General features: G+C 42.5%; 58 protein-coding genes (1 of these 58 running past the window's edge). 27 read left to right on the top strand and 31 right to left on the bottom strand.

Features of this window, described 5'->3' with window-relative positions; genetic code table 11:
* Positions 1 to 632, bottom strand: partial view of a LacI family DNA-binding transcriptional regulator gene (locus tag AC23P2_RS24965; protein ID WP_487775711.1) — the 5' portion only. 394 nt of this gene lie to the left of the window's left edge; only the first 632 of its 1,026 coding nucleotides appear in the window; it begins with the start codon at positions 630 to 632; the stop codon falls past the left edge of the window.
* A 278-nt stretch (positions 633 to 910) separates the two neighbouring features.
* Between AC23P2_RS24965 and AC23P2_RS24960 the strand changes: the two genes are divergently transcribed.
* The 7 genes from AC23P2_RS24960 to AC23P2_RS24930 all read left to right on the top strand — a co-directional run bounded on the left by AC23P2_RS24960 (position 911) and on the right by AC23P2_RS24930 (position 10,983).
* Positions 911 to 2,266 carry a 3-keto-disaccharide hydrolase gene (locus AC23P2_RS24960; protein WP_487775710.1) on the top strand — a complete coding sequence of 452 codons (1,356 nt, stop codon included), beginning with the start codon at positions 911 to 913 and terminating at the stop codon, positions 2,264 to 2,266.
* A 233-nt stretch (positions 2,267 to 2,499) separates the two neighbouring features.
* On the top strand, positions 2,500 to 4,506 hold the full coding sequence (locus AC23P2_RS24955; RefSeq protein WP_487775709.1) for a glycoside hydrolase family 3 protein: 2,007 nt from the start codon (positions 2,500 to 2,502) through the stop codon (positions 4,504 to 4,506).
* An 18-nt stretch (positions 4,507 to 4,524) separates the two neighbouring features.
* Positions 4,525 to 5,715: a mannonate dehydratase gene (uxuA, locus tag AC23P2_RS24950; protein WP_487775708.1), complete on the top strand. Its 1,191-nt coding sequence runs from the start codon at positions 4,525 to 4,527 to the stop codon at positions 5,713 to 5,715.
* Between the two features lie 136 nt (positions 5,716 to 5,851).
* Positions 5,852 to 6,721, top strand: a complete 870-nt coding sequence (locus tag AC23P2_RS24945; RefSeq protein ID WP_487775707.1) for a helix-turn-helix domain-containing protein — start codon at positions 5,852 to 5,854, stop codon at positions 6,719 to 6,721.
* Between the two features lie 104 nt (positions 6,722 to 6,825).
* Complete coding sequence (locus AC23P2_RS24940; protein WP_487775706.1) at positions 6,826 to 8,388, top strand: GDSL-type esterase/lipase family protein; 1,563 nt, start codon at positions 6,826 to 6,828, stop codon at positions 8,386 to 8,388.
* Positions 8,389 to 8,782: 394 nt separating this feature from the next.
* Positions 8,783 to 9,772, top strand: a complete 990-nt coding sequence (locus AC23P2_RS24935) for a VOC family protein (protein ID WP_487775705.1) — start codon at positions 8,783 to 8,785, stop codon at positions 9,770 to 9,772.
* 80 nt (positions 9,773 to 9,852) lie between these two features.
* The gene (locus tag AC23P2_RS24930) at positions 9,853 to 10,983 is read left to right on the top strand and encodes an alpha/beta hydrolase family protein (RefSeq protein WP_487775704.1); all 1,131 of its coding nucleotides are present in this window, start codon (positions 9,853 to 9,855) and stop codon (positions 10,981 to 10,983) included.
* A gap of 14 nt (positions 10,984 to 10,997) precedes the next feature.
* Here AC23P2_RS24930 and AC23P2_RS24925 read toward each other — a convergent pair whose 3' ends face one another.
* Entirely contained in the window at positions 10,998 to 11,414 is a 417-nt protein-coding gene (locus AC23P2_RS24925) for an HNH endonuclease (RefSeq protein WP_487775703.1), read from the bottom strand.
* On the bottom strand, positions 11,411 to 11,653 hold the full coding sequence (locus AC23P2_RS24920; RefSeq protein ID WP_487775702.1) for a hypothetical protein: 243 nt from the start codon (positions 11,651 to 11,653) through the stop codon (positions 11,411 to 11,413). Before AC23P2_RS24920 ends, AC23P2_RS24925 begins: the two co-directional genes overlap by 4 nt.
* Positions 11,654 to 11,706: 53 nt before the next feature.
* On the opposite strand from AC23P2_RS24920, the gene hisD reads away from it, so the two are divergent.
* The 10 genes from hisD (at position 11,707) to AC23P2_RS24870 (ending at position 24,406) form a co-directional block, all read left to right on the top strand.
* Positions 11,707 to 12,990 (top strand): histidinol dehydrogenase, encoded by a 1,284-nt coding sequence (gene hisD / locus AC23P2_RS24915; protein WP_487775701.1) that lies wholly within the window; start codon positions 11,707 to 11,709, stop codon positions 12,988 to 12,990.
* Positions 12,991 to 13,039: 49 nt separating this feature from the next.
* Positions 13,040 to 13,864 (top strand): SDR family NAD(P)-dependent oxidoreductase, encoded by an 825-nt coding sequence (locus tag AC23P2_RS24910; protein WP_487775700.1) that lies wholly within the window; start codon positions 13,040 to 13,042, stop codon positions 13,862 to 13,864.
* Positions 13,865 to 13,893: 29 nt separating this feature from the next.
* On the top strand, positions 13,894 to 14,652 hold the full coding sequence (locus AC23P2_RS24905) for a cyclase family protein (RefSeq protein WP_122930017.1): 759 nt from the start codon (positions 13,894 to 13,896) through the stop codon (positions 14,650 to 14,652).
* A gap of 111 nt (positions 14,653 to 14,763) precedes the next feature.
* The gene (locus tag AC23P2_RS24900; protein WP_487775699.1) at positions 14,764 to 15,930 is read left to right on the top strand and encodes an FAD-dependent monooxygenase; all 1,167 of its coding nucleotides are present in this window, start codon (positions 14,764 to 14,766) and stop codon (positions 15,928 to 15,930) included.
* Positions 15,931 to 16,016: 86 nt separating this feature from the next.
* Complete coding sequence (locus tag AC23P2_RS24895) at positions 16,017 to 16,973, top strand: fumarylacetoacetate hydrolase family protein (protein WP_487775698.1); 957 nt, start codon at positions 16,017 to 16,019, stop codon at positions 16,971 to 16,973.
* A 158-nt stretch (positions 16,974 to 17,131) separates the two neighbouring features.
* Complete coding sequence (locus tag AC23P2_RS24890; protein ID WP_487775697.1) at positions 17,132 to 18,271, top strand: esterase; 1,140 nt, start codon at positions 17,132 to 17,134, stop codon at positions 18,269 to 18,271.
* A 108-nt stretch (positions 18,272 to 18,379) separates the two neighbouring features.
* Positions 18,380 to 19,591 (top strand): MFS transporter, encoded by a 1,212-nt coding sequence (locus tag AC23P2_RS24885; RefSeq protein ID WP_487775696.1) that lies wholly within the window; start codon positions 18,380 to 18,382, stop codon positions 19,589 to 19,591.
* Positions 19,592 to 19,729: 138 nt separating this feature from the next.
* Positions 19,730 to 20,011 (top strand): hypothetical protein, encoded by a 282-nt coding sequence (locus AC23P2_RS24880; protein WP_487775695.1) that lies wholly within the window; start codon positions 19,730 to 19,732, stop codon positions 20,009 to 20,011.
* 180 nt (positions 20,012 to 20,191) lie between these two features.
* On the top strand, positions 20,192 to 21,085 hold the full coding sequence (locus tag AC23P2_RS24875) for a sugar phosphate isomerase/epimerase family protein (RefSeq protein ID WP_487775694.1): 894 nt from the start codon (positions 20,192 to 20,194) through the stop codon (positions 21,083 to 21,085).
* Between the two features lie 45 nt (positions 21,086 to 21,130).
* The gene (locus AC23P2_RS24870) at positions 21,131 to 24,406 is read left to right on the top strand and encodes a glycosyl hydrolase (protein WP_487775693.1); all 3,276 of its coding nucleotides are present in this window, start codon (positions 21,131 to 21,133) and stop codon (positions 24,404 to 24,406) included.
* 177 nt (positions 24,407 to 24,583) lie between these two features.
* Here AC23P2_RS24870 and AC23P2_RS24865 read toward each other — a convergent pair whose 3' ends face one another.
* Positions 24,584 to 25,315: an NUDIX hydrolase gene (locus tag AC23P2_RS24865; protein WP_487775692.1), complete on the bottom strand. Its 732-nt coding sequence runs from the start codon at positions 25,313 to 25,315 to the stop codon at positions 24,584 to 24,586.
* A 166-nt stretch (positions 25,316 to 25,481) separates the two neighbouring features.
* Between AC23P2_RS24865 and AC23P2_RS24860 the strand changes: the two genes are divergently transcribed.
* Together AC23P2_RS24860 and AC23P2_RS24855 are read left to right on the top strand one after the other, a co-directional pair.
* Positions 25,482 to 26,984, top strand: coding sequence for a hypothetical protein (locus AC23P2_RS24860; RefSeq protein ID WP_487775691.1), 1,503 nt, complete (start codon positions 25,482 to 25,484; stop codon positions 26,982 to 26,984).
* A 109-nt stretch (positions 26,985 to 27,093) separates the two neighbouring features.
* A complete protein-coding gene (locus tag AC23P2_RS24855) occupies positions 27,094 to 27,462 on the top strand; it encodes a hypothetical protein (protein ID WP_487775690.1) in 369 nt (122 codons plus the stop codon).
* A 176-nt stretch (positions 27,463 to 27,638) separates the two neighbouring features.
* On the opposite strand, the gene AC23P2_RS24850 is transcribed toward AC23P2_RS24855, so the two are convergent.
* Entirely contained in the window at positions 27,639 to 28,052 is a 414-nt protein-coding gene (locus AC23P2_RS24850) for a winged helix-turn-helix transcriptional regulator (RefSeq protein ID WP_487775689.1), read from the bottom strand.
* 100 nt (positions 28,053 to 28,152) lie between these two features.
* Here AC23P2_RS24850 and AC23P2_RS24845 point away from each other — a divergent pair, with 100 nt between their 5' ends.
* Both AC23P2_RS24845 and AC23P2_RS24840 read left to right on the top strand, forming a co-directional pair.
* A complete protein-coding gene (locus tag AC23P2_RS24845; RefSeq protein ID WP_487775688.1) occupies positions 28,153 to 28,959 on the top strand; it encodes an SDR family NAD(P)-dependent oxidoreductase in 807 nt (268 codons plus the stop codon).
* The gene (locus tag AC23P2_RS24840) at positions 28,956 to 29,957 is read left to right on the top strand and encodes an NADP-dependent oxidoreductase (protein ID WP_487775687.1); all 1,002 of its coding nucleotides are present in this window, start codon (positions 28,956 to 28,958) and stop codon (positions 29,955 to 29,957) included. The genes AC23P2_RS24845 and AC23P2_RS24840 overlap by 4 nt, the downstream gene beginning before the upstream one ends.
* Before the next feature lie 14 nt (positions 29,958 to 29,971).
* On the opposite strand, the gene AC23P2_RS24835 is transcribed toward AC23P2_RS24840, so the two are convergent.
* Together AC23P2_RS24835 and AC23P2_RS24830 are read right to left on the bottom strand one after the other, a co-directional pair.
* The gene (locus AC23P2_RS24835; RefSeq protein ID WP_487775686.1) at positions 29,972 to 31,135 is read right to left on the bottom strand and encodes an ATP-binding protein; all 1,164 of its coding nucleotides are present in this window, start codon (positions 31,133 to 31,135) and stop codon (positions 29,972 to 29,974) included.
* Positions 31,136 to 31,221: 86 nt separating this feature from the next.
* Positions 31,222 to 31,953: an NUDIX hydrolase gene (locus tag AC23P2_RS24830; RefSeq protein WP_487775685.1), complete on the bottom strand. Its 732-nt coding sequence runs from the start codon at positions 31,951 to 31,953 to the stop codon at positions 31,222 to 31,224.
* A 294-nt stretch (positions 31,954 to 32,247) separates the two neighbouring features.
* On the opposite strand from AC23P2_RS24830, the gene AC23P2_RS24825 reads away from it, so the two are divergent.
* The 3 genes from AC23P2_RS24825 to AC23P2_RS24815 are packed head-to-tail and all read left to right on the top strand — an operon-like array spanning position 32,248 to position 36,986.
* Complete coding sequence (locus AC23P2_RS24825) at positions 32,248 to 33,114, top strand: ThuA domain-containing protein (RefSeq protein ID WP_487775684.1); 867 nt, start codon at positions 32,248 to 32,250, stop codon at positions 33,112 to 33,114.
* Between the two features lie 43 nt (positions 33,115 to 33,157).
* A complete protein-coding gene (locus tag AC23P2_RS24820) occupies positions 33,158 to 36,295 on the top strand; it encodes a PQQ-dependent sugar dehydrogenase (RefSeq protein ID WP_487775683.1) in 3,138 nt (1,045 codons plus the stop codon).
* A 28-nt stretch (positions 36,296 to 36,323) separates the two neighbouring features.
* Positions 36,324 to 36,986, top strand: a complete 663-nt coding sequence (locus tag AC23P2_RS24815) for a hypothetical protein (protein ID WP_487775682.1) — start codon at positions 36,324 to 36,326, stop codon at positions 36,984 to 36,986.
* A 129-nt stretch (positions 36,987 to 37,115) separates the two neighbouring features.
* Here the strand turns inward: AC23P2_RS24815 and AC23P2_RS24810 are convergent, their stop codons facing one another.
* The 22 genes from AC23P2_RS24810 to AC23P2_RS24705 all read right to left on the bottom strand — a co-directional run bounded on the left by AC23P2_RS24810 (position 37,116) and on the right by AC23P2_RS24705 (position 53,259).
* Positions 37,116 to 37,850 carry an NRDE family protein gene (locus tag AC23P2_RS24810; RefSeq protein ID WP_487775681.1) on the bottom strand — a complete coding sequence of 245 codons (735 nt, stop codon included), beginning with the start codon at positions 37,848 to 37,850 and terminating at the stop codon, positions 37,116 to 37,118.
* Positions 37,851 to 37,868: 18 nt separating this feature from the next.
* Positions 37,869 to 38,378 carry a hypothetical protein gene (locus AC23P2_RS24805; RefSeq protein ID WP_487775680.1) on the bottom strand — a complete coding sequence of 170 codons (510 nt, stop codon included), beginning with the start codon at positions 38,376 to 38,378 and terminating at the stop codon, positions 37,869 to 37,871.
* A 1-nt stretch (position 38,379) separates the two neighbouring features.
* Positions 38,380 to 38,928, bottom strand: coding sequence for a YceI family protein (locus AC23P2_RS24800; RefSeq protein WP_487775679.1), 549 nt, complete (start codon positions 38,926 to 38,928; stop codon positions 38,380 to 38,382).
* A gap of 11 nt (positions 38,929 to 38,939) precedes the next feature.
* On the bottom strand, positions 38,940 to 39,647 hold the full coding sequence (locus tag AC23P2_RS24795; protein ID WP_487775678.1) for a hypothetical protein: 708 nt from the start codon (positions 39,645 to 39,647) through the stop codon (positions 38,940 to 38,942).
* 46 nt (positions 39,648 to 39,693) lie between these two features.
* Entirely contained in the window at positions 39,694 to 40,146 is a 453-nt protein-coding gene (locus AC23P2_RS24790) for a DM13 domain-containing protein (protein WP_487775677.1), read from the bottom strand.
* A 78-nt stretch (positions 40,147 to 40,224) separates the two neighbouring features.
* Positions 40,225 to 40,893 (bottom strand): Crp/Fnr family transcriptional regulator, encoded by a 669-nt coding sequence (locus tag AC23P2_RS24785; RefSeq protein ID WP_487775676.1) that lies wholly within the window; start codon positions 40,891 to 40,893, stop codon positions 40,225 to 40,227.
* A 57-nt stretch (positions 40,894 to 40,950) separates the two neighbouring features.
* On the bottom strand, positions 40,951 to 41,967 hold the full coding sequence (locus AC23P2_RS24780; protein ID WP_487775675.1) for an ATP-grasp domain-containing protein: 1,017 nt from the start codon (positions 41,965 to 41,967) through the stop codon (positions 40,951 to 40,953).
* A gap of 1 nt (position 41,968) precedes the next feature.
* A complete protein-coding gene (locus AC23P2_RS24775; protein WP_487775674.1) occupies positions 41,969 to 42,370 on the bottom strand; it encodes a DoxX family protein in 402 nt (133 codons plus the stop codon).
* Positions 42,371 to 42,385: 15 nt separating this feature from the next.
* Positions 42,386 to 42,847 carry a YHS domain-containing (seleno)protein gene (locus AC23P2_RS24770; protein WP_487775673.1) on the bottom strand — a complete coding sequence of 154 codons (462 nt, stop codon included), beginning with the start codon at positions 42,845 to 42,847 and terminating at the stop codon, positions 42,386 to 42,388.
* Between the two features lie 19 nt (positions 42,848 to 42,866).
* On the bottom strand, positions 42,867 to 43,313 hold the full coding sequence (locus AC23P2_RS24765; protein ID WP_487775672.1) for a YHS domain-containing (seleno)protein: 447 nt from the start codon (positions 43,311 to 43,313) through the stop codon (positions 42,867 to 42,869).
* A gap of 78 nt (positions 43,314 to 43,391) precedes the next feature.
* Entirely contained in the window at positions 43,392 to 44,012 is a 621-nt protein-coding gene (locus AC23P2_RS24760; RefSeq protein ID WP_487775671.1) for a LysE family transporter, read from the bottom strand.
* An 87-nt stretch (positions 44,013 to 44,099) separates the two neighbouring features.
* Positions 44,100 to 44,453: a hypothetical protein gene (locus tag AC23P2_RS24755; protein ID WP_487775670.1), complete on the bottom strand. Its 354-nt coding sequence runs from the start codon at positions 44,451 to 44,453 to the stop codon at positions 44,100 to 44,102.
* Positions 44,454 to 44,519: 66 nt separating this feature from the next.
* Complete coding sequence (locus AC23P2_RS24750; RefSeq protein WP_487775669.1) at positions 44,520 to 44,945, bottom strand: hypothetical protein; 426 nt, start codon at positions 44,943 to 44,945, stop codon at positions 44,520 to 44,522.
* A gap of 142 nt (positions 44,946 to 45,087) precedes the next feature.
* Positions 45,088 to 45,621 carry a TetR/AcrR family transcriptional regulator gene (locus AC23P2_RS24745; protein WP_487775668.1) on the bottom strand — a complete coding sequence of 178 codons (534 nt, stop codon included), beginning with the start codon at positions 45,619 to 45,621 and terminating at the stop codon, positions 45,088 to 45,090.
* 9 nt (positions 45,622 to 45,630) lie between these two features.
* A complete protein-coding gene (locus tag AC23P2_RS24740; RefSeq protein WP_487775667.1) occupies positions 45,631 to 46,485 on the bottom strand; it encodes a UbiA family prenyltransferase in 855 nt (284 codons plus the stop codon).
* A 12-nt stretch (positions 46,486 to 46,497) separates the two neighbouring features.
* Positions 46,498 to 47,634: an NAD(P)/FAD-dependent oxidoreductase gene (locus AC23P2_RS24735; RefSeq protein WP_487775666.1), complete on the bottom strand. Its 1,137-nt coding sequence runs from the start codon at positions 47,632 to 47,634 to the stop codon at positions 46,498 to 46,500.
* Positions 47,621 to 48,304, bottom strand: coding sequence for a methyltransferase domain-containing protein (locus AC23P2_RS24730; RefSeq protein WP_487775665.1), 684 nt, complete (start codon positions 48,302 to 48,304; stop codon positions 47,621 to 47,623). The genes AC23P2_RS24735 and AC23P2_RS24730 overlap by 14 nt, the downstream gene beginning before the upstream one ends.
* A complete protein-coding gene (locus AC23P2_RS24725; RefSeq protein ID WP_487775664.1) occupies positions 48,301 to 49,365 on the bottom strand; it encodes a type III polyketide synthase in 1,065 nt (354 codons plus the stop codon). The genes AC23P2_RS24730 and AC23P2_RS24725 overlap by 4 nt, the downstream gene beginning before the upstream one ends.
* 169 nt (positions 49,366 to 49,534) lie before the next feature.
* Positions 49,535 to 50,212 carry a LytR/AlgR family response regulator transcription factor gene (locus tag AC23P2_RS24720; RefSeq protein WP_487775663.1) on the bottom strand — a complete coding sequence of 226 codons (678 nt, stop codon included), beginning with the start codon at positions 50,210 to 50,212 and terminating at the stop codon, positions 49,535 to 49,537.
* A gap of 11 nt (positions 50,213 to 50,223) precedes the next feature.
* The gene (locus AC23P2_RS24715; RefSeq protein ID WP_487775662.1) at positions 50,224 to 52,029 is read right to left on the bottom strand and encodes a tetratricopeptide repeat-containing sensor histidine kinase; all 1,806 of its coding nucleotides are present in this window, start codon (positions 52,027 to 52,029) and stop codon (positions 50,224 to 50,226) included.
* A 104-nt stretch (positions 52,030 to 52,133) separates the two neighbouring features.
* Entirely contained in the window at positions 52,134 to 52,529 is a 396-nt protein-coding gene (locus tag AC23P2_RS24710) for a hypothetical protein (protein WP_487775661.1), read from the bottom strand.
* 73 nt (positions 52,530 to 52,602) lie between these two features.
* Complete coding sequence (locus AC23P2_RS24705) at positions 52,603 to 53,259, bottom strand: collagen-like triple helix repeat-containing protein (protein ID WP_487775660.1); 657 nt, start codon at positions 53,257 to 53,259, stop codon at positions 52,603 to 52,605.
* A 198-nt stretch (positions 53,260 to 53,457) separates the two neighbouring features.
* On the opposite strand from AC23P2_RS24705, the gene AC23P2_RS24700 reads away from it, so the two are divergent.
* From AC23P2_RS24700 to AC23P2_RS24690, 3 genes are read left to right on the top strand one after another with little or no spacing between them, the layout of a single operon-like run.
* Positions 53,458 to 54,252, top strand: coding sequence for a hypothetical protein (locus tag AC23P2_RS24700; RefSeq protein ID WP_487775659.1), 795 nt, complete (start codon positions 53,458 to 53,460; stop codon positions 54,250 to 54,252).
* Positions 54,252 to 55,142, top strand: coding sequence for a helix-turn-helix domain-containing protein (locus AC23P2_RS24695; protein WP_487775658.1), 891 nt, complete (start codon positions 54,252 to 54,254; stop codon positions 55,140 to 55,142). Before AC23P2_RS24700 ends, AC23P2_RS24695 begins: the two co-directional genes overlap by 1 nt.
* Positions 55,143 to 55,170: 28 nt before the next feature.
* Entirely contained in the window at positions 55,171 to 56,157 is a 987-nt protein-coding gene (locus AC23P2_RS24690; protein WP_487775657.1) for an aldo/keto reductase, read from the top strand.
* Positions 56,158 to 56,313: 156 nt separating this feature from the next.
* Here the strand turns inward: AC23P2_RS24690 and AC23P2_RS24685 are convergent, their stop codons facing one another.
* A complete protein-coding gene (locus AC23P2_RS24685) occupies positions 56,314 to 57,135 on the bottom strand; it encodes a hypothetical protein (protein WP_487775656.1) in 822 nt (273 codons plus the stop codon).
* Positions 57,136 to 57,199: 64 nt separating this feature from the next.
* A partial coding sequence (locus AC23P2_RS24680; RefSeq protein WP_487775655.1) for a hypothetical protein occupies positions 57,200 to 57,671 on the bottom strand: 472 nt, incomplete at its 5' end.

Genomic DNA, 57,671 nt, shown 5'->3' with positions numbered 1-57,671 from the left:
AATCCGTGGTCGAGCAAGGCAGTTTTATACCCTTGAAGTCGCCTTTTGCTGATCAACAAATGCGGTGGCCCCGAGATGTGAACAATCCGCTGACACCCTTGGTCTATCAGGTGTTTGGTGGCATTGTAGGCACCTTCATAGTCATCGACGGCGACTTTATGGGTGTCTATTTCTTCGTAAATGCGGTCAAAAAACACAATCGGAAAGCCTTTGTCGTGCAAGTTTTTGAAGTGCGAGAAGTCGGTGGTATTGGTCGCAACGGCCACTAAAAAGCCATCTTTTCTTCGATTGTAAATGTGTTTGACGTTTAACACTTCGCGTTCGTAGTCGTCGTGGCTTTGGTAAATAACGACGTGGTATCCTTCGGCAAAAGCGACATCTTCAATTCCCGCAATCACAATCGCAAAAAATGGATTAGAAATATCTGGAACAATCACCCCGATGTCGTTACTGTGGCTGTTTAATAGGCTTAGGGCAACGGGGTCGGGGGTATAGTCTAGCTGTTCGGCAAGTTCAAGAACCTTGCGTTTGGTTTCGATGCCAATTTCGTGACTATCTCTCAGCGCCCTCGATACGGTCGAGGTCGAGAGGTTCAGTTGTTTGGCAATGTCTTTTATCGTGACTTTTCTCATGGGAGTGCAAACCTAAAAAAGTCCTATTTAATTCTCAAAGTATGGTCTTTAAATAAGAAACATAAATATAACAATAGGCGCTTATTTTCCAATTTTAAATCAAAGAAAGCTGGGTGGTGCAACCGTTCCCGAAAACGTTTGCGTAAATAAATGAATCTTACTTCTTTCATAAGCGGGCATTAAATTCTAACATCATGGAAGAAAAATGTCTCATCGCTCTTCTTTAAGCGATACAAAATCTAAAAATAATACCATTTTATTTACTAAAAATTGTACGAATGAAAAAGCAACTAGCTATTCTTTTCACTTTACTTTGGGTATCGGGTACTGTCTTTGCCCAAAAAGAAAAATGGACACCTCTATTTGACGGTAAATCATTTAAAGGATGGAAGCAACTCAATGGCCAAGCAAAATATACCATTGAAAATGGGGAAATTGTGGGTTCTACGGTCGCCAATACGCCCAATTCATTCATGGCTACCGAAAAAGAATACGGCGATTTTATCCTAGAATTAGACCTAAAGGTCGATAATTCGATGAATTCGGGCATTCAAATTCGTAGTTTGTCAAAGCCCGATTACCAAAATGGCCGCGTACATGGCTATCAAATCGAAATCGACCCGTCTGACCGTGCGTGGTCGGGTGGGGTGTACGATGAAGCACGCCGTGGCTGGTTGTACAACTTGAACTTTAACCCTGAAGGTAAAAAAGCCTTCCGCCGCGATCAGTGGAACCATTACCGCATTGAGGCCATCGGAAACGTGATTCGTACGTGGATAAATGGTATTCCAACGGCGCATTTGATTGATGACATGACACCTCAGGGCTTTATTGCGCTTCAGGTACATGCCATTGGAAAAGACCAAAAAGAAGGGACGCAGATTCGTTGGAAAAACATTAAAATTCAGACAGAAAACCTAAAAGCGAGTCCTGTTGATAATTGCCCAGTGGAAAACTGGATGATAAACAGCTTGTCGGAGCAGGAAAAATCGCAAGGTTTTAAATTGTTGTTCAACGGCAAGGACTTTACAGGTTGGAGAGCCGTACACAGCGATAAAATGTCGGGAAAACATTGGAATGTGGTGGACGGTACGATGAACGTAAGCCCATCGGATGGGTCTGAAACGGGCAATGACATCGTGACAACGGACCAATATGGCGCGTTTGAGATGAAGTTTGAATTTAAACTGACGGAAGGAGCTAACTCAGGTGTGAAGTATTTTGTGAACGAAGCATTTGATTCGGGAGGAAAGTCGGGAATTGGGTTGGAATTCCAAGTGTTGGACGATGAAAAACATCCCGATGCCAAAATGGGTGCCGCAGGAAACCGTACGTTGGCGAGTTTGTACGACTTGATTCCATCTTACAAATTGGACAAACGCTTCCAAAAGAAAATTGGCGAGTGGAATCAAGGCCGCATTGTGGTTTATTCAAATAACATCGTTCAGCACTGGATCAATGGTTTTAAAGTGATTGAATATGAGCGCAAAAGCAATATTTACGATGCACTTGTTGCGCGTTCAAAATACGCTAAATACCAAGGATTTGGCGCGGGCGACAAAGGCCATATTCTTCTGCAAGACCACGGCGACAATGTATCGTTCCGTAACTTGAAAATCCGCGAATTGAAGTAACAATTGCGAGATTATTTATGGCACATTGATGACATTATAACGTGGTTATGTTCTAACCCCAGTCCTTCAGGCTGGGGTTATCGAGAACTGGCTTAACTGCTCTGGCTTTAGCCCTGACTTTAGCGTATTTTGATGTAAAATGTCAAGGCTAAAGCCGTGAAATGATTATGTTCGACTTTGCCCCAGGTCTAAAGGACTGGGGTTTTCAGAAACTACCAAAGACCAACTAAACGATGAAAAAGTTTTTATTATTCTCATTAATTGTTAGCGTAGCCAACGCCCAAAAACAACCCCAACTAAGCCACCGTTCCGTCAAAGTGTTAAAAGTGAGTGGTTTAGAGTTTAAAGACTTAAACAAAAACGGTAAACTCGACAAATACGAAGATTGGCGCTTACCCGCTGAAGCACGTGCCAACGACTTGCTTTCGCAAATGACCTTGGAAGAAAAGGTAGGTTTTATGCTCATTAGCACGACGCGTATGGCAGGCGACATGGCGCTGGTTGCAGGGAGCGGTAGAGCGGAAATTACTAGCGGGTTTAACGAAGAAGATTTAGTACAAGCCAATAACATGTTCACGCGCAAGCCCTTGGCTGTGCCGATGCTTTCTGCTTCGGGCACCACTAAGGGAGTTACGCAGCGACACCTTCGCCATTTTATTTTACGGGCCAATACCAGCGTCAAAAACATGGCCGAGTGGTCGAACAACCTTCAAGCATTGTGTGAAAACACGCGGCTAGGTATTCCTGCTGTGGTGGCTTCCAATCCCCGCAACCACGTTACTTCGGATGCGGCGGTGGGTTTGAGTGTAGGTACAACGGCTTTTTCTAAGTGGCCAGGTGAATTAGGGTTGGCCGCCATGCGTGACCTAAAACTTACCCGCGAGTTTGCCCAAATTGCCGCCCAAGAGTGGGCCGCCGTTGGCTTGCGAAAAGGGTACATGTACATGGCCGATTTGGCAACCGAACCTCGCTGGAACCGTACAGAAGGCACGTTTGGGGAAGATGCAGACCTTTCGGCGGCGATGATTCGCGAAATAGTTCTTGGTTTTCAAGGTACAAAACTTGGTAATACCTCCGTGGCGATGACGACCAAACACTTCCCAGGTGGAGGCCCGCAAGAAGGGGGGCAAGATTCTCACTTCGATTGGGGGAAGTTTGCGCATTATCCAGGCGGAATGTTTGATTACCATTTGAAACCATTTAAGGCGGCTATTGAAGCAGGTACTTCGTCAATTATGCCCTATTATTCGGCTCCCAAAGGAAAAGAATTTGAAGAAGTTGGGTTTTCGTATAACAAAGCCATTATCGACGATTTGCTACGCAAGAAATTGGGCTACAAAGGAATCATCAATTCTGATACGGGACCAATCGATATGATGCCGTGGGGAGTAGAGTCATTGACCCTTGAGCAACGTTATCAAAAGGCATTGAACGCAGGTGTAGATATTTTTTCGGGAACGGCCGACCCTACTGTTTTGCTTGAAACTGTTAAGAAAGGAATGGTTACCGAAAATCGCATCAATGAGTCGGTGGGCCGATTACTGAAAGAAAAATTTGAATTGGGTCTTTTTGAAAACCCTTATGTGGATGTAGAAAAGGCTGAAAAAACGGTTGGGAACGCAGCATTTCAACAAAGAGCCGAAGTGGCGCATCGTAAGTCTATTGTGTTGCTCCGAAACAACCAAACGCTTTTGCCCGTCACTAAGAAAACAAAAGTTTATTTTGAGGTGTATCGTGAAGCGGGCGGCCGAGGGCCACAGGGAGCGGAATCGCCCATTAAAGTCATTAAACCAACGACCCAATACCCGCAATTGGAGTTTGTTTCGACCAAAGACGAAGCTGATATGGTTCTTTTGTGGTTGTTCCCTACAACGGGCGGGTTGTTTAGTTCCAACGGTAAACCGATTGAATTGAGTTTATCCAAAAATAAAATTGATGTAGCGCACGTCAATGAGTTGCTCAAAAGCAAACCAACGGTGGTAGTCATCAATTATACCAATCCGTGGGTGATTGAAGAAATTGCTGGAAACGCTCAAACAATTTTGGCTACCTTTGGCACTACATCCGAGGCATTGTTGGATATTGTTGCGGGCAAATTTAACCCTACGGGCAAAATGCCGTTTTCGACGCCTATCTCTGAAAAGGCAGCAGCGGAGAACAAATCTGACGTTCCTGGCAGTATGGAAAACCCAGGTTATGCTTTGTTTAAATTTGGAGATGGATTGAGTTATAAGAAATAAATTGTATTAAAATTAATTATGGCATTAGAACAAACATGGCGCTGGTACGGCCCCAAAGACCCCGTAAGTCTCTGGGACGTTCGTCAGGCGGGAGCAACGGGCGTAGTGAACGCATTGCACCACATCCCAAACGGACAGGTGTGGACCATCGCTGAAATCGAAAAAAGAAAGGCTGAAATTGAAGCTGTAGGGCTGACGTGGTCAGTTGTAGAAAGTGTACCCGTTCACGAAGACATCAAAAAAGCATCGGGGAACTACAAACAATACATCGAAAACTACAAAGAAAGCTTGTCCAATTTGGCGGCTTGTGGCATAGACACAGTTTGCTATAATTTTATGCCTGTCTTGGATTGGACGCGCACTGATTTGGATTTTCGTTTACCCGACGGCTCAACAGCTTTGCGGTTTGACATGACCGAATTTTGTGCGTTTGAAACCTATATTCTGAAACGCCCCAACGCCGAAAAAAGCTATTCGGAATCCCAATTACAGAAAGCAAAAAGCTGGATGGATAACGCTTCAGATGCCTCAGTTCAAAAGCTAATCCGAAACATTATTGCGGGCTTGCCAGGAAGTGAAGAAAGTTTTACGGTAGAGGAGTTTGCGGAAGTGTTGAAGTCGTACGACAACGTGGATGATCCCGCCCTTCGCACCAATTTATACAACTTTTTGAAGGAAATTACGCCTGTTGCTGAAAACGCAGGCGTATTGTTGGCCATTCACCCCGATGACCCTCCGTACCCAATTTTGGGTCTTCCTCGGGTGGTAAGTACCGAAACCGATGCGCAACAGCTGTTGAAAGCGTACGAAAGTAAGCACAATGGTCTTTGTTTCTGTACTGGAAGTTACGGAGTTAGAGCTGACAACGATTTGGTAGGAATGGTCGAACGCATGGGAAATCGCATCAATTTTGTGCATTTACGGGCTACCACGCGCGATGTAGAAGGTAATTTTTATGAGGCGGATCACCTAACAGGTGACGTGGACATGTACGGTGTAATGAAGGCGTTAGTGACCGAACAACGACGTCGGATTGCCGAAAATCGTCCCGATTACCGTTTGCCTTTCCGTCCCGATCACGGGCACCGTATGTTGGACGATTTGAATCCCAATAAAAAAACAAACCCAGGCTACACGGCCATTGGTCGTCTTCGTGGCTTGGCAGAGTTGCGAGGATTAGAATTGGGTATTGAGAAAAGTTTATTCTAAAAAATAAGCACACGGGTGACACAGATGTAACTGGTTTTCACGGATTAAAAATCAGCGTAAATCTGTTGAATCAGTGCCATCCGCGTGCCATTGAGTTTTGAAAACAGATGCAGTTCCCATATTGAACCCCTTTGAAATGGGGCAGCTCCATTTTGAGGAGCACTTGGCGTGGCAGTCGTTGTTTGCGCCAACGCATCACTATTTTCACATCAATCGTCTCGAAGATTACAAAGACATGATGCGGTTTCCTTTGCCACCGCATCGAAAAGTGGTATATGATTTTGTGTTTTTGACGGAAGGGCAAAGTGTGCGTAGCAAAGGACTCGATAGCTTTGAGTTTTTGGCGAATACTTTTTTCTTTTTACCCGCGTACCAAATCACCAGTCACAAGTCGATGAGTGCCGACGCGCGAGGGTTCTACTGTCACTTCGACCTTGATTTATTGACCAAAAATATCCACCATAAAGAAATTTTACAGGATTTTCCTTTCCTTCAATTTATTGGAAATCCGTTGGTATCTGTTGATGAAACAACCAGAGAAACCATCTTATTTTTACTCCAACGCCTCGAAAAAGAGTATCAAAAGCCCGATAAGCCTGATTTTCGACTTGCACAATTGTATTTGTTGGCATTGATGACCGAAATTAAGCCGTTTGTCGTGGCTGATAAAAAGGTGAAAATCAACGCTGCATCGCAAATAACCGAGCGTTATAAAAATGCACTGGAGCAATTTATTTACCAAAAGCAAAAAATTACAGATTTTGCCGAAATCCTAGCCGTGACGCCCAATCACCTCAATAAATGTGTCAAGGCAACGACGGGCAAATCGGCGCATGAGCTGTTGGACGATATGCTTTTGCTGGAAGCCAAAGTGCTGCTAAAACAAACAACGCTGCCCATTGCTGACGTGGCGCTTCGTATAGGCAAAAGCGAACTCAGTGATTTTGGGCGATTTTTTAAACAGAAAACAGGCTTTACCCCCAGCGAATACCGAAAAATGGATTGATTTGGCTCCTTTTTTTACCACATAGAACATAGTAGTTTCACACATAGATTTGCTTCGGTCTCCTATGTGTTTAGTAACCAGCCCTTAACCAAAATTAATACAAAATGAAAAAAGCTCTCTTAATCGTTGCCGCTTTACTTTTGGGAGTAAGCCTCGAAAACCAAGCACAACAGGTCATTCCGTTGTACGAGGGCAAAGCCCCAGGTTCCGAAAATTGGACGTGGACTGAAAAAGAATACGCTAATAATGGATCTAAAAATCGGGTGATTTACAATGTCGTTCAACCTACCTTAACGGTCTATTTACCAAAGCCCGAAATGGCCACGGGAACGGCCGTCATTGTAGCTCCTGGCGGAGCGTTTCATATTTTATCCATTGATAATGAAGGCATTGATGTAGCAAAGTGGCTAAATTCCAAAGGAATTGCTGCGTTTGTGTTGAAATACCGATTGGTACGTAGTATGACCGATAATCCTGTGGCGGAGTTGATGCCCAAAATGCAGGATTTTAAGAAACTGGATGAAATCAATGCCCCTGTGGTTGAGATGGCTGTAGCCGACGGAAAAAAGGCGATTGAGTATGTACGGAGTCATGCCAAAGAACTCGATATTTTGCCCAATCAAATCGGAATCATGGGGTTTTCGGCAGGAGGAGCTTTGACGTTAGGGGTAGGGCTGAGTTATACAGCCGCCAATCGCCCCGATTTTATTGCGCCTATTTACCCTAAAACTGATATTTTTGGCCCGCTTAAAGTTCCTGCCGATGCACCGCCCGCGTGGATTTGTGCCGCTTCCGACGACCAATTGGGCTTTGCTCCGCACGCAACGGCATTGTATGATGCTTGGATTGGCGCAAAAAAAAATGCAGAATTACACATGTATCAAAAAGGAGGACACGGTTTTGGCATGAATAAACAAAAAATACCGACCGATACGTGGTACGAGCGTTTTGGTGAATGGATGAAATTGCAGGGTTTATTAAAAAAACTACGTCCTTCTGCATTGGAATTGAAATATTCGGAAGAGCAGATTGCGAATTTTGAACGCAACGATTGGGCTAATTTCAGTCGCTACAGTGAAGCCAATAAAAAGCTACCCGCCCCCAAAGAAGGTGAAAATCGTGTCGTATTTTTGGGGAATTCCATTACGCAAGGTTGGGTGAACAAACAACCCGATTTTTTTGCCAAAGGCAATTACATCGGTCGAGGTATTAGCGGACAAACATCTCCCCAAGCTTTGCTTCGTTTTCGCCCTGATGTGGTGGATTTGAAGCCTAAAGTAGTGGTAATCAATATTGGTATCAATGACATTGCCGAAAACACAGGGCCGTATAACCCCGATTTTACATTAGGCAACATTGCGTCGATGGTCGAAATTGCCAAAGCCAATGGCATCAAAGTCGTGTTGGCGTCGGTACATCCTGCTTATGAGTTTCCTTGGCGCAAAGACATCAGCGACGTTCCCAACAAAATCATTCGTTTCAACGAACGCCTCAAGCAGTACGCTCAGTCGCAAGGAGTTGTTTACCTCGATTACCACAGTGCCATGAAGGACAGCCGAAACGGTATGGCTCCCGACATTGCCGAAGACGGTGTTCACCCAACCCTGAAAGGATATCAAATAATGGCACCGCTGGCCGAAGCAGCCATTGCCAAAGCGCTGAAATAGGATAACGTGCAGGAGGTTTTGAGAAAGTCTTTGTTACCATATTTTCTTTGGTGTCTATTCAACCTCACCCCCTAAATCCCCCTCTCCTTTCTGGAGATGGGGACTTTAAAAGCCCTTCTCCAGAAAGGAGAAGGGTTGGGATGAGGTTAAAACCAAGGATGATTTGGTGCTGTCAAACTTTCTCAAAACCTCCTTTTTTATGTAAAGGCATAAAAATTAATAGAAAATTAGAAATATTAGAAGATAAAATTAAAAAATGGATTGATTTTGTAGAATAGTTGCGTCTTTTAGATTAACCACTACAACGTTAAATGTTGAATTTTTGCATTAAAAAATAGGATTATCGCTTCGGCAGTCTTATTAAGTTAGTATTCAACATTAAAAACATACGTTAGTGGCAAAGAATCCGCATTTCCTTTCGCAAATGGCCCACATAGAGGTGCTAACAACAGACCTTGAAAAGTCGGTCTATTTCTTCCGAGATGTCGTTGGCATGGACGAAACAGGGCGTGAAGAAAATTCAGTTTACCTCCGTGCTTGGGGTGATTATTTTCATCATACATTAAAATTAACCCAAAGTGAGCAATCAGGTTTGGGGCACATTGGATGGCGGGCCGATAGCGCCGAAGCCCTGGAAGAATGTGTAGCGCATTTGGAAAGCTTGGGCGCGGGTAGAGGCTGGGTAGATGGGGATTTAGGCCACGGCAAAGCCTACCGTTTTCAGTCGCCCGATGGACATACCCACGAGGTATTTTGGGACGTAGTGTGGCTTCGTGAAACGGGCGAACGGGGTAGTGTATATGCTGACCGTTATGCAAGCAATCGTCTTAAAGGAGCCAATCCCCGCCGTTTTGACCACGTAACCTACATGGTAGCCAAAGGTAAGTATGCCGCTGAAAAAGCATTTTGGCAGACGTTTGGCCTCAAAAATCCTGACGAAATACGCATTGCGGACGAAATACCACCCGTTGGTGGATTGTGGACCATCGGAAACCTCTCGCATGACATTGCCGTCTTTACAGATCCCAATATCGGTGAAAATGAGGCAGTTTTGAACCATATTTGTTGGAACGTCGATAGCCGTGAAGAGGTACTTTTGGCATTGGATTATTTCATCGAAAAAGGCTTCAAGAGTGTGATGGGAGCACCCACCCGCCACAAGGCCGACGAAGGCTTCTTTATTTACATCCAAGACCCAGGCAGTGGCGTTTTGTTTGAATACTATGCTTGTGCTCGTTTGGTGTTTGCGCCCGACCATCAGGATGTTCATTACCTAAAAGATAACCCAAATGATGCGTGGGGAAGCGTAAATCCATTTGCTGAAATGGCCAAAGGGAAAAAACTTGGCCTCACCGATGGACAAGTAAAACCAGTTGATATTTAATGTAGTGATAAGTGATGAGAGTTAAGAGATAAGTGTTCTTTATCCCCTCATCACTCATATCTTATAACTCATCTCTCAAAATGTGGCATTATTTTCCTGGGCAGTACATGCCCTCATATCAAGTCAATCGTGCATTAACTCAGGCCCATTACGGGGGTGGGGAGTTTGCCGAAATTTTAGAAGTAGCGAGTGAAATAGACCCGCTCGATCGTGAAAGTTTTAACCGTGCGTGGGTGAAAATGGGCGATAAGGTCTATGACAAAGCAGAAGCCTATGCACAGGCCAATCAGCGCGTGTCGGCGCGACGTACCTACTTGCGGGCGTTCAATTACTTACGTACGGCGGAGTTTTTTATGACCCTGCGCGACGAACGCAAAATTCCTTATTACCTCAAATGCCGTGATGCGTTTATCAAAGCCATTGATTTGTTTGATGAACGACCAATAACAGTTGATATTCCGTTTGAAGGCTCAACACTCCCTGCCTATCTTTTTCTTCCAAATAATTCCCCCCATCGTGGGTCAGGGGGCCATCCGCCAGTAGTGGTAATGTTTGGAGGTTTGGATAGTTTGGCTGAGGAACTGTACTTTGGTATAGCGCAACACCTCAACGAACGCGGTATCGCCATGATGGCCGTCGATGGCCCTGGACAAGGGGCGGCTTTGCGTTTGAATCACATTCATACTCGTTATGATTACAATGTGGCTGGGACGGCAGTGTTGGACTATATTATTGAAAATCTGGGCGAGCATGTCGATACCTCTAGGGTGGGGGTTGGAGCCGTTTCGATGGGGGGCTACATGGCGGCGCGCTGTGCGGCCTTTGAGCCTCGTTTTAAGGTGTGTATGATTTTTGGCGCGGTTTGGTCGTACTATGACATTTGGAAAAACCGCCCCGATAATCATCCATTGGCTGAAATTGTCCAACATATCGTTGGAGCTGACAACATGACCGAAGCACGTGAGCGCCTGAAAAACTTTACGTTAGAAGGTGTAGCCGAGAAAATTCAATGCCCGACTTACATTCTCCACGGAGAAGACGACCGTCAAAATTTTGTGGAAAATGCCTACAAAGTTAACGATGCCTTGACCTGCGAACACGTGATGGAAATCGTACCAAAAGACGAAAGTGGCTCGGCTCACTGCTCAGTCGATGACTTCACGAAGTCGTTTAATATGTATGATTGGATTGAGAAAAAGATAAAAGAATAATCGAGCACAGTACTTTACGGAGCAGGGTACATTCCGATTTCAATAAGATTAGCTCGAAGAATAACTCGTTCTGTCTGATTGAAATGTAAAATGATAACAGTTGCTTTACCAATTTCGGTAACGCCTACAATTTCTCCATGATGTAGTTTGAAATGGTCATACCAGTAGTCGGTTCGAGGATTAAAAAATCGGATAAGCTGTTCGCTTTCACCAATAAAAGTAGCTACATCACTGCCTTTGTTTTGGTTGCAATGAGGGCAAGTGAAAGCGAGATTGTCGATAGTTGTTTTTCCACCATGTTTTTGACTACGAATATGATCAATATGGAAAGTGGTAGCGAGAAAGAACTCTGGTATGAGACAGTATTCACAGTTGAAACCTGCACGAAGTGATACCTCTTTACGTAGTTTTTCAGGAATTCTGGTAGTCACGATTGCTGTAAATGTTTATAGGCACGAGCCTTTGCTAAGCCAATGAGAAGGTCGTAGGTGAGGTATTTCTCCAATTCTTCGGCCTCTTCTTGAGAAAGAGACGTATTCTTTTTCTTTTCAATCAACTGCTCGATTCTATGTTGGATGGTTGGTGAAAATTTAAAATGGAGAATTTGTGCAGGCATAGCATCTGCAATGAGGGTTGCAAGTTGGTCTTGTGCTGAAATAGATGCGGTCATGTGCAATCAGGTTTTTAGTAAAGATAACAAAGTATATCATAAAAATAAATGTTATGATACAACAACTTAAAAAAGGAATTACCTACGCCGAAAGTAAAGAGGCAGATTTAAAAGTACGGGCATTGGTGGAAGAGATGCTTGAGAATGTAGCCCAAAACGGTGACAAAGCCGTTAGAGACTATTCCTCAAAGCTTGATAATTGGTCGCCCGAAAGTTTCCGACTTTCGGATGAAACGATTAAGGGGATTGTCGCGTCGTTGCCCGAACAGGTGATTGAAGACATTAAGTTTGCCCAAACCCAAATTCGGAATTTTGCCCAAATCCAGCGTGAATCCATGCGCGATGTGGAGGTAGAGACCCTTCCTGGTGTGATTTTGGGGCATAGACATATCCCAGTCAATTCAGTAGGGTGCTATGTACCAGGTGGACGCTACCCGATGGTAGCTTCGGCGCACATGAGTGTACTTACTGCCAAAGTTGCGGGGGTGCAGCGCGTGATTGCGTGTACGCCACCCATCAAAGGAGAAATCCCTGCGGCGACAGTAGCGGCCATGTATATGGCAGGTGCCGACGAAATTTATCTTCTTGGGGGCGTTCAGGCCATTGCCATGATGGCGCTTGGAACTGAGTCGGTACAGCCAGTAGATATGCTCGTAGGCCCAGGAAACGCCTACGTAGCCGAAGCCAAACGGCAGTTGTTTGGAAAAGTAGGAATTGACCTTTTTGCAGGGCCTACCGAAACCTTGGTGATTGCTGATGATACTACCGATGTTGAAACCTGCGCCACCGATTTGCTCGGACAGGCAGAACACGGGCCTACATCGCCTGCGGTATTGTTAACCACCAGCAAAACCATCGCCGACGGCATTGAAACCGAAATTCAACGCCAATTGTCAGTTTTACCGACGGCTGATATCGCCAGTGTTTCGTGGCGAGATTACGGACAAGTCATTTTGTGTGACACTGTAGATGAATTGGTGGCCGAAGCCGACCGCATCGCCAGTGAACACGTACAGGTAATGACCGACAATCCGCGTTATTTCTTGGAAAAAATGACCAACTACGGCGGTTTGTTTTTAGGCGATAAAACCAACGTTGCTTATGGCGATAAAGTCATTGGCACCAATCATACATTACCTACCAAAGAAGCAGCTCGTTACACAGGCGGACTCTGGGTAGGCAAGTTTCTCAAAACTTGTACCTACCAAGAGGTTCGCACTCCAGAAGCCAGCGCATTGATTGGGGAATATTGCTCCCGACTTTGTGCCATCGAAAACTTCTGGGGCCACAAAGAACAAGCAGATTTGAGAGTGAGGAAATATACGAGTGATAAGTGATGAGAGTGAAGTGATAAATAAAAGTTTGCGAGGTTTAAAAGTAAATAGTATGGACAAAGAAAACTCATCACTAAACTCTCATCACTCATCTCTCAAAGTTGTTCTCGTCACAGGCGGTGCAGGAGAAATAGGTTCGGCCATTTGTAAAACGTTTGCTGAAAATGGTTATTCAGTGATTGCAACTTACAATTCAAATCCTGCAAAAGCTGAGAGGCTACTAGCTGAGTTGAATGTAATTTCTGAGTCTAAAACTCAACACTCATCGTTCATCACTCAACACTCAATTTTCCATGCCCCAACCACCGATGCACAAAAAGTAAATGATTTGAAAGCATTTGTGTCCGAAAAGTATGGGAAATTAGATGTTTTGGTCAACAATGCGGGAATCACAACCCCCGTACCGCACGATGATTTGGAAGGCTTGACCGACGAATGGATTGATAAAATCATGCAGACCAATTTCCGAGGCTCATTTGCGATGTGCAGAGCGATGAAAGAGGTATTAGAAAACTCATCACTCATCGCTAATCACTCATCGTTGATAGTTAATATCTCCTCCATTGCAGGTATTTATGGCATCGGAAGCAATGTGGCGTATTGTGCCTCCAAAGCGGCGATTGATTCCATGACGCGTTCGTTGGCAAGGGCATTAGCACCCAAAATCAGGGTAGTGTCGGTGTCGCCAGGGTTTGTTGAAGGAGAATATACCAAAAATTTTGACCAACAATTCCTAAAAAACCAACGAGATAATACGCCACTGGGGCGTTTTGCAACGGGGAGCGACGTGGCTCAGGCTGTGTTTGCCTTAGCTACTTCACTTACGTTTACCACGGGTACAATTCTGACCGTTGATGGTGGTCGATTATTGAAATAGAAAATTTAAAAAAAACAAAATATCACAAAATGAAAATCATAGACCTTTCAGTAACTATTTCAGAAAAAATAAAAGAGCCGCTACCTACCAAAATTGTCTATGAAGACCACAAAGAAGGAGCAAAAAAAATGGGTGGCAAATTATTTGAAGGCTTGACCGATGTGTTTATCGATGGAAATGGCCCAGCGGGTGAATTTTTGACCGTAACGAGTCATTGTGGCACACACGTCGATGCACCTTACCATTATTTTCCAACTTCTGAGGGAAAACCAGCCCGTACCATTGATGAAATGCCATTAGAATGGTTTTTTCAAGATGGCGTTGTGCTTGATTTTACCGACAAACCCGATGGCTATATGTTTGAGCCAGAGGATTTACAAGAGAAATTAGATGCGATTGGCTATAAATTGAAACCATTGGATATTGTCTTGATTCGTTGTGATGCCGATAAGCGTATTCATGATGATGATTTTGTGAAAATCCACGTGGGAGCATCGGCAAAAGCTACCCATTGGCTCATCGACCAAGGTATTAAAGTAATGGGAACAGATGGTTGGGGTTGGGATATTCCCTTGCATATTCAAGCAGCAGATTTCAGAGAGAATCCTCGCCCAGGTATTATCTGGCAAGCGCATTATGTAGGCATTGAAAAAGAATATTGTCAAATCGAAAAGCTTGCAAATCTTGACCAATTGCCGCCGTTTGGTTTCAAAGTGGCTTGTTTCCCTGCCAAAATCGAAAAAGCAAGTGCTGGTTGGACCAGAGCGGTAGCGATAATCGAAAATTAGTGATAAGAGATGAGCGTTGAGTGATAAGAGAGGAGTTTTACTTATCACTCAACGCTCATCTCTCAAAGTGATTCTCAACCTCTTTTGACCTAATCAACCTTAATTTTAAATATGGAAAATAACAAAGACAAAAACTCCCCCATCGGGGAGCGGGGGGCTATATTGGTTGTCGGAGCTGGCATCGGAGGACAATCGGTGGCTATCGGTCTGAAAAAGGCAGGTTTTGAAGTAGATGTCGTCGAAATCCATAAAGAATTCAATGTGTATGGGGTAGGTATCATTCAGCAGGCCAATGCCCTTCGTGCCCTAGATGCCATTGGTGTAGCCGACGAGGCCATGCGCAGAGGCTCACCTTACGGAAAAGTAAAGCTTTGTTTACCACACGGTGTACAAATTGGTGAGGCTGGAACGCCGCCCATCGGTCGTTTTCCGAGCCACAATGGCATTTCTCGCAAAATTTTGCACGATGTACTTTTCGAGGAAGCCCAAAAAGTAGGCTTGAAATATCGCATGGGAGTAACCGTTGAATCAATTGATAATCAGGTGGATGCCGCTAAGGTAACTTTTACGGATGGCACTTCTGCTACCTATGATGTTGTCATCGCCGCCGACGGAGTCAACTCAAAAGTACGTAAGCTTATCTTTGGCGAGTTTAAATCTACTTACGTAGGGCTATCCGTTTGGCGCTATGCCTTCAAACGCCCCGCGAGTTTGGATACAGGTTATATTTTCTTTAATAAAAAACACAAGCTGGGAGTAATCCCAATGACGGCCGAAAAGTGCTATATTTTTGTCAATTCGGCTGAGGGCGATAACCCGATGATTCCAGAAGATCAATTGGTTGAGAAGTTGAAAAGCTACATGGCGGCTTATCCGATTCCGATGGTGCAAGAGCTTATACCCCAAGTAACAGATGCTAAATTGGTCAATTATCGCACGCTTGAAACCCTTAAAATGCCAGCACCATGGTATAAAAATCGCGTAGTAGTGTTGGGCGATGCCGCTCATACCACCATTCCACAATTAGGCTCAGGAGCTGCTTTAGCCATCGAAGATGCCGTAGTTTTGATTGAAGAATTGCAAAAAGAAGGCACGGTTGAAGAAGTTTTTGAAAGGTATATGAAACGTCGCTACGACCGCTGTAAGATGGTAGTAGATGTTTCGGAAACCTTGGGGGCTTGGGAATTGCTCGAATACAACGACCAGCCACTACCAGAAGGGGCAAACATGGGTATGCTCATGGGCAAAACAGGCATGGCGTTGACTCAGGAAATTTAGCTCCTGACCCATGATGGGGAATTTCATTATAGTTTAAATTTTAAAAAAACAACAAAATAAAGTCCCCATAGGGGATTTAGGGGCTTATGAAACTAATCACATTTTTAAATAAAAGCCAAGAATCACGCATTGGCTGGCTTGTGGGAGAAAATGTCGTAGATATGCAGTTGGCGAGTTCTCAATTGCCGACGGATATGCTCACTTTCATTGATAATCACGAAATTTATTACGAAATTATTCAATCATTAGGCGATGTAGCACCGCATTATTCGTTGGTTGATGTACAACTTTTAGCGCCGCTGCCCAACCCACGGAGTTTTCGGGATTATATTGGGTTTGAGATGCACATGCAAAATGCTTCTCGTTCGTTTGGGCATAAAATTGGGCCAGCTTGGTACGAAATGCCCATTTTCTACTTTACCAATCACCAGGCTATTTACGGCCCCGAGGCCGAAATCAAACGTCCAACGAAGGAGACGAAGCTCGACATTGAGTTAGAATTAGCGTGTATTATTGGTAAAAAAGGGAAAGACATCAAAGCCGCTGATGCTCGTCCGTATATTTTTGGTTATACGATTTTCAACGATTGGACAGCCCGTGCAATCCAAAAAGTTGAAATGGAAATTCCGTTGGGGCCGCACAAAGGCAAAGATTTTGCCAATGCGATTGGCCCTTACATCGTCACGGCCGACGAAATGGAGCAATATCGCGTTCCGTTTGACCCCACGGTTTTTCAAGAACCCATCAGCGTACCAAAAGTAGCAGGTGATAGGCTGAACCTGAAAATGACGTCCCGTATCAACGGACAGACGGTGTGCGAAGGGAATTACAAAACATCGTACTATAATTTCGAGCAAATGATTGAGCGAGCTTCCGAAAACAACGTAACCCTCATGCCAGGGGATATTCTTGGCTCAGGTACACTCGGTTGGGGAAGTTTGATTGAAAACAATTTTAGCGTTCATCGCTCCCTCGAACCTGGTGATGTCGTAGAACTGGAAATTGAAGGGATTGGTATTTTAAGAAATAAAGTAGTGGCCTAACCGCGCAGTGGCAATGTTTGAAGGGTAACTGCTGTAGTGAAACTGATTGATTTTGCATAAACTTCCTCTTTTTTTGCCCATTTTTCTTGCTCATGTTAAATTAGCTTTGTATAAAAATATATTGAAATAATGCCAAAGTTCAACTCTTATATAAAGCAATGAAAAAAATAACTTTTGCCTTTGTTATTCTTGCAGTTACCACTTCTGTTTTTGCTCAATTTCCGCAGCGAACGCCAACCCCCAATGATACCTTACAATCGGTGAGGCAGTTAGCTGATGGTAAAGTGAAGTTCAGTATTTATGCCCCCAAAGCCTCTGAAGTAACGGTTGCTGGCGATTTTCCAAATGGTTTTCCTGCCGCTAAACTGCAAAAAGACGAAGTAGGTGTGTGGTCCTTCACGACGGCAACGCGCGTGCCTGCTAATGTATATACGTACGATTTTAACGTGGATGGCTTGAAGGTATTTGACCCAAAAAATGCCCAGTACAAAGAATCAAACAGTGGTTTTTCAAACCTTTTTGAGGTAAAGGGGGCTGAAAATGATTTCCAAACACTCAAAGACGTACCGCACGGAAAAATTGAAAAAGTACTTTATAAATCAACGGCTTTAGAGGGAGCTTCGCGTCGTTTGCACGTGTATTTACCCCCCAACTACGACGAAATTAGCAAGAAAGAAAAACTGCCCGTGTTGTATTTATTTCACGGTGGTGGGGATAACGATGCTTCTTGGACGACGATAGGACGGGCCAATTTGATTTTGGACAACCTCTACGCCCAAGGAAAACTCAAGCCAATGATTGTGGTGATGCCCGCAGGACATACGCACATTCAAGGATTTTTTATGGGCGCAGGTGCGCAGCAAGATCCTTTCTGCCGTGACATGGTTCAAGACGTAATTCCTTTTGTAGAAAAAACGTACCCTGTTTCTAATAAGCGCGAACACCGCGCCATCGCAGGACTTTCGATGGGAGGCATTCAGGCCATCAATTTAGCACTTTGGCATCCCGATTTGTTTTCGCAAGTATTTCCAATGAGTACGGGCTACTTCCCCAATGCCATTGCCGAAATCAAAGAAAAATACGGTGATGTGATGCGTAACAAAACCATTAATTCTTTCAAAAACTTTAAGATTTATATGGGAGGTGAAGCTGACATTGCGTACCAAAATAACCTAAATATGATGAAGATGTTCGACGAGTTTGGCATCAAATATACTTACGAAAACGGCGGCGGAGCGCATACTTTTTTAGCGTGGCGTCAAAATCTAAAAGACTTCGCTCCGCTGTTGTTTAAATGATACATAAGGCTAAACAAATCACTACGATGAACTTGGCCGTCCTACCTCATAGGCTCCTGTTGCTATGAGGTTTTTTTATACCCGAAATCACCCTAAAACCTATTCTCGATGAGCACTCCAATTGAAAAAGGTACTTCCACGACGTCCAAAAAAGGATTATTTACCTACGAAAATGGCATTGTCCTAGTGATGGCGCTAACCTTCGGTTGTCTTTTCTTTGACCGCCTCGCGCTTAATTTTTTAATGCCCTATGTTGCCAAAGATCTTCAACTCAACAACACCCAAATTGGACTCTTGGCAGGGGCGTTGTCGTTGGCATGGGCTTTTTCGAGTTTTTTCTCTACAGCTTGGGCCGAAACGAACAACAAAAAGAAAATCGTTTTTGTCATTGCCGTTTTTGTATTTTCGATTTGCTCGTTTGGTTCAGGCTTGGCCACTTCTTTCGTAACCTTGCTTTTGGCTCGGCTACTCATGGGTTTGGCTGAAGGCCCCGTCATTCCACTGGCCCAGAACTTTGTAGAACGAGTGTCTTCACCGCATCGCCTAGGAATCAATGCAGGCATTTTACAAGGGATGGGTTCGGCACTGTTTGGGTCTATTTTAGCGCCCGTTGTTTTAGTGAAAATTGCCGAAAATGTGGGTTGGCGAAATGCTTTTTACATTGCGGGGGCGCCAGGGTTGCTTTTGGGGCTGATTGCATGGGTGTTTGTCAAAAAATCAACCGCAGAAAGTACACAAATCAAAGAAACGTCCACGCTCAATCTTTCCGAGTTACTACAATACAACAACGTTAAATGGGGTATTCCCGTGGCCTGTTGTGTGTTTGGTTGGTGGTTTGCTACGCTACCCTTTATCTCCAATTATTTTGTTAATGCCCAAGGTATGAGTGCCGACGAAATGGGGAAAACGATGGGTCTTTTAGGGGTTTCGGGTTTGTTCTCGTCCATTCTTGTTCCTGGGCTTTCGGATAAAATAGGGCGAAAAAAAGTGATTCTATTTTTTTGTGGGGTAGGAGTTTGTTACCCGTTTGCTGTCTATTTCTTAGCTGGTTCGGGGGCACATTTGCCAGTTATGTTTCTTACCTATTTTATGATGGGGCTCATTCCATTGGTTGCGGCGGTGGTGCCTTCAGAAGCAGTCCCAGATTATCTCAAGGCAAAAGCCATTGGGTTGATTACGGGAGTTGCCGAGATTGTTGGCGGAGTGCTTATACCAGCGCTAGCGGGATTACTTTCTGACGCAATTGACCCCTCTGCTTTCTTGTGGATTGCGGCAAGTTTGGCATTAGCAGGACTTGCTTTTTCAACGAAACTGAAATAGAAATTAACCCAAATTTATTATTGTCTAAAATGGAGACAATAACAGGCAAGTACAGGATGATTTATGTATAAAAGAGATATTTTTTTGTACTTATAATAGTAAAAGTGCTTCTCTTATCTGAAATTTTTGCCTACCATCATGCTTCGACACTCCGTTATTCTGAAATTAAAACCTGCGCTAACCGAGGACGAGCAGCGCGCTTTACCTATTCAACCCACCCACAGCATATTGCCTTTGTTGAAAATTGGTGGATTCCGAACGTGGAAGATTTTCTGGAGATTGATTATCAGCCAGTGTTCTAAACTTTCATCGAACGTTGGCCACCCCGATGGGGCTTTGTTGTTAATGCGTTCAACCTATCATTTTAGTAAAAAAGTAAACCCTAAATTTTTCTCTCAAATGAAAATCAAGTGGCGTTAAAAATGAGCTTATTATCGTTAAAGATGCCCCTCATTTTGGGAAAATGTTTGATGTTGAAGAAATTAAAACCAAAGTGGTGAATTTCCTAAATAAAGAATTGAAATAACCACCACTAAAACCATGTAAGTACATGATACAATTGTTGGTATAGTTTTATTTTTTCGTAAAAAATTACAAAATATGAAATATGTATCTCAAATTCTTTTCTTGGCTGTTGTATTGCTGGGTATTGGGTTTAGCGGTGGTTTTTCACTGACTTTGAGGGCGCAATCCAATGCCCAAGCGCCGAAAAACAAACCCGCCTTTAAGAAAGAAAATTGGAAACTAGGCGTGGCGCTTTATACCTTTAGTACCGCATCATTTCCCGAACAACTGGCTTACGCCGACAGTGCTTCCCTAAAGTACGTGGAAGGGTTTGTGTTTGCCAAAGCAGGAAAAGAACTCCAAGACTCTGCGCTATTTCGACTTTCTCCGTCTGGGCTTCAGCATTTGAAAAAGCAGATAGCTGATAAAGGACTTAAGATGGAGTCGATTTACATCATTGGAGGTAAAACAGTAGCTGAATGGAAACGAGATTTTGACATAGCCAAAGCCTTCGGGGTCAAATACGTAACAGCCGAACCACCCCGAAACTTGTGGAACAGCGTGGACAGTTTGGCGGGTGCTTATGGGGTAAAAGTGGCTTTGCACAACCACTGGAAAGGAAACAGCATTTATTGGCATCCCGACTCGCTGTTAGCAGCGTTGGACGGGCATCCCAACTTCGCAGCTTGTCCCGATTTGGGGCACTATCCAAAATCGGGGATAAATCCAATTCTTGCCTTGAAAAAACTGCAAGGAAAAATCATTGGAGTTCACCTAAAAGATATTGCAGAATACAACAACAATAAACTTCAAGATGTGCCTGTAGGGACGGGAGTAATTGACTTCCCAGCGGTTTTTGATGAATTGAAGAGCCAAAACTACCAAGGATATATCATGATTGAACGCGATACCAAAGAGAAGCCGTCGAACCTTTTCTCGGTGAAGCAAACGGTCAATTTTTACTATAAAACGCTAGCCATACCCCGCTGAGGTAGGCAGCAATTGTGCCCCCTTTTTACCAACAACTCTAATTGAATGAAAATGAAAGCGAAAATTCAATTTGTTTTGGCCTTGCTACTCGTATCGAGTGTGGGAAGTTATGCCCAAGACAAAACTCAGTTTCAGACCCCTCCCAATTCGGCTAAGCCGCGCGTTTGGTGGCATTGGATGAACGGAAATATATCTAAAGAAGGCATCCAAAAAGATTTGGAATGGATGCAGCGCGTGGGAATTGGAGGTTTTCAAAACTTTGACGCTAATCTATTTACGCCCGTTGTCGTTCCTAAGAAGCTTGTCTTTATGACGCCCGACTGGAAAGATGCGTTTAAGTTTACGACGCAATTGGCCGACCAAAAAGACCTCGAAATGGCCATTGCGGGTTCGCCAGGCTGGAGCGTGACGGGCGGCCCGTGGGTAAAGCCCGAAGACGCCATGAAAAAATACGTTTGGACTGAAACGCGGATTGAGGGCGGTAAACCATTTTCAGGAAAGTTGCCCCGACCTGCGGACATAACGGGAAAATATCAAAATGTTGAGATTGGAGCGGGGGGACTCACGGGTGGATTTGTGGGTGAAAAACCTAACTTTTACCAAGATGCGTTAGTGATTGCGTATCGACTGCCCAGTTCAGAAAAAATGCTGGTAGAATTAACTCCCAAAGTGAGTTCGAGCGGAGGGAGCTTTGTGCTGAAGGAACTGACAGATACCGATTTAAGTAAGGCTACGTTGTTGCCACCAATGGCGGTAGGTCAAGAGATGTGGATTCAGTACGAATTTGAAACCCCACAAACTTTTAAAGCATTTTCCCTAGCAGGAGCCAACGAGGGTGCATTGTCGGAGTTTCGAGGAAATCCAGAAAACCGTACCCTAAAAGTAAGCGACGACGGCGTGAATTTTCGAGAGATTGCCAAAGTTTCAGGAAGTACCGTTCCTTACAATACCGTAGCCATTCCTTCGACCACGGCAAAATATTGGCGGATGTGTTGGAAAACCCTTGCTCCAGCTCCCAATATGTTTGCTGCGATGGCAGGCCGCCCTGCCGAAGAGCCTAAACCTGAAGGGGTTCACGTGGCCGAATTTGTATTGCATACCCATACCCGTATCGATCAAGTAGAAGACAAGGCGGGTTTTACACCTTGGAAAGAGAGTGGCTCCCTAGCACCCAATGAGGGAACTGATGCGGATGCTCTGGCCCTGGATAATATTATAGATATAACCGACAAAATGTTACCTGATGGTACTTTAAATTGGACTCCCCCTTTGGGGGCGTGGGGGGCGATTCGTCTCGGGTATTCATTAACAGGCCGCCAAAACCACCCAGCTTCGCCCGAAGCGACTGGTTTGGAGGTAGATAAATTGGATAAAGAGGCCGTTCGGCGTTACATTAATACCTATTTGGACATGTACAAAGACGCCACTGGCGGCTTAATGGGGGCTAAAGGGCTCAATTACATGGTGTTGGACAGCTATGAAGCAGGACACATGAACTGGTCGAAAGATTTTCCTGCTGAATTTAAAAAACGTCGTGGGTATGATTTAATAAAGTGGATTCCTGTGCTTACGGGTAGAGTGGTGAAGTCGTTGGAGGCAAGTGAGAAGTTTCTGTGGGATTTTCGTAAAACAATTGGTGAGATGATTGCCGAAAACCACTACGATGTGATTGGAGAAGAGTTGAAAAAACGAGGTATGCAACGCTACACTGAATCACATGAGGGTGGACGGATTTATTTGGCTGACGGCATGGACGTAAAACGAAATTCGGACATTCCGATGTCGGCCATGTGGACACCTGGAAGTTTGGCGGGTGGTAACGACGAGGAGGTGCGGAGCGAGGCAGATATTCGTGAATCGGCTTCGGTGGCCAATATTTATGGTAAACCCATTGTGGCAGCAGAATCGATGACATCGGTGGGAAAACCTTTTCAAGAATATCCTGAAAAATTAAAAAGAACTGCTGATTTGGAAATGGCGTCGGGCTTGAACCGATTTGTGATTCACACTTCGGTTCATCAACCACTCGATGATAAAAAACCTGGATTTTCACTTGGGCCATTTGGACAGTATTTTACCCGCCAAGAGACGTGGGCTGAAGCGGGAGGCAAAGCATGGATGTCGTATTTGGGGCGAAGTTGTTATTTGCTTCAACAAGGCCGTAACGTCGCGGATATTTTATACTATTATGGCGAAAACAACAACGTGACGTGGATTAGTCGCGAAAAATTGCCCTCAATTCCAGCGGGTTATGAATTTGATTACGTCAATTCTTCCGCACTTTTAAATGCCATCAAGGCCCAAAATGGTAAACTCGTGGCGCAAAGCGGCAATACATACAGCGTGTTGGTACTGGATGAATCAGCGAAACTGATGACTTTACCAGTATTGAAAAAAATCCGTGATTTGGTCAAAGCAGGGGTAAAAGTAGCGGGGGAAAAACCGCTAAAATCGCCAAGTTTGGCCGATAATGAGGCCGAATTTCAGTCGATTGCGAATGAAATTTGGCCGTCTATTATCCCCGCCGTCGCCGTCCCGACAACGCCCGACGTCATTATTTCAAATACCCCAAATAAAATCCTGTATCGCCACCGTCAAACAGCGAGTCAAGACATCTATTGGCTAAACAATAGAGGCACGGAAGCCACCGAGGCCGAGATCAGTTTCCGTGTGTCGGGGAAAGTGCCTGAATTGTGGAATCCAGTAACGGGTAAAGTCGAAAAAGTGAGTTACCAAATGAAGTATGGACGCACCATTGTTCCTTTGAAATTTGACTCATGGGATGCGTTTTTTGTTGTTTTCAAAGATAAAGCGACGGCCAATAGCTTCACCAAGCCTGCTACTAAAGAAACACCTCTGAGCCAAATGTCAAGAGCATGGAAAGTAAGCATTGCAGGTAAGAACGCAACAATGGATAAACTGACTTCATGGAGTGAAAATGCAGATACTGATGTGAAATATTTCTCAGGTACAGCCACTTATGAAAATAATTTCCAAATAAATACCCCCATTGGAGGAAAAGGGGCTATTATGCTCGATTTGGGCGATGTTAAGAATATCGCGGAGGTAATTGTAAACGGTAAAAACGTAGGAACCGTTTGGAAAAAACCGTTTAAAATCGACATTACTTCGGCGGCGAAAGAAGGCGATAATACCCTTCAAATCCATGTTACCAATAGCTGGGTCAACCGTCTTGTGGGGGATGCACAGCCCGATGTTAAGCAAAAAACGACCTTCACGACCATGCCGTTTTACCGAAAAGATTCACCTTTGGTTCCTTCAGGATTAGTAGGGGAAGTGAAGGTGTTTCAAGTGAAATAATAGAAAAACCATGAAGTGTGTCAGAAAACCTTATTGACCTGTGAATACATGGACAATCTTTTGAAGCTAAAAGTTGGCTCATAATAGCGAGTTCTTCCGTGCGTCCTATCATCATTTTTGTTTTATAGCTAGCGAAATGTGTAACAAAAATACCACATTTCGCTGGCTATAAATCGTTTATTCTTTCCTAAATCGATACAAATACGGCGCTTTATTCTGTGCCCCCGTAAATTTCTTTTCGAGGCGTTCGAGCACGTCTAAAGAAAGAATCATTTTTTGGAAATTGGTGCGGACAAAAGTTTTTCCACTAATGGCTTCATACACTTCTTGTACCTCTTTCATAGTAAAGGTTTCGGGCAGTAGATTGAAGGCATTGATTTTTTCATCAATGTGGCTTTGAAGCGTTTTTAGGGCCTCATTGATAATTTCTTTGTGATCCATAATCATTTGTGGCAAGTCATGAATACTGTACCATTCGATTGATTCATCTATGTCCGTTTTTTGTGGAACAACTTTATTCATGTCCACCAAAGCATAGTAACCCACTGAAATAAAGCGCTTGGTAAACCAATCGTATTCGGTGGCGTGACTTGCGCTTTTTTCACCAAGTTTGTCGAAATTTTGCTGAATCAGTTTATCTAAAAACTCTTTACTACTTCTATTGGCTCGACCAAATACTTTGAATTGTTCCAAGTAAATCGATTCTATGCCCGTTCGTTCTCGTAAAATACGGTGTGCGGCGTCATCCATATCTTCGTCCTGAAATACAAACCCGCTGGGCAAGGCCCAAAAGTCCCCCTTGAAATTGATTTTTGGGATTAATACTTGTAACTGCTGCTCCGAATACCCAAAAATGACGCAATCGATGGATACTTGTGGGATGTAATTTTGTTGGCTAGGACTCTTCATATTTTCTATCTATTCCTCAAATGAATGTTTTTGGGGAATTGTACTGCAAAGATATATTTTTAGATAAAAATTATTGTATAAAAAATATACAATAGAAAATTATTCAATACCTTTGTTCTGTTAATCGCCTAAAATCTAGTTTGTCGCCTTGTAAATCCATACGTTGATGCAAAAAAATCAGTGGTACGTACTTACGATTATTCTCGGCTGTTTGACTTTCGGAGCCAATGGTCAGACTTCGCTTCATTTGAAAGACCTGAAAATGGTTGGTAAAGTGGACGAACGTTTTCAATCTTATAATGTAGAAATGTGCGAAGTGATTGGTGGCGACTTTTGGATTCCTTACAATCTGATTGATTCTGTCCGAAAAACCACCAACAAAAAGGGAGTTGACGCTTTAAAATGGAAAATCGAACCGATTAATTTATACGAAAAGCGACTCCGAAACTTGGCCGCAGCTTTAGGCCCAACCTACGTCAGAGTTAGTGGTACGTGGGCTAATGCGGTTTATTTCCAAAACAACGATGAGCCTCAACTGGCAATGCCACCCAAAGGATTTAAGAATGTCCTTACCCGCTCGCAATGGAAAGGAGTCGTTGACTTTTGTAAAAGTGTGAATGGAAAACTGGTGACTTCCTTCCCAATTAGCGACGGCATGAGAGACGAAAAAGGGATTTGGCAGCCCACGCAAGTGAAGTCTATATTGGATTATACCCAGCAAATCGGTGGAGAAATTGCCGCTGCCGAGTTTTTCAATGAGCCTTCTCATGCCTCGCACGGGGATGCGCCAAAGGGCTATAACGGTACCAATTTTGCGACAGAATTTGCCCTTTTTAAAAACTTTGCGACCAAAGCAGCTCCCCAAATGAAAATCATTGGCCCAGGTTCTACAGGCGAAGGAATCCTGCCTTCGGGCTTAGATTTATCCATAGACCAACTGCTTTCCCCAGCCCCCCAGCCTACGTTTGAGGTGTTTACTTACCATTATTACGGTACCGTTTCCAGACGCTGTATGGGAGGGCAAAAACCTGAAAATGCGCTAAGTGCCGAGTGGTTGAGTCGCACCGAAAAAGGATTGGCCTTTTATGAAAAAGCACGAGATAAATACGTGCCCAACGCCCCTATATGGCTCACCGAAACGGCAGAGTCAGCTTGTGGCGGTAATCCTTGGGCGGCTACTTACCTTGATAGTTTTCGGTATTTAGAACAGTTGGGACGGTTGGCCAAAAAGGGCGTTCAGGTAGTGATGCACAATACCCTTGCCCGTAGCGAGTATGCACTGCTCGACCACGAAACGCACAATCCGCGCCCAAACTATTGGGCGGCGTTGCTGTGGGGAAAATTTATGGGAACTGACGTATATGAAGCAGCGAACACCGAAGCTGGCGTAGATATTTTTGTGCATGGTTTAAAAAATAAACCAAAAGGACGGTCAGTACTGGTTATTAATACAAACGACAGAGAAACTTCGGTGGTGATTTCGGTGGGAGCAACTCATTATTTGTTGACCGCTGATGAGCTGATGACCAAAAAAGTGAAGCTTAATGGGCAGGAGTTGAAGCTAACCGCCAACGATGAGGTTCCTACTTTGAAAGGGCAAAAGGTAAAAGCAGGAAAAGTGGCATTGCCTGCTCACAGTATTTCATTTATCACGTTTGAGAAACTATAGCCTTGGTCAGACGGTAGTCAGACCACAACTTTTAGCCGTCTGACTATCGTCTGACAGCTGTTTAAAATATACATTAAACAACCGTGGCGACGTAAAAAACGCAAACACAATGAAAAAAGCAAGTATCATTCTTTTCATGTTCTTTTTTGGAATCGCCCTGCAAGGCTTCTCACAAAACACAACTCCTACGGATTTTTATGTGGGTAAATGGGAAATTGCCGTGAACGGCACACCCCGTGGCGACATCGTTTTCAAAACCAATTTGGTGCGCAAAGACGGCAAACTCACAGGCAAATTGGTCACGGACGACAACAAACGCCCCATCACTAAAATCGAAGAAAAAGACAAAACACTGGTGATTTATTTTGAGTCGTCGCAAGGAGGCGAAATTTCGATTGACCTAACCAAAGTAGATGACAACAACCTCAAAGGCACGTTGATGGACTTTACCGCAACGGCCAAACGGGTGAAGGAGTAATTGGAAATCTTTACCACAAAGCGCACTAAGAAAGGCACGAAGTACGCAAAGAATAAGGCTATAAGAACTTTGTGCTCTACCTAGTGTTCTTTGTGGTTACACAATTCAAAATCATGCAAGTAAGATTTCGAGGTGTCAAATTCTTTACCGCATTAGCCCACGATTGGCCTATTGTTTTATGCTCCATCTTTCAATGCTTCAAAGCCGAGTTCTATAAACTTGGCTTTGTCTTTTTTTATCAATGCTACCATTTCTTTTCTATCTTCAGGTAGTGTAAAATATTTATCGGCCCACAAGTTGATTTCTACCATGATAGGCAATAAATCAATTCCTTTTTGGGTCAATTTATACAATACTTTGGCTTTGCTCTGTGGGTGTTCCAATTTTAAGATGAGCCCGTTTTCTTCCAATGCCTGCAATCGGGCAGCTAAAATATTGGTCGCTATTTTCTCGCCCGACTTTAAAAAATCGCCATAAGTACAGGCTTTGGCTGTCATTAAGTCTCTGATTATCAATAGAGACCACTTGTCTCCCCAAACATCAAGTGAGTTACTAATGGGGCATTCCGACCTTTTTTTTATCTCTTTCATAAAATAATGTTAAAATTACTTGCAAAATGAAAGTAATTTACTCTACATTTGCACTTGCAAAATGCAAGCAAATTTACAGACTAATACTTAGGAAATCAAAATGAAACAAAATATTTTAATCACAGGGGCATCGTCAGGCTTTGGTTTGCTGGTAGCCAGGCATTTACACGAAAGTGGTTATCATGTCATTGGTACCAGTCGCAATCCCGAAAAATACCAAGGCCTTGTACCGTTTAAACTATTGGCATTAGATATTGCCGATGATCACTCTGTAAAATCATTCAGCAAGCAACTTTTTGCTGAAATCAAACAGTTAGACGTACTGATAAACAATGCAGGATTTTATTTGTCGGGTATTGCCGAAGAAACGACCATTGAGCAAGGCAAACAACAATTTGAGACCAATTTTTGGGGGACGATAAAACTTACCAATGAGTTGTTGCCGACTTTTAGAAAGCAGCGATTCGGTAAAATAATAACCATTGGTTCTATAATGGGCTTGCTCAATTTCCCCAATGCAGCTTACTATGGTGCTTCAAAACACGCCTTAGAAGGATATTTTAAAGCGTTGAGATTTGAGTTAAATGACTTCAATATCAAAGTGGCAATGGTTGAGCCCATGGCCTTTAAAACCAACCTTTTAAGCGGTTCGGTAGCAGTGGCAGGCAAAATAGATGACTACAACACGTATCGAAATAAAATAGCAGCATTCGCAAAGGATTTATTTGAAAATGCTCCCGAACCCACGCCCGTTATCGACACACTCATCAAGTTGGTGGAAGATAAAAATCCCAAATTCAGTCACCCTGTGGGCAAAGGTGCATCGGTTTTTCTGGCGATTCAGCATTTTGCCTACAAAACATTTGAAAACTCTATCATTAAAAGTATTAACAAGGCAAAAAAATGAAAGCATTCGTAGTAAAAAAATACGGAAAAAAAGAAACACTGGAACTTACCCAAGTAGCAGAACCAACCATCAATGACCATGAAGTATTGGTTCAGGTTTATGCTACGGGCGTGAATTTACTGGATTCCAAAATTAGAGATGGGGAGTTCAAACTTTTATTGCCTTACAAACCACCCTTTGTATTGGGGCATGATGTGGCAGGTGTTGTTACAAAAGTAGGCCCAAAAGCAAGCAAATTTAAGGTTGGTGATGAGGTGTACGCACGTCCTGCCGACTTTCATATTGGTACTTTTGCTGAATACATCGCCGTCGATGAGCGTGACTTAGCACTGAAACCCAAAAACCTAACCATGGAAGAAGCGGCTTCTATTCCATTGGTGGGTTTGACCGCTTGGCAAGCTCTTGTTGAAAAAATGAATATTCAAAAGGGGCAAAAAATATTCATTCAGGCAGGTTCGGGCGGTGTGGGCACATTCGCTATTCAGTTGGCAAAGCATTTGGGGACCTTTGTAGCTACTACCACAAGTGCCGCAAATAGTGATTTGGTGAAAAGTTTGGGGGCTAATGTGGTAATTGACTATAAAACACAAGATTTTGAAACGATACTAAGTGAATACGATTTTGTATTGAATAGTCAAGATACCAAAACGCTTGAAAAATCTTTGAACATCTTAAAGCCCAACGGTAAAGTTGTTTCAATTTCGGGTCCGCCCGATGTCGAATTTGCCAACGAAGTAGGTTTGTCTTGGTTTGTTAAAATAATCATGCGTTTGCTGAGTTTTGGCATTAAAAAGAAGGCAAAAAAGCTACATGTCGTTTATAACTTCTTGTTTATGAGAGCAGAGGGCAAACAGTTGAGCGAAATAACCTCTCTCATAGAAGCGGGGAAAATCCGCCCTGTCATTGATAAAGTTTTCCCATTCGAGCAAACCAACGAGGCGTTGGCTTATGTCGAATCAGGTCGTGCAAAAGGAAAGGTAGTGATTAAGGTGAAATAAGTTGGTTTGATGCTCTACAGTGGAATATCCCTCAAATTTTTCCAACTCAACACTTGTGCACTACTACGTTTTTGCACTTCGTCGCCGCCGTATATCAAATAACTTTCGGTGGGTAGCGAGCCAGATAAGGCTTGGAAATAGGTCAGACCATCAAAAAAATGATTGCTAATAGTTCGGCTTGATTTGATTTCTATGGGCAACAGCCGACCGCCTTTATCAAGCAACAAATCTATTTCGTGCGAACCAGAAACGTTCCAAAAGTAGTTTTTAGGCGATAAGTTTTGGTTGAACTGGTTTTTGAGAATTTCGTTAATGACAAAATTCTCAAACAAAGCCCCTTTGGCAAAATGTCGATTGAGGTCTTCCACATGGCGAAGATTGAGCAAGGCACAAGCCAAACCAGTATCGTAAAAATAAAGTTTGGGCGACTTGACGATGCGTTTATTGAAATTTTGGTGATATGGACGAAGCGTGTAAACGATGAAGCTGGTTTCTAACACACTTATCCACCTATTGACCGTTTGATACGAAACGCCAATCATGTTGCCGATGTCTGATAAATTGACGAGTTGTCCAATGCGCCCCGCACAAATTTCGAGAAATTGACGAAACGTACCCAAGTCGCCTACATTCAAAATTTGGCGAACATCTCGCTCAACGTAAGTGCGAAGATAATCTTGTAGCCAAGTTGTGGGGTTTAGGTCGAGGTCATAAATACGAGGATAAAACCCTTTCAAGATATAATCTTCGTAAGTGGGCAAGGCAAAGTGGGTCTGCTGAATTTCTGCCAGAGAAAATGGCAATAAATTGAAAATCGCAACTCGCCCAGCTAAGCTTTGGGCAATACTGTCCATTAATAAAAGGTTTTGCGAACCCGAAATAACATATTGGCCTGCTATTTTTTCTCGGTCGGTTATCACCTGAATGTATGAGAGCAGTTCTGGTGCATATTGTACCTCGTCAATAATGGCTTTTGTACCAGCATTGTAAAGAAAACCTTTAGGGTCAGATAGAGCAAATTTTCTAAGTTCAATATCTTCTAAATTCTGATAAGTGTGGTTCGGAAAAAGCTGTTGGATGAGGGTTGATTTACCACTTTGGCGAGGACCTGTTACAGCAATAACGGGCATTTTTTGGGCTGATAGATTTATTGTTTGGCTTAATTCTCTGATTATCATATATTTGTAAATTAGATATTTGATTTCTATTTTGCAAATATAACTTAATGTTGAAACAATACCGAATAGTTCTTGGTAGTCTAATTTTACAACTCCTTCCTAAACCGATACAAATAGGGAGCCTTATTCTGCGCTCCCGTAAATTTTTTTTCGAGGCGTTCGAGCACGTTGAGGTCGAGCATTTTCTTTTGAAAGTTGTTGCGGGCGAAGGGTTTGTCATAGACCGCTTCGTAGAGTTCTTGAACTTCACGCATGGTGAACGTTTCGGGCAGGAGATTAAAACCAATGAGCTTTTGGTCTAAGTTTTGGCGGAGGGCTTCAAGCGCGGCATCGACCATTTCGTTGTGGTCCATAATCATCTTGGGCAATTCTTTCACATTGTACCAACCCACGGAAGCATCAAGCATTCCTTTACGGGGGCTTACTTTGTTTATATCCACTAAGGCATAATAGCCAATAGAAACAAACCGCTTGGAGAGCCATTCAAAACTGCTTTCGTCCAGAATACCTTTTTCTAGCCATTCTTCCTTCATGTTGTTGAAACCTTCAAAGATTTCGTGGTTGACGCGAGTCGGTTCCCCAAAAACGCGATATTGTTCTAGGTAAATATCCGTGAGTCCAGTGCGCTCTTCTAAAATCCGTTTGGCGGCAAGGTCAATGCTTTCTTCTTGCCTGATAAATCCCCCAGGCAAAGTCCAGACGGAATGGGGGAGGTCAACTTTAGAAACTAACACTTTTAATTCTAATTCTTGATACCCAAAAATGACACAGTCGATGGACAGTTGTCTAATAAAATGTTCTTCTTCGAATAACTTCATGGAGCGTGGTCTTAGGAATTATGAGCGGGTAAATTTCAAATTAGGGATAAATACACAAACTAAGCATGAAAATTACACTTTTGGCAGGCTTTCGAATAATATACGGCCATAAAAAGCTCATTTTCATTTATCCCTATATTTTGCCGTTTGTAAAATATAACTCTTCAAAGACAAAATAATGCAAAAATTATTGTCTTTAAAATAGACAATAAAAATTTTTATTCTATACCTTTGTTGTGTTATACCTCTAACGTATTCGTAACCAATACCTCCATTCGCCAAAAAATTACCTCAATGAAAAAAATTATCAAAATTGTACTAGGAGTCATTGTTGGCCTCGTGGTGCTATTATTCGCCGCTGGTGGGATATTCATGTATAAAGTAAAAAATGGATTTCCCGTATCTTACGAGACCGAAGCGCCCCAAATCACTTTCCCTGCGGGACAGCCTGCCATCTTACTTTTTTCAAAAACGACAGGATTTCGTCACGGAGCGTCGATTGATGCTTCAAAACCTGTGATTGCCGACTTGGCCAAGAAAAACAATTGGTATCTGTACGAAACGGAAGAAGGAGGGGTGTTTAACGCGGAGCAACTAGCGAAGTTCAGCGTGGTGGTGTTCAACAATTCGACTGGTGAAGTGATTAACGACGAGCAAAAGCGAGTGTTGGAACAGTACGTGGAGAACGGTGGCAGCCTGATGGGGATACACGGAGCGGGCGACGACTCACACCACTGGGATTGGTACGAAAAACATTTATTAGGCTCGAAATTTTCGCACCACCCGCTCGATCCTCAGTTTCAGATGGCCGATATTTTACTCGATGCGGCTCCCAAAGACAGCCTTTTCAGTACGTTAGCACCGAAATGGTCTAATTCGGACGAGTGGTATGTGTTTTTTGAAAATCCCCGTAAAAAGGGTTTTAACATCGTATATACCATCAACGGTGAAAGCATCAATCCAAGCGGCAATATGTTGTTTGTGTCCTCAAAAAACTTTGGCATGGGCAAATACCATCCAGTCGCTTGGTACAAACAAACGGGTAAAGGCAAAACTTTCTACACTTCAATGGGGCACAACGAAACCGCTTGGCAGAATCCTAATTTTGTAAAATTGATTGAAACGGCGTTGCAGTGGAGCTCAAAAAAACAACCTCAATAAGAAATTAACCTATCAGTAACTCTTTTAATTATTGTACTAATTTATGGAAAAAGTAGCTAGTAAGGGTAAGTGGGTGTGTACGCAAGCGGCAGTGATGTTGCTTAGTACATTTCACTTGATGGCCCAGGCCCCTAAAGCCAGTGAGGCGAAGGCCGCCAAAGTAATGGATGTGAAAGAGGTACGTCCTGAAGAAAACCGCTTTACAAAGGTGGTTTTGGAAGAAAAATTGGATGAGCCTATGGAGTTGACAGTCCTTGATAAAGACAGGGTATTGTTTATCCAGCGTAAGGGGGAGATTCGCCTGTACAACAACAAAACAAAACAGCTGAAGACCATTGCCAAACTGCCCGTCAGCTTAAAATATGTGAACCGCGAAGGGAAAGAATCGGTGGCGGAAGATGGCGTTTTAGGGCTGGGAAAAGACCCTAATTTTGCTCAAAATCAGTGGATTTATCTGTACTATTCGTCAACAAAAGGTTCGTACAACGTGCTTTCTCGCTTTACCATGAAAGGCGACGAGTTGTTGATGGATTCGGAAAAAGAAATGCTGAAAGTGGAAACCCAGCGTGAAGAATGTTGCCACACAGGGGGCTCCATTGACTGGGACAAAGCTGGCAATATGTACTTGAGTACGGGAGACAATACCAACCCACACGCGTCCAATGGTTATAGTCCAAGCGACGAACGTCCAGGCCGTAGCCCGTGGGATGCCCAGAAGTCAAGTGCCAACACCAACGATTTACGAGGTAAAATATTGAGAATTAAGCCTCAATCGGACGGTTCATATACCATTCCAGAAGGAAACCTTTTCCCAAAAGGTACGGAGAAAACTCGTCCAGAAATTTATACTATGGGACACCGTAACCCTTTCCGTATCTCAGTGGATCAAAAAACGGGAAAATTGTATTGGGGTGACGTAGGCCCTGATGCTTCTAAGCCTGATCCAAATCGGGGTGCGGCGGGTACGTGTGAGTTTGGACAAGCATCGAGCGCTGGCAACTATGGTTGGCCGCATTTTGTGGGCAACAACCAGCCGTATAACAAATTTAATTTTGAAACTAAGCAATCGGGTGAAAAATGGGATGTGTTTAAGCCCGTTAATAACTCCCCCAATAACACAGGATTAGTACAGCTACCGCCAGCTCAAGGCGCTATGATTTGGTACAGCTACGCCAAAAGCGAAGAGTTCCCGCTGTTGGGGGCGGGTGGTTGTAACCCCATGGCTGGACCCGTGTACAACAAAGACAGATTTGCCAAAGCCGAACGCGCCTTCCCGAGCTACTACGATGGTAAGTTTTTTGCCTACGAATGGATGAGAGGTTGGATTATGGCGGTAAGTTTCGATAAAAACGGAAACTACGCGTCGATGGAGCCATTTATGCCTAGCTATAAATTTAGCAACCCCATGGACATGGAGTTTGCCGACAATGGCGACTTGTACATGCTTGAGTATGGTTCGGGTTGGTTTACGGCCAACGACGACGCGCGGTTGATACGTATAGAGTACAACGGCGGGAATCGTAAGCCAAAAATTGAAATGATGGCCAACCAAATGGGTGGTGCTGTGCCTTTCAATTTGAAACTTTCTTCAAAAGGAACGTCGGATGCGGACGGTGATGTGTTGAAATATACGTGGAAAATTACGTCAAAAACGGGCTTTACAAAAGTAATCACTACGCCAGAAGCGAACCTTACGCTTGCGAAAGCGGGCGTTTACAAAGCCACGTTGACAGTAGATGATGGCAAAGGCGGAGTAAATTCGCAGTCGATGGAAATTACGGCTGGAAATGAGCCACCTGTGTTGAGTCTTGATATGCCTAAAAGCAATAAATCGTTTTACGTTTCTAACAAACCGTTTAACTACGACATCAAAGTAAACGATAAAGAAGATGGTTCATTAGGCAAAGGCATTGAGGCCGAAAATGTGGCGGTGAGCATTGATTATCTTGCTGAGGGCTTCGACAAAAACATGATTGCGATGGGACACCGTTCGGCCGATGCCAATGCCTTGGTGGCGACGGGTAAAAAACTCATTCAAGCCAGCGACTGTATGGCGTGCCACAGTGTTGATAAAAAGTCAATTGGCCCAACTTACCGCGACGTAGCGAAGAAATACAAAGGTGACAATACCGCATTGGAGCGTTTGACCAAAAAAGTGATTTCGGGTGGAAGTGGGGTGTGGGGAGAAACTGCCATGGCGGGACACCCACAACTTTCAACGGGGGATGCTTCCGAAATGGTGAAGTATATTTTGAGTATTTCGGATGAAAAACCAAAGTCATTGCCAGTAAACGGTAGTTACCTTGCCAAAGCACCTGCGTCGGATAAAAGCAAAGGTGTGTATATCGTTCGGGCAGCGTACGAAGATCAAGGGGCAAACGGCGTACCTGCACTTCGTTCTGAGCAAACCTTCTTCCTTCGTAACTCGAAAGTGGATCCACATACGTTTGACGAATACAATGAGGTCAATAAGATGTCTTTTGGAGGCAACAACCTAGCGATTCCTTCAAAATCAGGTGCTTACGTGGGGATGAAAGAGGTCGATTTAGAAGGGGTGTCTGAAGTAGTTTTGTTGGCGTCAGCACCTAAACCGCAGGTAAATGCAGTGGGTGGATTTGTTGAGTTACGTCTTGATTCTCCTACGGGAAAAACGATTGGTAAATCGGAGTTTCTTGAGCCCTCAGATAAAATGGACTTTGCTCCAAAAGTGCTTAAAATTCCAATTGCTGAGCCTGTCAATGACCGCAAATTACACAATGTGTATGCTGTATTCCAGAATCCAAAGGCCGATGTCGCTACGTTGATGGTCGTGTCGGGAGCAGAGTTTAAACTGCCAAGTATAGAAGCGGTGGAGGTAGAACAACCCAAAGAGGCAGCAGCTCCCGCCGATTTTTATGTGGGAAGCTGGGAGACGACAGTGATTGGCACTCCGCAGGGCGATGCTGTGATGTTGTTGAATTTGGAACGAAAAGACGGAAAATTGACGGGTACCATCAAACCAAAAATGGGTGATATACCTGCCGAAACCCTCGAAAAAGTGGAAGAAGCTGACGGAAAAATCATGATTTATTTCAAAATGTCTGGTTTTGATATCAACGTGAACCTTGAAAAAGTGGACGCCGACAATTTGAAGGGCTCAATGATGGGTATGTTTACCACCAAAGCAACTCGTAAGAAATAACATCAATTCAAACTCAAACACAAATACAATGAAAAAAGCAATCGTATTGATTCTCGCGCTCGTGGGAGGTATCGTTTCAGAAAGTGTTGCTCAAACCGATTATTGGGTGGGTAAATGGGAGTTTTTTGTCAAAGAAACGCCGCAAGGTGATGTAAAAATGACGGGAAATTTGCTGCGTAAAGATGGGAAGTTGACGGGTGATTTAACGCCAATCACCAGTCAAGCGACGGAAAAAATTGCCATTAGTTCAATTGAGGAAAGTACTGATAAAATCGTGTTGTTCTTCTCGGCGGCGGGATATGATTTGAACCTTGCTCTCAACAAAGTTGACGGAGACAACCTCAAAGGGTTGCTGGCCGATTCGTTTGAAGCAACGGGAAAACGCCTAAAGAGCAATGATTTCTTCGCAGGAAAGTGGGATATTGTGGTGGTGGGTACGCCTAACGGCGATGCCAAATTTACTACTGAGCTTATTCGTAAAGACGGAAAACTGACGGGAGATTTGAAGATGACGGCAGGAGACGCCAAAGAAACGATACCTGCAAAAGTGGAAGAAGCCGAGGGTAAAATCACCCTTTACTTCTCCGCTCAGGGGTACGATGTCAACGTTGAATTAAACAAAGTGGACGACGATAACCTCAAAGGCACGCTGATGAATATGTTTGAAGCGAAGGCAAAAAGGGTGAAGTAATAAAGACAATTATCATCAAAGCCCCCGAAGGACTAAACCTCTTTCGGGGGCTTTTGTTTTATGGCCTTGCTGTGGAGAATTTTATCAATAACAAAAGGGGTTTTAAATGCACGCTAATCAACTCCGCCATTACACTACTTGGGCTCCAATGGAGTCTTTGAAAATACAATATTGAAAGTCAGCGTCGGTTTGTAAGTCGTGGTAACTCATTTTAAACTCCAACTGATTGAGCACAAACTGTGTAATCGAAATCGTTTTTAGGGTATTATTTCTATTCATTTTTAAGTCATTTTTGGGGTCACCACTTCCGCCGTGGTGATGAAAATCTATTACTTTTTGGGGTGCAATGGCTTGTTGCTTAAATTCATCAAACCACTGCTCGCGGGCGCTGATAATGTCAGGAGAATAAAGCGTAACGGAAGACCAAATACGCGGCAAAGTGGCATCGAGTTTGGTAGAAAAAAGGCGAGTGCCATTCCAGCGTAGTTCGGTGAGGGTTAAGTCGTTTGTACTTTCAATGATAACCAATGTAAAAGGTTCAATCCCTTCAAAATCATATTGTTGTGCAAAGGTATTGACATCCAGAAAGATGAAAAAATCCAGCACAACCTTGCCCCGACTTTGTTTGTAAGGTGGCTGTGGAATGTGTTTTTCAAAGCCGCCATTGAGCAAGCACAAAGTAAAATCACCACTGCTGGCAATCCACGTACCACCCCCTTTGGGGTCTTTTGGAAAAAAAACTTGCTGCCCTCCGATGTGGTATTTTTTCGGCGGAATGGCAGGTTCGCGAGATACAGCTTCATCTCGATTAGAAGTGAGTATAAAACCGTTGTCTTGGTATGGAAAGTAAGTTAGAACGCACATGGTAAATCAAAAAAAGGTTTAATGACTAACTGATAGCTCTTGTTTATGACGAATAGTAGAATAAGCCACTCCAAAATCAGACTCCATTGTTATGTGTTTGAAATTTACTTGAATACCTACCCGAATTAAAGCAAAATGATGAATGGAATGTTCGACCATATATACCAATTCACGCATAAAATTAGTCTCAATGATTTCAAAGTTTTCATCATCAAAATTTACTTTTAATTGGATAGGAAAATGTTCTTCTGAAACATTATTAATGAGGAAAGAAATCTCCTCAATAAGTTGCAAAGTGTATCCTAAATTAGTTTCAATGAGCAGGTTTCTTTTTCGGGCATCGTAGTTGATAATACCCGTTGAAAATCCTTCAAATAAACACTGAAAGAATTCGATGGTATGCCTGACGTGCTGCCCAATACTGCATTCGTTCAAAACGGGAAGTTTCTGGGTATATTCGTCGGTAGTTAATTGAGAAAGCAAGCCGTGCAATTGCTTTAGAACGGACAAAGAAGCGTTGATTGTCATCTTATTGTTGCACATTTAAAGTAATAGAAATGGTAGCTACATCGCCCAAAAGCGAACTTTTTTCCCCGATTTCGTACTCCACTCGGTTGAGCTGAAACGTACTTTTCATTTGGGCAGTGGTGCCATTTTGAACGAATGAAAAAGGAATTTTTATGATTTTGGTCGTTTTCTTTAGCGTCAAACTGAACGTACCTACATAATCGTTTTCCTTTACGCCTTTCTCAAACTTCTGCGAAACCATCGTTATTTTTGGGTACTTTTCTACGTCAAAATACTCATCACTCCTCAGGGTTTTGTCCCTGATTTTAAGGTCAGTATCGATTGTTTTTGCGTCAATGCTCGCTTTGATTGTGGCGTTGGAGAGTTCTTTTGGGTCAAAAACGACCGTTCCTACAAACCCCTTAAATGAGCCATCGGCAGTAGCACCCAGGGCGTGCTTTATTTTGAAAGTGATTGAGGCTGAAGTAGGTTTCCAAACCTGCGCTTGCGTAGTCAAAACTACCAAGAACAAGACCAAAAAAAATATTTTATTTGCTAACTTTAAAAGCATAAAGAAAGGTTTTAGAAAAGTGAGTAGGAAACGGCTAAGAATGGCAAAAGTGTTTTGTGCCTAAATCGGTCATTTTCAAAAGTTAAAAGTCGTTCGGTTTTGTATTCTAAAAATTGAAAACTCGCTCCTCCCCGAATCGCAAAACGTTTGTTGACCCAGTAACGGGCGTAGAGTTCAGAATTTAGACTTCCAATGTCACTGTCGCTTATCAATAATAAATTAAAAGAAGTAGGCTTGGCGCTTTGGAGGCTACCGTTGAGTGATCTTGATTCGCTGGCAATGAACTTTCCTGATTGTTTACCACCAAATGAAACTCCAAAAGCGTCAATGTTAAAGCCTACATCTAATTTTTGGAAACTGTATTGCAGCGTAATCGTACTATTTAAACTACCAACGGCCGTTTTTGAGAGTTGTAAGGTGTCAATATTTCCCAGAATGTTTTCGGTAAATAATGCAACTATACTTTGCGAACCTGATGTAAGTTTGGCGGGGGCTGTCAGGTAGTTTTGTTGACCACTGAAAAAGGTATTAAATCGAATTCCCCAACCTATTTTAAAACGGTTTGATTTTCCGATGCCGTAGAGCTGTTGGAAAGACGCTGACGGAGAAACTCCCGACCCAAACGCCGTAGCAAAATCAAGATTACTTTGCTTTTTGGGAATGCTATATTGGGCCCATAATGACGTACTTACGAGAAGGAAAACGAATATTATTTTCATGATTTGATACTTGCTTGAGCTTTTTACAGAATTATTGAAAAATACTTTACTTTAATTTGGCAGAGCCAAACAACACCGAAAACTGCTTGCACCAAATCAGCACGTGATTTTGTTTTTGAAGATTGGCACTCATCGGGATAGTTACAAAACTATTGCCGTTTTTAACCATGTTGGTTACTTGAATAAAGTTAGTAACTGCTTTATCTTCAGCGAGATAAATCCGAAGGTCGGGGCCTGCGTCGGTTTTAAAGTTTTCAAAAACCAACGTTCGGTTTTTGTCTTTGTCTTCGTAAACCCGCACTGTTCCCGACGTGGGATGAACTGCGCTTTCAAACGTACCTTGATAAAGGAGCGTTTGACCAGTAACATCGAACGAACTGGGATTCATCATCACCGTTTCGATGGGCGTCGTTGCGGTATTATTTTGAACAGGAACGGTTTCTTGTTGACACGAAACCAAGGCGATGGCTAGGAAAAAACTACTTAGTACTGTTTTCATGATGATTTGTGTTTATGATACAAATATCATGGTTAGTACTGACGCCAATTGTCGGCCAGACGACCTAATGACTGCTTTTTAGGCTACTTTTTTTAAAATTATTTCGGTACGAGAATAATCCAGAACGCCTTGTTCTTTCAATTCATTAAAAAGCTGAGTCACCGTTTGTCGGGTACTACAAATTAAACTTGCAATGTCTTGGTGGGTAAGGTAATTTTTTAAGACAATTTCTTGCGAGGAGGCCGTTCCTTCTTTGGAAGCCCACTCTTCTAAAAAGCTTTTGAAACGCGTCCGAACGTCTTTAAACATCAAATTGGCGTACCTATTTTGAAGACGTTTAAAGCGAAAACCCATCCATTTTGTGTATGAGAGACTCAATTGGGGGTTTTTCTCCAATAATTTTTCAAAATCATCCATTTTAAAACTGCAACAAATCACACTATCAGATACAGCCACGGCGTATTCATCCGATTGAGTTTCGGTCAGGGTAAATTCTCCGAATATATCTCCTTTTTGAAGTACATCCTTAACAATTTCATTGCCTTTATCGTCGATTTCTACAATTTTTAATGTCCCTTTCTTGAGAAAATACACGCGGGTGTTTTCATCGTGCGAAAACAAAATTATTTCTCCTTTCTTGGCCGATTTAAAGTTTGAAATCATACAAATAGATTTTAACTCGGAAGAAGAAAGGACACTGAAGAGCTTATGGTCACGCAAATACCAGTATTTTGTATCGAGATTCATGGGAAGGTTAAGAAAATTCTAAGCCAATATACAAACTCTAATTAGCATCAACAACATTTAGATTAAATGCGTTTTTACAATTCCCCAAACTTCGCTAAATGGTAGTGGTGAAAAGCCATTTTTTTGATTGATGATACTAATGTTTGCGCTTCGTTTCCAATGCCAGCACAAATCACGGTAGGCTTGCCAAAGCCGATAGCTAGGGTCATAAATGTGCCCTGGATCGGAGCTGACACCGTTTAATTCCATAATTTTTATGTTTTTCCCTCGGTACAAATCGTCCAAACTGGCAACCTTTAAGTCGAACCTTCCGTAATAAAAGCCCGAAAAGTCTTTGCTGACATCGTTGAAAACAGCATCCAATCGACTGTTAATTAGGTGGTTGACGTTAACGAATTTAGTGCCTCGACAGTGATTTCCAATGGGTTCCAACAACCGAATTTCACCTTTGGCGGGAATTTCTTCCATTTTATTACCCAGTTTGGCCGCAAGGGCCCCTAGCTGAAATCGAGCACGGTTTGATTTATCGATTAACTCCCGAACCGTAGAAGTGCCATCGCCTACCACCTTCAAAAACTCCTTCATGGTCAGTGACGACACCCGTCCCGTTTTTTCATTGGGCAGTCGGCTAAAAAGTACCCCCAACTCAATGGGATAGTTGATAAATTCCTGAAGAATATACGCCCCATTTGTTTGGATATGATAAACTTCCAACTGGCCAATGTTCTCAATCTTAGCGACGTTTGTTCCTCTTTCGCCAATGTTAGGTTTTGCAATGATAGGAAACTGTAAGTGGCTGTTTTTTAGTCGTTTGATGGCTTCTTCAAAGGGTGTTTTGTAGTCTATAAAAACCGTGGTGGGTAAATACGCAGGATTGATTTTACGGAGAATGTCAATTTTGCTTTCACCATAAAAACCCCCTGCTTCTATTCCAGGGTTAACGGCGGTAAAATAGGTTAATGAACGCGATTTGAGTGCCAAATATAACCAATAGGGAGTCATTGGTAGGTAAAAAAGCCACCAAGGCCAGTATTCGTAGTTGAATATTTTGACGAGGAAAAGGGGAAGTTTCATGTTACTTGACTGGAAAATAGGTATGAACCAATTGTTGGGCTTGTTTACGGTGTAAAACTTGAATGATGATGGATAGTTTTAAAACAATAATGGCCAGAATAAACAACTGCCCGCCATCGCCCTGCGATTCGATACCAATCACCAACAAGTGAGACGCTATAGCGCCTACCATTAGGCCCATGGCCAAAAAGCCTCCCAAGAATGCAGTCGCTGGGATCAATAATAAGATACCCGTAATCAACTCAAGCACGCCCGTTGCTATTCTGCCCCAAGGTTCAACCCCTAGTTTGGTAAACAATGCCACTGACTCAGGGTGGGCAGTAAATTTAAAATAGAGCGTTTGTAATAAAATAGCCGCCGCTATGATTCTTAAAATCCAAGAGATGATAGTTACCGTTTTCATGACTTAGTAGGTGGTTTAGTGAAAAAATACAGTCCAGCTTTTATCGGCCTTGGCTTTTAGATTGGTTTCATCTTTATTCCATTTTGTCAAGGTGTTGTTGGTCCAAGAATGGTAAAAGAGGTACAACTTGCCGTTCAAGATTTTGAAAGTTTCGGGATCCACTTCTACTTTTTCGCCCGTGGCACCCATGGCATAGGCGCACCATCCGCCGTATTGAGGTTCGTATTTTTTTGGGTCTTTTGAAAACAATTCTTTATTGGCTGCACTTGTAAAACGGTATATAACTCCTTCAAAGACAGTGCTTATTTGTTTGTTGCCTTCCACAGCTTTGTTTTGGGTAAAGTAGGCAACAGGGTCATAGCCTTGTATTGCCAAACCGTTTTCAAGGTTAAATTGCTTCTGACGCTGTAACGCCTGACTATATACGAATAGCGGCATTACGGCTAAAAAAAACAGAAAAAGATGGTTCGTTTTCATTTGGGTAATAGGGGATTGGTTAGTTGTTTTTGTTTAAAATAGGCCAGTATTCGTTGGCTTTTTGAATACGATTTGGAATATCCTTTGACCACAATTCCTTGACTTTTTTGCTGTAATTCAGGTATAGTTTTTGGTCAACAATAGTCCATGCGTTTGGGTCGGTCGGGGATTTGTGGTTTTCACTTACGCCGTAGGCACAAAATCCGCCAAATTGGGGCGCGTATTTCTCTGGATTGGCTTTGAACGCTTCTAAATGATCACTTGAACTGAATAGCCATTTGGCACCCATCCATTCGTAAACGTGCGATTCGCTGCCTTCAACAGCTTTACTGTCGGTGAAATACGCTACGGCGTCGTGACCGTTGATGGCGATGCCATTCTTCTGATAAATGGCTTTTTCTTGGGCAAAGAGGCTTGTTGAAACAAGCAAGAACAACAGGGCGAGCAATAAGAGTGGCTTTTGCATTGGTAGAATGATGATAAAATAATTGAATGATACAAAGATGGTCAAGTAGGGCATCTCCAATTGTCGGTGAGCCGACAATCAGAGCAATATTTTAAAGGTTTGGTACAAAGACATGGAAATAAAAAATAAGGCAATGAGTTTGTGAGGCGAAAACTGCTGCATAATGAAGCCCAATTGGGTTTGAAAACGATGCGCTACATACGCAAAAAGCAGTAAAATCAGAAAAGCCCCCAAAGCAGCTCCGACGACAAAGGAAAGTTGGGCACTCAACGTGTCAAACGTAAAATAGGAATGTAAATAAATCAGTACAATTACCCAAAAAGGAAAAAGTTGCGGGTTGAGTAGTCCCCCGACAAAACCTTGTACGACCTCCTTTGAGCGATTTGGAAAGTACATTTTGTCTTTTTTTATTGAGGTTTTTGACCAACTATACACCCCAACAAAGAAGAAAAAGGGAACAACCGCTAGTTCTAGGGTTTTTAGTAGAGCAGGATGATGGGTTAAAAAAACGTGACTTTTGAGGGCGGCAAAGGTATAGATGATTTCGGGTAAAGTACCACTGACGGCCACCCATACCCCCGTTTTAAAATTACGGTTGAGGGTTGCTTGAACTACTGATACATTGACAGGGCCAGGATGAATAGAGCCTGCAAAACTGATGAGTGCCGTCACTGAAAGAATGGCAAATGATTCGAACATACCTTTGTTGATTAACAAAACAAAGGTATGGCGAGGCTACTTGGTGAATTGTCGGTCAAATGACATTTGCCCCAAAATACTGAATGACTAGCGATGGCCAACGAGTACTTTTTTAAGGTCGCCTTTTTCGGCCATCACCAAATACAGGACGTAAGGAGCAAACACGATGATACCCATGATGGTGGCAATGGGTGCTAAAAGGAGCGAACTTGTCGAAAATTGGTTGCGCCAAACAATCCAAAGGCCCGATAAAAGTAAGTAAGAACTGAAGTCCACATTAAATTGACCGCTCCAATTGACCAGAAGAATGTCGTTCAGAAAAACGTCGAATAGCCCCAAACCGTGGCCATTAATGACCAAAATGGTGTAAATAAAGACGCCAAGGGCTTGTGCAGCGAGTAGTACTGTAAGGAACCCAGTTTGATTTTGAGAAGGTTTCATAATTGTGTTAGATGACGAGCGTTTTGATGTATATATAGTTGAGAGATGTTTTTAAAGGTGGAGATATTACGCAACGGTTGTTGCAGGTTTCCAAAGTGGTCCTACGGCCAGTAAAAGCACCAACACATTAAAAAAGACATTGGAGACGTTGCCAGAGGCATAAGAACCCACACTGTCCAAACAAAACCACGCGATTAGTCCCGCAACGACGGCTTTTCGGGTGGCTTCGGGAGCGCTATCGTACACCCATTTTTGCAAAAACCAGATGGTGACTCCCCAGCCAAAAAGAAATCCGCCCGTGAGCGCTGATAAAAATTGAGTGGTTGGAGCCTCGTACGTTTGAAGACCGTCAAGTGGCCAACTCAGTACGTCAAGCGACCACCGAGCGGGCTCAGAGGTAGAAAGTCGTGTTCCCAAAGAGAAAATAGGGCCAAAAGAACCCACAACTACGGAGGTGAATTTTAAGTAGGATTTATGCGAACGTATGCTCATTGTGCTTTACGATTAGGTGTTTATGAAAATTGGGGCATGACGGTAGCCCTGCTAAAGAACACTAGTGATGATTACTAGCGCTTTGGCATGCAATGTTACGTATAAGCAGAGAGACCGTTTAGACGGAAGCGTACAATCGAAATTAGCCTAACCGTTGGGTAATGCTTTTGAGTTTGGCAAAGTACTCAGAAAGCCAAGGATAAGTAAGGTTTTCGGGGGTAATTTGAAGGTAAAAGTTTTCGAGAGCGAGCTCAAAAATCCCTGAAAGCTGTTGTTCATTGAGGCGAAGGTTTAATTCTCTAACCCATAACCATACAAAACTATTGCCAATGATTTGGTTGGATTGCTGCAAGGTTTCGGCAAATGCTTTGGTAGAACGATGAACGCGTAGTTGTCGGTTGAAAAGCAAGTCGATTTTATGGTCAAGCAAAACCTGAATGAGTTCGGGATCAATGGCCTGAGCGACAAGCTCTTTTTGGGCAATAATTTTGGATTGTTTGAGGTGTAATTGAAGGAGATGTTCAATAAAAACATCCATGTCCGCAAAATGGTGATAAAACGAAGATTTGCTGATGCCCACTTTTTTGGCAAGTTTTTCAACCTTGAGCTCTCCCAAACCAAAGAGGCTAAAGTGCTCGTATCCAGTCGTAATCCAAATTTCCCTGCTGTCGGTCATGACTATACATTAGTAATGGTTCAGCAAAAATAGCGTTATAAACAACACATTAAGCCCAATCGAAGCCAGCAAATTGAGCCGCATGGTATTTTTAAAATTGGCTTTTGATTCGTCGAGCCAAGTTTTACGAAACCAATCTAAGAAAAAAACAAGTGTAGGAGAGGTGAGCATAATAAAAAATAGAAAGTGCCGATACGGTAAATAGTACCAAAAACCAACAGCGGCTAGCGAGTAAATGCTCGCCGTGAACAAAAAAGTCCCCCGAATTCCCAACAGCAGGCTTAATGTTCGGTCACCTCGTTTGGCGTCTTCCTCGTGTTGGTAGATTTGGGTCATGGGGTAAACGGCCCACAGCATCATCGAACTTAATAGCGCAGGCAAAAGCGAGCTTGTCATGGGCAAACTCACAGGTGAAATGGCCTGCTGGGTGCTGATATAGACAAATGCCCCTTGAAAAAAACCTACGATTAACCAGCTTAAAAACGGGTATTTTTTCAAACGAATCAACGTATGACTGTACGATTTTGACACCAATCCGTACACCAATACCGCCGCTGCAAAGACGTAATCGACCCAAATAAGGGAAATAACAACGGCCAAAATATCCATGACCCAAGCGGTATAAAATAGTTTTTTATCGACGGCGGGAGGTTTTTCTAATCCGCCAATGCTACCTTCGTCTTTGTCAAAATAACTGTTGTAGGCGTTGCTGGCTGGATAAACCAACAGGTGCCAAATGACAAAAATCCAAGCGGCTTTTGATACGTCAAAATCGCGCGTTTGGCTCAGAGAAAACCAATACACGGGCATCAAAAACAGTGAAAATGGTAAACGAAGGTGCAATAATAGGGCGCGAGCATTCATAACAGTTGTGCGTTAGAACGGGGTTCCGTGAGTGAGGCTAATGATTTTTTTGACTAAGAAAGGAAAAGGTTTGAGGCTCCGAAGTAACACTTCAGTTTGAAATTCACTCCCAAATTGGGCTTGAATTTGTCGTCCTAACCACAGCCGACGTTTAAAATGCTGGTTCCAGCTGGTGGTAAATTGAGCTTCTAATTCATGGCGAGAAATTGTTCCATTAGTATATTTATCGATCCACTCAAACGCAATTTTTGAGCCGTGCAGCGCCATGCTCATGCCGTTGCCGCACAGGGGTGTAATCATCCCTGCGGCATCGCCGAGCAGTAGCACGTGGTTTTCGACCAAGCTTTTGGGTTCAAAACTAATTTGGGAAATGGTGACGGGTTCGGGAAATAAAAAGTCGGCATTGGCAAAAATTGATTTCAAATAAGGATTCCGAAAGAGCACTTGTTCGTGCATTTGTTCTAGTTTATTGCCCGATTTTTTGAGGTTTTGGGCCGTTGTGAGGTAGCATAAGCAGTATTTGTCGTCCTCAATGGCCGAAATGCCACAGTAGCCGTCCACAAAATTGTGCAAGGCGATTTTGTCTTTGGGGAAATCGGTTTTAAGGTGGTACTTGACCCCAAGGTAATTGTTGAGGCGGGTAGTTTTACTTTGAACAAAGGGCCGTTTCCACGTAACATCGAGGTTTGATTTTTTCCCAAAACTTCCCACACAGCAATCCACTTCCCACGTTTGTTGGTTGGCCGAGATGATAAACGAATCGGTGTCTGTCAGGTAGTCAATCTTGCTAACGGTATGTTTTTCTAATACTTGTACTCCCACCGAGCGGGCAACGCGCGCAAGTTCGTCGTCGAGTTGGAAGCGACTCAGCCCAAATCCACCCAATGGGAGAGTTTCGGTCACAGTTGTGCCTTTAGGCGACGAGATTTCGAGGCGTTTGATCATGGGCAAGTTCCATTCGGTCAGAGGGACGCCCAAGCGTTCAATAAAATCGTAGGATTCGAGGCTGATGTATTCGCCACAAACGCGGTGGAAAGGGTAAGTATTCTTTTCAAATAACGTCACTTCAAAACCCTTTCGAGCTGCCTGTATGGCGAGACTCAAGCCTCCCAAGCCTCCGCCTACAATGCCAAGTTTATTTTTGCGCATGTTGTACTATAATTAAAAATCGAAACGCCCATTGCCAACGTATAGTGTAATGCGAAATACCTGCTTTGGTAAGTAACGTTTCCCATTCTGAACGCGTAAAACCACGCCTGACCGAAAGCGGTGCGTCATTTTTGACCAAATAAGAACGGGAAAAAAGCTGAGTCAAGACCTTAATTGAATAGTATGCCAAGGCGTGTCGGTGCAAATCAGCAATGATGAACCCCTTGGTCGAATGTTGATTCATCCATTGCAGCATGTCCACCAATTGTTCGTCGTTAAAATGATGACAAAAAAGGGAATTGAAGAGTACGTCAGGTTTTTTATGAAACGTAGCTTTCTGATAATCGGCCGTTTGAAAACGAACCGATGGGTTTTGACTTCGCGCGTAGGTCGTACAATCGAGCTTCAAATCGACTCCTTCGAGCGAGAAATCGGGGTATTTCGACCGAATCGCGCCAAGGTTATCGCCGCCTCCTGAGCCAATTTCCACCACATAGAGGGAAGCGGTTTGTTTGGCAAATTTTGAAATGCCATTGAGCACCACCCGATGCCCGCCAAGCAAAGTATTGATGATTTTGAGCTCTTTTAAATTCTGAAACAAATCAACTGATGGGATGTCGTCGGCATCCAAGAGTTCGGGCGTGTAGGAGCGTTTTTTGAAATTTATCATGCCAAAATCATGCTTTCCATGGTGATACCTGGCCCAAAAGCAACCGTAAACGTCTTGCCTTCTTGGCGGGATGAAAATAGTTGTTTTAGGACAAATAAAATGGTAACCGAAGACATATTTCCGTAATTTCTCAGAATGTCAAACGAGACTTCGTTGGCGGTTTTCTCTAGGCTCATGGCGCGCTGGACTGCTTCAAGGATGCTTTTTCCTCCAGGATGAATTGCCCAATGTTGAATATCTTGGCGCAGAATTCGTTGGTGTTGAAGGGCGTTTTCAATCATTCCCCGAATCGACTGCTCCAACAATTTTGGCACTTCGTTGCTCAAGGTCATTAAAAAACCATAGTCCGAAATTTTCCACGTCATGTCATTTTTGCCTGCCAAAGCAAGTTCAGAGTAGAACCCTTCGATGCTTTTCCCTTGTGCATCGTTGGTCACCAAGCAAGCCGCTGCGCCGTCGGCAAATAATAAGTTAGAGGTTTGGGTATCGAGCGATTTTCCTTTTTGAAAATGCAAAGTACATAACTCGGTACAAACTACTAATACTTTTGCGGTAGGCACATTTCTACAAAAGGCATCGGCTAGTTTCAGGGCGTGAATTGCGGCGTAGCAACCCATAAAATTGACTGAGTTCCGTACAATGGTGGGGGAGAGGCCGAGGGCTTCTATCAATTGAATATCCAGCCCTGGTGCCATTAGTCCAGTACAACTAACTGTTATTAAGTGAGTTATTGTGGGTAAGTCGAAGGTGGAAGAAAGGTCGGTAATAGCGGCATGGGCGAGCGAAAGAGCATTGTTTTCAAAAAAAGTCATTCGTTGCGATACCGTCGGAAACGGCTCTAAGTCGGCTGTTTTGGGATAAAACTCAAATTCGGATGTTGCACAACTGTAATCTGGTAGTACCGAATGACGAAACGAAATACCACTACGGTGATACATCAACGACAGCCGCCTTGATTCATCATCAGAGTAATTTTCTGCTGCAATCATAAACCTCAAAATGTCGGATTGATGATGCCGATGGGGTGGAACAGCCGTTCCAATGGCGTTGATAAAAGGCATTTATGTAGCTTTCGAGTTAATGAATTGCGCAAATTAAGCAGTTTGGCATTTTACCAAATGTCGCCCAAACGACACACAACGGCTTAATTTAGTATATTAACTAGAAATAGGCGAAGGAGTTTAAGAAAATCATTTCTCCTTCCATGCCCACGGCTGCCAATCTTATGATTTATTTCTCAAAGAGGTCTTTCTTGGAGAGGGGTATGATGGTATTTTTTATAACCACATTTTTAGCGTTATACTTCTCAATTTTATCTTTGTTGACGATAAATGCTCGGTGAATTTGAATGAATTTTGAAGGAGGTAATACTTCTAAAATTTGTGAAATAGTTGCACGAGATTTAAACGTTTTCTCGTTGGTATAAAAGAGTAAATAATTTCCTTCTGAATTGATAAAATTGATGTCTTCTAATGGCAATTCGACTTTATATTCGCCATCTTTTACCAAAATGGTAGGCTTGGGTTTGTCTTCTTTTGAAGATTTTATGAGCGCCAATTCAATAGATGCGATCAAGTCGCTGTTTTTAAAGGGTTTGGTGAGGTAAGAATAAGGTGACGTTGCAATAGCTTCACTGATGATGTTGGTATTTTCGTAAGCTGTCAGATAGATGAATGGTACTTTTTGTTTATTTTGAATGAGATTTCCCAAACTAATGCCGTCCATTTCTCCATCGCCGAGATTGATGTCAAGAATAGCGAGGTCAACCAATTCGTTATTGAAAATTGCCAAGGCCTCGTCGGCATTTTTAGCTTCTAAAACCTGATAACTATTTTCTTGAAGAATTTTCTTAGTAAGTCTTCTATTCAGAAAATCATCTTCTACGATTAGTATTACTTTTGAATTCATTGCTAAGGTCGTTAAAAACACATTTTCAGTTCAAACCCTTTTTTGAGTTGTGTTTCCACTGTGCCATTGAGTTGGTCAATCAGTCCTTTTGTGATTTCTACGCCAAGCCCTTTGGTTTGTACATTCTTAAAATCAAAGCCAACGCCATTGTCGATGTAGTGCAGGCAATTCTTTTTTGAGTTTTTCTCTTGGGTGATTTCGATATTGATAATGCCTTTTGTTTGATTCTTGAAAGCGTGTTTCATGCTATTGCTAACCAACTCGACGATAATCAAACCCAAGGGCAATGCTTTTGTGATGGACAAAATCTCGATGTCACAAGTGATAAACAGACTCACATTTTTTTCTTTGATGTCATACGAATCCTTGACGAGTTCGGATAAGTCGGTTACGTACCGTTTTAAGTCCACCTCATTGACACTTTCTGAAACATTCAATTTTTTATGGAGTAAAGCAATCGAATGAATCCGATTTTGGTTGCTTCTTATCAAGTCGTCGATGTTGCTATGGCTCGCTGATTCTTTCTGGATTTCTAAGATGCTGATTACATACTGCAGATTGTTTTTTACGCGATGTTGCAGTTCAGAAAGGAGTACCTGTTTTTGCTCCATTGTTTTCTCTATTTCCTCCTTTTGAAGGCTTATTTCTCGATTTTTGTCCTTCAAAACTGCATTGTTTTTTTGTTTTTGACGGTTGTTCCGAATCAAAATAATAGTCAGTAATCCAAAAAAAATAAGAAATCCAATGAGTGTATTTTGCCTGATAGAATTGTTGTATTCTTTTTTAGCTTCTACCAATTCTCGTTCACGTTGTTTGATGGTATTGACAATATTTTGCGTTTGGAAAATTCTAGACGTCGTGTAAAGACTATCGTTAGAAGCGTTTACTATTTTCAGATAATTGATTGCTTTGGCGGGATTTTTTTGTTCGTAGATTTGCGCTAAAATTTTGGCGGAGCTTGTGGTGAGTACTAAGTTTTTGAATTTTCGGCCGCCTTCTAAGGCTTTTTCCGCGTAAAAAATAGCCGAGTCGGGTCGGTTCATTGCCTGAAAAACCCCTGCCAAATCGACCGACTGCTCAGATTCTAAAAAAGGATTGCCAAATTTGTTTGAGAAACTAATCGCAGTTCTTAGATAGTGTAATGCTTGTGGGTAGTTTTTGCGTTTTTTTTCTACCCTTCCCATGACGGCATTGGCATAGGAGACCTCTATGGGAATGTTCAATTTTCTACAATTAGTATCTATTAATTTTCCATAATACATGGCAGAATCAAGCTCGTTTAAATTTTCATAAACCTCGCCAAGATTATGGTAAATCAGCCATTTCCCGTTGTTAGGAAGTGATTCTATTTCTGGGTCGTTTTTGGCTTTTAATAACCATTCTAATCGGTGTTTATTATCTTGTTGTTTTTCATAAACAAGAGCGATTAAGTTATAAAAAACGATTTCTAACTTAGGATATTTTGCTTGACTTACCTGCAAGCCTTCATAAGCTGATTGCATACCGTTTTGCCAATCACCCGTGATGGTTGAGACGAAGCTCAACGCCTGTAAAGAAACCAATTCGCCATAGGTGTAATTGAGTTTTCTGGCGAGTTTGATTGACTCGGTTGCATACACGACAGCTTGGCGAGGGTCGGTCATGGTATGATACCTTGCCAAACGCCATAAGCTGATGACGTTATTGGTGTCTTCGGCGCCTACTTCTACATTTAGTTTCAATTTTTTGACTTCACTTTCAGGTAAGGAGAGAGGTTGCCCAAATACAGTATAAGAAGCTAAAAATAAAAGCGCTATTTTGATAAGTATGTTGGGCATTTTTCAGTGGGTAGCAGTACTAAAAAAACACCTTTCTCTATTCTTTATTTGTGAAGAGAAAAAGGTGTTTTTATCCTCTAATCGTAAATATAAGTCAAATTTGATTAGAATGGTTTCGGGATAACAAGTTTTCCAGTACCACACACATTGATTGTGCCTGTTGTTTTCCACGCAAATGTTACGGGTTTTGAGGGATCAGTTACTTTAATAACCCAATTTTGCTCGTAATTGCCCGAACCAATAGCGCCAAGAGGCTTACAAGATTCACAAGTCCCGTTGGTGATTTCTAAATTGGCTGCCGAAAAAGTAGCACCACCATTTGGCGCTCCCCATTTCATTTTGGCATTAAGTTTACCCGTTTCAGTGGTTTTTTGCAACATGAAGTGATGCGTGTTTTTTAGTTTCATGTCTTTGTCACACCACAGCGTATTGTGATTTTGGGCATTTACAAAATGTCCGATAAACAGAGCTATTGCGAGGGTAAAGAATAATTTTTTCATTTCGGTAAATAATTAAGCGTTTATCGCCTACTCTAAATCAGCATTTTCGGCATCCTGCTTTGATCAAATTATTTTAATCCTTTAGGTTATAATGCGCTTTCACGGCATTATAATCTGAGAAATCTACTACTCCTTTACGACCATTGCGGAGGTCGTTGGCAGGGATAATCACTATACGAGTTGAAGCTGCAAGTGTTGACGTCGAAGCTATTTTTCTATAAATATTTATTCCTGCGGTGTTTCCAGCAAAAGTAGTTTCATAGTAGAATTCATGTTCAACTCCATTTGCTGGGACAATACCAGGGATAGCATACCAACCATAAGAGGTTGCGTTATTTGGTGTGCCATTGGTCATATAGATTAATATAGCACTACTATTCATTATTGCAGGCGTGACATTAGAAGGGAAAACAAATTGTTGAGCTGAGCCTTTTGCAGCCGTCCAAGTTTTGGCTGCGTATGAGATTTGAATCACGTTGGCATTGCCATTTTGCCCCGCAGGCCCAGCTGGCCCTGTTGGACCCGCAGGCCCAGCCACTCCCGCAGGCCCTGTTGGTCCGACTGCTCCTGCTGGCCCTTCACAATTTGTGAATAATAAACTACTACAAACTACTGATAATGATAGAAATACGGATAGAAAAGGTGATTTTTTCATTGCTCCTGCGTACCTCCGCCGAGTGTTTAAATTGCTTGAGATTTGATTATGAAACAAATGTAGATTGGCGGGCAAAAGCCACAAAATTTCTGGGATATAAGTCGGATTTTAGGGATAGAAAATAAGATTTCGCAATTCACCCCTAAACAGTTACATAAACCTGTTAAGATTTTTCTTCTGTTTGATTTTCGTAAGTTTTGGTTTGAAAAGCGTTTAGGAGGGGGGATGAATCAAACTACTTTTGCAATCTCAAACCATCAATAAATCAAGTACATGCGTCTTCAGTTGCCGAAAGTAGGGGTCGAAAAAATAATCACTGTTTTATTAATCATTGGATTAGGTCGCGTATGTAAGGGACAGCAAGCTGATTCAACGGCTCAGGTGGTTAATTTTAAGGCTACAGGAAGTATCACCAACAATGGTTTTTCGTTCATCCCTGCCTTTTCGTTGGGTAAACCTGCGGCTATTTTCAACCTCAACATAAACGGTGGCAAGCGATTTAGTTTTGAACCAGAGTTTCGATTTTCGCTTCAAGACGGGCGGCCTTGGTCATTTATTTTTATTTGGCGTTATAAAATTATTGACCAAAAACGGTTTCAACTGACGGCAGGTACGCATTTCCCAGCAGTGCCTTTTCGAGTACTTGCGTATGAAACAGCGCCACAAATCAAAAATACCCTTGCCGTATCTCGCGTGATTCCTGTCGAGCTTACACCTACTGTTGTGGTGGGTAAGCGACTAAGTGTGAGCCTTTTTTGTCTTTACGCAAAAGGTATCAGCGACGATGCCGTTAATCATACATCGTTGATTTCGCTCCGAACGGTTTCGGTGATTTCTTGCGGGAAAAACCTTTTATTGAGAATAAACCCCCAGTTGTTTTATCTAAAATTAGACAGTAAGTCAGGATTTTATACTGCTGCTAACTTTACTTTATCGTCGCCCAAATCTCCTTTTTTTATAGGCTCGACGGTCAATGTGCCGTTAAAAACCGATATTGCAGGAAAGCCGTTGGATTGGAATGTAAGTATTGGTTATACGTTGGATAAAAAGCTAGTTGTTAAAAAATAATGGAAAAAGCAGAAAGCCTTCAGGATTTTTACAGCCGAAAATTTGAGTGGATTCCCGAGAGTTTAAGCAAAGACATCGGGCACGTAAATGTATTTCGCTTGCCTCATCCTGCCAATAAACCCGTGCCGTACCGTCGGCGCGACTTTTTTAAAGTAACGCTTTGCCGAGGAGGGAGTCGGATTCATTATGCCGACAAGGTATTTTCGTTTGAAAAACAGGCACTTGTGTTTTCTAATCCATTTATTCCGTACAAATGGGAGCACATCGACGACGAAATAGAGGGTTTTTATGTGGTTTTCAACGCTCGCTTTTTTAATCAGTTTGGCAACTTGATACAGTACGAAGTTTTTCAACCCGTTGGTACCCACGTTTTTGAATTGGACGATGCACAGTTTGGGGCATTGGGGGGCGTTTTTGAAAAAATGGAAGCCGAATTAGCCTCCGAATACATCCATAAATACGACGCCATTCGAAACCTGATTTATGAGCTGATTCATTATGCGATGAAAACGCGCCCCTCTACACGCGTAGAACAATTGCCCATCAATGCTGCCCAGCGGATTCATTGGTTGTTTTTGGAACTGTTGGAGAGGCAGTTTCCCATTGACGAAAATCACGTTGAAATACAATTAAGAACGGCCTCCGATTTTGCGACACAACTCAATATCCACGTCAATCACCTTAACAGGGCAGTGAAAGAAACGGGTGGGAAAACAACCTCACAACTCATCGGTGAAAGATTGTTGCAAGAAGCTAAAATCATGCTCAAACAAAGCAAATGGAGTGTGGCAGAAATTGCTTTCGCTTTGGGTTTTACAGAGGTGACACATTTTACTAATTTTTTCAAAAAGCATACCGATGTAAGCCCTGTGAAGTTTCGGAAATCGTAAGTTTTTTATCTCCAAAGTAAATATTATAATGAAAAAAAGAACATTAGGAAACCAAGGACTCGAAGTCTCAGCCATTGGATTGGGCTGTATGGGCATGAGCTTTGGCTATGCGCCTTTTCCGCCCAAAGAAGATTCAATTAAACTGCTTAGAAACGCTGTTGAACAGGGCGTTACGTTTTTTGATACCGCCGAGGTGTATGGCCCTTACAACAACGAAGAAATTGTTGGTGAAGCGCTTGCACCATTTAAACACCAAGTGGTGATTGCCACAAAATTTGGCTTTGACATTCATGATGGAAAAATGGTTGGGGTCAATTCACGACCTGATAACATTCGCCGCGCTGTTGAGGGCTCGCTGAAACGGCTCAACGTTGAGACAATTGATTTGCTTTATCAACACCGTGTGGATCCCAATGTCCCTATTGAGGAAGTAGCAGGAACGGTCAAAGACCTGATACAAGAAGGGAAAGTTACGTATTTTGGGCTGTCAGAAGCAGGGGCGACCACGATACGAAAGGCCCACGCAGTAGTGCCCGTTTCGGCGCTGCAAAGTGAATATTCGCTATGGACGCGCCAGCACGAAATCGAAATTATCCCAACCATTGAGGAGTTAGGGATTGGCTTTGTGCCGTTTAGTCCGTTGGGCAAAGGTTTTTTGACAGGGGCTATCGACGAGCACCGAAAATTTGAAGCAGGTGATATTCGGGGAGTTATCCCACGTTTTACGGAAGAGGCGCGTATTGCCAATAAAGCGCTGGTTGACGTTATTGCCCGTTTTGCTCAAAGACACCAAGCGACCAACGCCCAAATAGCGTTGGCGTGGGTGTTGGCTCAAAAACCTTGGATTGTACCCATTCCTGGAACAACCAAATTACATCGTTTAACAGAGAATAATGGTGCGGTAAATATTCAGCTATCAGCCGCAGAAGTAGCAGAATTAACCAAAGCTTCTGAAGAAGTAAAAATTATGGGAACAAGATACACGGAAGCAATGGAGAAAAGTACGGGGTTGTGATTTAGTTCAACCCTCGAAACTCCATTGGCGTAAGCCCAACTTTTTGCTTGACGCCGTTGCGGTTAGAAAACCTTATAAAATATTGTGGATATTTGTTTGAAGTTTAACTTGTGGAAAATTTTGGTTATTTAGGCACTCTATGATTGAGGTATAAAGTTATCCAAAAAAACCGATTTCTTCCGAAATATCTCTATTTAGTTTTGATAAGACCCTCCTTTCAAGTTCTTCATCTGAAGTATAGTTGCTTGTTACCATTCGTTTGATATCACTAATACTTGAAAACAATGTTCCTTCATATTGCTCGAATAGCTGATTGATATAAGGTTCAGAGTAAGTTAGTGCCCTCTGTAAAATTTCACTAACATAATCTTTATGTTTATTATATAAACTTAGAAGTTCTAAGTCTCTAATATTATTTTCTGTTTTAAAGTTTGTATTTTTAAAATTAATATCAAAACTATCAATTTTTCCATAAAAAAAATCTATTCCGTTTCCTAATTTTGGTTTTATAGAGAATTTACATTGGTTAAAATCTTCAATATATGGATGTATATAATTATCAAGAGTCCAGTCTTTATCATGTTTAAATGTAGAATTGCAAATTTTACATGAAGGAATGAGATTATAGAACGACAATGCCAAGTAAGGGTATTTGGATTGTGAAAAGAAATGGTCGAATTCAGGCCTTGTTTGTCCCTTATTTGAACCTTTGGAAATTATTGTAAATGTATATTGTCGATTGCAATAGGGGCATACATTTACTTGAAGACTTTCAGCAAGTGAATAGGCATTATAATTAGTTTTGTGTTTTTTTGTGAAATTTTTATAATTGAATACCTTCTCAACTTCTTCCTTATTAGCTGGCTCGTAAGGTATTTTGGTAATAATATCATTATATAAAATATAAGGATTTCCTTCGAGTATTTTTTCTAAATTATCCTTAATGAACTCAAATAAGTTGCATTTTTTACTTTTCATTCGTTCAGTTATACAATTGTTTAGAGAATTTTGGTGTTTTTTTGACAGCTCTGCTATATTGTGCCTATATATTTGAATCATTATTTTTAATGGCTTTAAGTTCGTTTATTTGGCGTTGGAGGTGTTCAATTTTGTTGTCAATATTTAGGTTTATTTTCTCATTAAATAAATCTATTAACTTTTTTCGAATAATAGGTTCTCCTATTAGCGGAATAATCTTTTTTATTTCTTCTTTTCGGTACGAAGAAAGTGGAGTATTTCCTATCAGATCATCTATTAATTTGTTGATTTTTTGTTTGGCAAAATCGCCCATTACACCTTCCTTCATAAAAAAACTGTCAGCTAAAAGACTATGAATATTGGCTCCAAAAGTCATTCGCTTATCTTGTAAAGGATTTTTATTGACAACTTTACAAACTCCTCCTTCATCTTTCTCCAAAAATATAACATGATAGTTTGGTAACTGTTTAGGTACGCTATTTGCATAGATGAGATTATGGAAGAGTTGATTAAAGAAATATCGGACTTGAAGGCGT

This window comes from Runella sp. R0.1_18 (assembly GCF_057652155.1).
The sequence above is the reverse complement of the archived record's forward strand: the minus strand, read 5'-3'. Positions and strand labels throughout refer to the sequence as shown.

Coding starts and splice junctions, on each gene's coding strand:
- AC23P2_RS24825 (WP_487775684.1), top strand. CDS start 32,248: ATGAAAAAAATTATCAAAATTGTACTAGGAGTCATTGTTGGCCTCGTG.
- AC23P2_RS24840 (WP_487775687.1), top strand. CDS start 28,956: ATGAAAGCATTCGTAGTAAAAAAATACGGAAAAAAAGAAACACTGGAA.
- AC23P2_RS24760 (WP_487775671.1), bottom strand. CDS start 44,012: ATGTTCGAATCATTTGCCATTCTTTCAGTGACGGCACTCATCAGTTTT.
- AC23P2_RS24820 (WP_487775683.1), top strand. CDS start 33,158: ATGGAAAAAGTAGCTAGTAAGGGTAAGTGGGTGTGTACGCAAGCGGCA.
- AC23P2_RS24720 (WP_487775663.1), bottom strand. CDS start 50,212: ATGAATTCAAAAGTAATACTAATCGTAGAAGATGATTTTCTGAATAGA.
- AC23P2_RS24755 (WP_487775670.1), bottom strand. CDS start 44,453: ATGAAACCTTCTCAAAATCAAACTGGGTTCCTTACAGTACTACTCGCT.
- AC23P2_RS24870 (WP_487775693.1), top strand. CDS start 21,131: ATGAAAATGAAAGCGAAAATTCAATTTGTTTTGGCCTTGCTACTCGTA.
- AC23P2_RS24930 (WP_487775704.1), top strand. CDS start 9,853: ATGTGGCATTATTTTCCTGGGCAGTACATGCCCTCATATCAAGTCAAT.
- AC23P2_RS24900 (WP_487775699.1), top strand. CDS start 14,764: ATGGAAAATAACAAAGACAAAAACTCCCCCATCGGGGAGCGGGGGGCT.
- AC23P2_RS24960 (WP_487775710.1), top strand. CDS start 911: ATGAAAAAGCAACTAGCTATTCTTTTCACTTTACTTTGGGTATCGGGT.
- AC23P2_RS24905 (WP_122930017.1), top strand. CDS start 13,894: ATGAAAATCATAGACCTTTCAGTAACTATTTCAGAAAAAATAAAAGAG.
- AC23P2_RS24795 (WP_487775678.1), bottom strand. CDS start 39,647: ATGAAAATAATATTCGTTTTCCTTCTCGTAAGTACGTCATTATGGGCC.
- AC23P2_RS24940 (WP_487775706.1), top strand. CDS start 6,826: ATGAAAAAAGCTCTCTTAATCGTTGCCGCTTTACTTTTGGGAGTAAGC.
- AC23P2_RS24830 (WP_487775685.1), bottom strand. CDS start 31,953: ATGAAGTTATTCGAAGAAGAACATTTTATTAGACAACTGTCCATCGAC.
- AC23P2_RS24715 (WP_487775662.1), bottom strand. CDS start 52,029: ATGCCCAACATACTTATCAAAATAGCGCTTTTATTTTTAGCTTCTTAT.
- AC23P2_RS24750 (WP_487775669.1), bottom strand. CDS start 44,945: ATGAGCATACGTTCGCATAAATCCTACTTAAAATTCACCTCCGTAGTT.
- AC23P2_RS24885 (WP_487775696.1), top strand. CDS start 18,380: ATGAGCACTCCAATTGAAAAAGGTACTTCCACGACGTCCAAAAAAGGA.
- AC23P2_RS24685 (WP_487775656.1), bottom strand. CDS start 57,135: ATGAAAAGTAAAAAATGCAACTTATTTGAGTTCATTAAGGATAATTTA.
- AC23P2_RS24745 (WP_487775668.1), bottom strand. CDS start 45,621: ATGACCGACAGCAGGGAAATTTGGATTACGACTGGATACGAGCACTTT.
- AC23P2_RS24725 (WP_487775664.1), bottom strand. CDS start 49,365: ATGCCTTTTATCAACGCCATTGGAACGGCTGTTCCACCCCATCGGCAT.
- AC23P2_RS24780 (WP_487775675.1), bottom strand. CDS start 41,967: ATGAAACTTCCCCTTTTCCTCGTCAAAATATTCAACTACGAATACTGG.
- AC23P2_RS24695 (WP_487775658.1), top strand. CDS start 54,252: ATGGAAAAAGCAGAAAGCCTTCAGGATTTTTACAGCCGAAAATTTGAG.
- AC23P2_RS24945 (WP_487775707.1), top strand. CDS start 5,852: ATGGGGCAGCTCCATTTTGAGGAGCACTTGGCGTGGCAGTCGTTGTTT.
- AC23P2_RS24785 (WP_487775676.1), bottom strand. CDS start 40,893: ATGAATCTCGATACAAAATACTGGTATTTGCGTGACCATAAGCTCTTC.
- AC23P2_RS24810 (WP_487775681.1), bottom strand. CDS start 37,850: ATGTGCGTTCTAACTTACTTTCCATACCAAGACAACGGTTTTATACTC.
- AC23P2_RS24955 (WP_487775709.1), top strand. CDS start 2,500: ATGAAAAAGTTTTTATTATTCTCATTAATTGTTAGCGTAGCCAACGCC.
- uxuA (WP_487775708.1), top strand. CDS start 4,525: ATGGCATTAGAACAAACATGGCGCTGGTACGGCCCCAAAGACCCCGTA.
- AC23P2_RS24735 (WP_487775666.1), bottom strand. CDS start 47,634: ATGCGCAAAAATAAACTTGGCATTGTAGGCGGAGGCTTGGGAGGCTTG.
- AC23P2_RS24805 (WP_487775680.1), bottom strand. CDS start 38,378: ATGACAATCAACGCTTCTTTGTCCGTTCTAAAGCAATTGCACGGCTTG.
- AC23P2_RS24895 (WP_487775698.1), top strand. CDS start 16,017: ATGAAACTAATCACATTTTTAAATAAAAGCCAAGAATCACGCATTGGC.
- AC23P2_RS24700 (WP_487775659.1), top strand. CDS start 53,458: ATGCGTCTTCAGTTGCCGAAAGTAGGGGTCGAAAAAATAATCACTGTT.
- AC23P2_RS24920 (WP_487775702.1), bottom strand. CDS start 11,653: ATGACCGCATCTATTTCAGCACAAGACCAACTTGCAACCCTCATTGCA.
- AC23P2_RS24815 (WP_487775682.1), top strand. CDS start 36,324: ATGAAAAAAGCAATCGTATTGATTCTCGCGCTCGTGGGAGGTATCGTT.
- AC23P2_RS24850 (WP_487775689.1), bottom strand. CDS start 28,052: ATGAAAGAGATAAAAAAAAGGTCGGAATGCCCCATTAGTAACTCACTT.
- AC23P2_RS24910 (WP_487775700.1), top strand. CDS start 13,040: ATGGACAAAGAAAACTCATCACTAAACTCTCATCACTCATCTCTCAAA.
- AC23P2_RS24800 (WP_487775679.1), bottom strand. CDS start 38,928: ATGCTTTTAAAGTTAGCAAATAAAATATTTTTTTTGGTCTTGTTCTTG.
- AC23P2_RS24890 (WP_487775697.1), top strand. CDS start 17,132: ATGAAAAAAATAACTTTTGCCTTTGTTATTCTTGCAGTTACCACTTCT.
- AC23P2_RS24690 (WP_487775657.1), top strand. CDS start 55,171: ATGAAAAAAAGAACATTAGGAAACCAAGGACTCGAAGTCTCAGCCATT.
- hisD (WP_487775701.1), top strand. CDS start 11,707: ATGATACAACAACTTAAAAAAGGAATTACCTACGCCGAAAGTAAAGAG.
- AC23P2_RS24845 (WP_487775688.1), top strand. CDS start 28,153: ATGAAACAAAATATTTTAATCACAGGGGCATCGTCAGGCTTTGGTTTG.
- AC23P2_RS24730 (WP_487775665.1), bottom strand. CDS start 48,304: ATGATAAATTTCAAAAAACGCTCCTACACGCCCGAACTCTTGGATGCC.
- AC23P2_RS24875 (WP_487775694.1), top strand. CDS start 20,192: ATGAAATATGTATCTCAAATTCTTTTCTTGGCTGTTGTATTGCTGGGT.
- AC23P2_RS24860 (WP_487775691.1), top strand. CDS start 25,482: ATGCAAAAAAATCAGTGGTACGTACTTACGATTATTCTCGGCTGTTTG.
- AC23P2_RS24710 (WP_487775661.1), bottom strand. CDS start 52,529: ATGAAAAAATTATTCTTTACCCTCGCAATAGCTCTGTTTATCGGACAT.
- AC23P2_RS24770 (WP_487775673.1), bottom strand. CDS start 42,847: ATGAAAACGAACCATCTTTTTCTGTTTTTTTTAGCCGTAATGCCGCTA.
- AC23P2_RS24765 (WP_487775672.1), bottom strand. CDS start 43,313: ATGCAAAAGCCACTCTTATTGCTCGCCCTGTTGTTCTTGCTTGTTTCA.
- AC23P2_RS24835 (WP_487775686.1), bottom strand. CDS start 31,135: ATGATAATCAGAGAATTAAGCCAAACAATAAATCTATCAGCCCAAAAA.
- AC23P2_RS24865 (WP_487775692.1), bottom strand. CDS start 25,315: ATGAAGAGTCCTAGCCAACAAAATTACATCCCACAAGTATCCATCGAT.
- AC23P2_RS24880 (WP_487775695.1), top strand. CDS start 19,730: ATGCTTCGACACTCCGTTATTCTGAAATTAAAACCTGCGCTAACCGAG.
- AC23P2_RS24855 (WP_487775690.1), top strand. CDS start 27,094: ATGAAAAAAGCAAGTATCATTCTTTTCATGTTCTTTTTTGGAATCGCC.
- AC23P2_RS24740 (WP_487775667.1), bottom strand. CDS start 46,485: ATGAATGCTCGCGCCCTATTATTGCACCTTCGTTTACCATTTTCACTG.
- AC23P2_RS24790 (WP_487775677.1), bottom strand. CDS start 40,146: ATGAAAACAGTACTAAGTAGTTTTTTCCTAGCCATCGCCTTGGTTTCG.
- AC23P2_RS24775 (WP_487775674.1), bottom strand. CDS start 42,370: ATGAAAACGGTAACTATCATCTCTTGGATTTTAAGAATCATAGCGGCG.